We start from the raw sequence: 55,539 nt of genomic DNA, 5'->3' as shown, positions 1-55,539 counted from the left end.
TGCCGTCCACGTCGCCGTCGAGGCCAATGAACAGGCCGAATTCGGTCTTGTTCTTGACTTCGCCTTCGACTTCGGTGCCGGTCGGGAACTGCTCGGCAAAGGCATCCCACGGGTTCTGCAGGGTCTGCTTGAGACCGAGCGAGATGCGGCGCTTGACCGGATCGACTTCCAGGATCATCACTTCGACTTCCTGGGAAGTGGAAACGATCTTGCCCGGATGAACGTTCTTCTTGGTCCAGGACATTTCCGAAACGTGGATCAGGCCTTCGATACCCGGCTCCAGTTCGACGAAGGCACCATAGTCGGTGATGTTGGTCACGCGGCCGGTGAACTTGGCGTCGATCGGGTACTTGGCTTCGATACCGTCCCACGGATCGGTTTCGAGCTGCTTCATGCCCAGGCTGATGCGATGGGTTTCCTGGTTGACGCGGATGATCTGCACCTTGACCGTCTGGCCGATGGTGAGAACTTCCGACGGATGGTTGATGCGGCGCCACGCGATGTCGGTGACGTGCAGCAGGCCATCGATGCCGCCAAGGTCGACGAACGCACCGTAGTCGGTGATGTTCTTGACCACACCTTCCACGGTATGACCTTCTTCCAGGCTCTGGACCAGTTCCGAACGCTGTTCGGCGCGGGTTTCTTCCAGAACGACACGGCGGGACACGACGATGTTGCCGCGGCGCTTGTCCATCTTCAGGATCTGGAACGGCTGCGGCGTGTGCATCAGCGGGGTCACGTCGCGGACCGGACGGATATCGACCTGCGAACGCGGCAGGAAGGCAACGGCGCCATCCAGGTCGACGGTGAAGCCGCCCTTGACCTGGTTGAAGATCTGTCCATTGACCTTCTCGCCGGCTTCGAACGCAACTTCGAGGCGGACCCAGCTTTCTTCGCGGCGAGCTTTTTCGCGCGACAGAACAGCTTCGCCGAGCGCGTTTTCGACACGCTCCAGGTAAACTTCGACTTCGTCGCCGACACCCATTTCGCCGTCGCGGCCCTTGGCGCCGAATTCCTTCAGCGGCACGCGGCCTTCAACTTTCAGGCCGACGTCGATGACGGCCAGGTCTTTTTCGATGGCGACGACGGTGCCTTTGACAACGGCACCTTCGTAAAGGTCGTTATGGACGAAGGACTCCTCGAGAAGAGTCGCAAAATCCTCAATGGAGGGATTGAAATCAGACAAATGTTTCTCCTGGCGCCAGTTGGCGCGCCGCCGGCGGGTTGGTGTTGCACTCCGGAACTTCAGTCTCCCGGGACCGCGATTTTCGCTGATCCTTCCGTTCCTCCAGGAAACGGGCCGGCGGGGCGGGAGCCGGAAAATCCGGTCTCGTCACAGGACGCAAATCAGGAGCGCCCTGCCGAAATTCGGTTTGTTCTTTAAAAAGAACCGCCGGCCTCAAGGCCGGCAAGCGTTCCGGATGCACGAACAGGGGCGCACCGATGGTGAACCCCAGATCCTCTCAGGCATCCCTGGCGCGGGAGACGATGTCCACAGCCGCCTGGAACGCGGTCTCTATATCCATTTCTGTCGTATCAAGCAAGACCGCATCGTCAGCTTGTTTCATCGGAGCCACGGTTCGCTGGCTGTCGCGCTCGTCCCGGCGCTTCAGATCGTCCAGAACGGAGGCGTACACGGCTTCCTGGCCCTTGGACAGCATTTCGTCGGTGCGGCGCCGCGCGCGCGCCTCGGAAGACGCGGTCACGAACAGCTTGACGGTGGCATCCGGGCACACGACCGTGCCGATGTCGCGGCCGTCCAGAACCGCGCCCGGAGGAACCCGGGCGAACCGGCGCTGCAGCTCGACCAGCTCCTTGCGCAGGCCGCCGAGAACGGCGATCCGGGAAGCCGCTTCGCCGATTTCATGCGCGGACAGAACGGATTTGTCCATCTGCGCGAGATCGAGATGGCGGGCGATGTCGATGGCGATGGTTTCGTCGCCGAGCGGCAGGCCCCTGACAAGAAGGGCGGCGGCCACGGCCCGGTAGGTCAGACCCGTATCCAGATGCCGGAGGCCGAAATGGTCCGCCAGCCGCCGTGACAGGGTGCCCTTGCCGGACGCGGCCGGCCCGTCGATTGCGATGATCATGCGGCCTCGCTGGCGTTGGCGGCGACTTGTGCGCCCAGTCCCTCGAAAAGACCGGTGAAATCCGGGAAGCTCGTGGCGATCACGGCACCGTCGTCGATGGTCACCGGCTTGTGGGCGGCCATGCCCAGCACCAGGAACGACATGGCGATGCGGTGGTCGAGGTGGGTGACAACCGTGCCGCCACCGATGGCGTTGGCCCCGCCGGTGACGGTGAGTGTGTCTTCGGTCTCGCGGCAGGGAACGCCGTTGGCCTCAAGGCCCCGGGCGACGGCCGCCAGGCGGTCCGACTCCTTGACGCGCAGTTCTTCAAGGCCCGGCATGAACGTGTCTCCCGTGGCAAAGGCGGCGGCAACCGCCAGCACGGGATATTCGTCGATCATCGACGGTGCCCGTTCCGCCGGCACGGTGACGCCCTTCAGACGGCTGGCCCTGACACGCAGGTCACCGACCTCCTCGCCGCCGGTCTCGCGCCGGTTGACGATCTCGATATCCCCGCCCATCTCGATGAGCGTGGTGATCAGCCCGGTGCGGTGTTCGTTGAGAAGCACATTGCCGATGGTCACGTCGGAACCCGGCACGATCAGGGCGGCAACCACCGGAAAACCTGCGGAGGACGGATCGCCGGGAACATCGATATCCTGTGGTTTCAGCTCCGGCTGGCCCTTGAGCCGGATCACCCGCTCGCCCGCGTCGTTCAGCGTGACCGATATGTCGGCGCCAAATCCCTTGAGCATTCTTTCGGTATGGTCCCGGGTCGGGATCGGCTCGATCACCGTGGTTTCGCCCGGCGCGTTGAGGCCGGCCAGCAGCACGGCGGATTTCACCTGGGCGGAGGGCATCGGCACGCGGTAGGTCAGCGGCAGGGCCAGCTCCGGTCCGCGAATAGAAGCCGGCAGCCTGTCGCCGTCCCGCGCGATCACGTTCGTGCCCATGTCACGCAAGGGGTTCAGCACCCGGCCCATCGGCCGTTTGGACAGGGAGGCGTCGCCGACAAAGGTAGCGGCAATGTTGTGGCTGCCGAAAATGCCCATGGTCAGGCGCACGCCGGTCCCGGCATTGCCGAAATCGATGACATGCTCGGGCTCCAGCAGGCTGCCCAGCCCGATGCCGTCGACAGTATAGCTGCCGTCGGTCTGTTTCTCGATGGTGGCGCCGACGGCCCGCATGGCATCGGCCGTGGCCAGCACGTCCTCCGATTCCAGGAGGCCCTTGACGGTGGTGCGCCCGACGGCGAGCGCGCCGAACATCAGCGATCTGTGGGAAATGGATTTGTCGCCGGGCACGCGGATCGTGCCGGTAAGGGGGCTGCCCATACGCGATGTGAGCGGCCCGGATGCGCCCTGCGGCGCGGTATCGTGTGACATTTGAATGTCCGCAACTAGGATCGGTTGTCAAAAGGTGACACGTCCTATCACGCGGATGCGGCTGCGTCATCCATTGACACCCGCATTTCCCGCAGGGACGGATTTTTGCGCCGGTCCGCACCGGCGGCCAGCCGAACGGCTGCCTGGAAGGTCATCCGGACAGGCATACAGGCGGGCATTCGGGCGGTGGTCCTTGCCGCGCATCGCCGATGGCTCCGCAGGCCGGCCACAGATCCGGGCGGGAGGGCATAAAATGCACCGCTGGATGCAGGGAGTGTGGGAAAGGCATTGTGTGACGCTTGAAATTTGGTGCGCAACATGCAGAACAATGGGCCCTGTAACTTTTTTCTCCGATTTGTCTTTGACAGGGAAACCTCCGAAGGCTATGGGGCTGCCCACTAATTCAAGTCGGCTAATAACTTTAAGAGGGTGAGCACAGTGGCAAAACCTGAACTAGGCACGAAGCGGCTGTGTCCGGGCTGCGGCTCGAAATATTACGATCTCAACCGGGAACCGGTGACCTGCCCGAAATGCGGCACCGTGTTCGAGACGGTCATGACGAGCCGGGCTGCGAAAGCGGCCAAGGTGGAGGAAAAGGCCCAGGAAGACGAGGAAGAGGAGGAGCAAGACGCTGCTGCTCCGGAGATCGTCACCCTTGAGGAGGCCGACGCGGAAGCTGAAGGCGACGACGTGCCTGACCTTGAAGGCGGCGAAGTCGAGCTGGAAGAAGATGAGGACGACGCCAGCGGCAGTGACGACGTGTTCATCGACGACGAGGACGAGGACGAAGAGTCCGTTCCGGGCATCCGCGTCGAATCCGACGACGACGTCGATCGCTAAGAGACTGATCAGGCAGGGAATTTTCCCTGCCTGTTGTTTTCCGGGGCAGACGGGAAATTTCGTTCCATTTTCTGCTTGATCTTGCCTGGAGGTGTGACTATGTTCCGCCTCCATCGACGCCGGAACCCAAGCCGGCCGGTTACGGAACACGGGGCCATAGCTCAGCTGGGAGAGCGCTTCGCTGGCAGCGAAGAGGTCAGGGGTTCGATTCCCCTTGGCTCCACCATTCCTTCTCTTTCGCGATAATTTCCCTTGAAATTGGACGTGTGTCACGCCGCAGCCTCTCAGTCCGCCAGCGGCACCTGAAGGCTCGTCTTCACCCGGTCCACGACCACCGATGTCGCGAACCGGCGGATATTGGGGTTCTCGACGAAGACCTGACGCGAAAAGCGGTCGTAGTCCTGCATGTCCCTTGCCAGAACGATCAGGATGAAATCGGCGTCGCCGGTGATGTAGTAGCACTGCTGCACTTCCTCCAGGGCCATTATTGACCGTCTGAAGTCGTCCAGCAGGTCGACGCGCTCCCGCTCCAGTTCGACCTCGACGACGAAGGTCATCCGTGCATCGATTTTTCCGGGATTAAGCTGCGCGACCTCGCGCTCGATGACGCCGGTCTCGTTGAGCCGTTTCAGGCGCCGCTGAACCGAGGAGCGCGACGCGCCGACCCGGTCGGCAAGCGCGTCTGCGGACAGCCGGGCGTCCTGCTGCACGATGGACAGGATCTTCCGGTCGATCTGGTCGAGGGAAGTGGGCAATTTGCATCTCCAAATTGATAGTATTGATGCAATTTAACCGGTAGGAAACTCAACGTCGAGCAAAACAGGTCAAATTCTTGAGCTAGCCTGTTCCGGTGTCAGCAAAGACGGAGCGCCAGCCGATGAAACCGGAACCGACCCTTTCCCACAGCTATTCGGATCCTCACCCTTATCCCGCCGGTGTTGCCTGGCAGGACGGGCAGTACATTCCGGTTTCTGAAGCCAAGATTTCCGTTCTGGACTACGGCTTCCTGCATTCCGATGCGACCTATGACACCGTGCATGTCTGGGACGGGGCGTTCTTTCGCCTCGACGCGCATATCGAACGGTTCCTGGCCGGGGTCGAGCGGCTGCGCATGACATTGCCGGTTTCCGCCGGCGAGATACGCGAAATCCTGCATGGGTGCGTCGCGCTCTCGGGTCATCGCCGGGCTTATGTCGAAATGATCTGCACCCGGGGAGCTGCCCCCGATTTCAGTCGTGACCCGAGGTCTGCCGTCAACAGGTTCCTCGCCTTTGCGGTGCCATATGGCTCTGTGGCGAGCGACGAGCAGATGCGGCGCGGCCTGCATGTGAGTGTAACCGATGTGACCCGGATTCCGCCTGGCAGCGTCGATCCACGTATCAAGAACTATCATTGGCTCGATCTGATCGGCGGCCTTTTCGAGGCCTATGATCGGGGCGGCGAGACCGCGCTGTTGCTGGACGGTGCCGGCAATATCGCGGAAGGTCCGGGCTTCAATGTCTTTTCCGTCCGAGGCGGCGCCCTGCTGACCCCCGCCGCCGGCGTCTTGCGCGGCATCACGCGCCGCACCGTCATGGAGATCTGTCATGAGCTCGGACTTCATGTCGACGAGGGCGCGGTGTCGCCGGAGGCGTTGCGCGGTTCCGACGAGGTTTTCATCACCTCGACGGCGGGCGGCATCATGCCGGTCACCCGGATCGACCGGCACGACGTGAACGACGGCGAGGTCGGCCCGATCACCGAAACGATCAGGCGGACCTATTGGCAATGGCACACGGATCCCCGGTTCATCGAGGAAGTCTCCTATCCGTCGCCGCAGGCTTGAGTGCGCGCCAGAAAAAGTCCTTCACCACCTGAACCTCCGCCAATTCCGGAACCTTGAGCCGTTCCGGCAGTTAGCCCTGTGAACCACAGGAGCTTTCATGCCGAAGATCACCACCGTCAATCCCGCGACCGGGAAAGAAATACAGTCCTACGACATGATGAGCGAGGCCGAGGCGGTCGGTCGGATCGAGACATGTCACGCTGCCTTCGAGAAGTGGCGCGAGCTGTCTCATGAAGAGCGCGCGCCATATCTGAACCGGATTGCCGCGAAGCTGCGCGACAACGCGGATGAGCTCGCCGAACTGATGACGGCGGAGACCGGCAAGCTCTACGGGGACGGCCTGACCGAGGTCGAGATCTGCGCCCTGCTGTTCGAGTATGCCGCCCAGAACGGTCCGGACATTCTGGCCGACGAGGAGCGCACCCACGGCGCCAACGGCAAGCGGGCGGTGGTCACCTATCAGCCCGTCGGTGTCATCTATTCGATCCAGCCCTGGAACTTTCCGCTGTATCAGCCGGTCCGCGTGCTGGCCGCCAATCTGATGACCGGCAACGGCTGCGTGTTGAAACATGCCAGCATCTGCACCGGCTCGGGGCTGCGCCTGCGCGAATTGTGCATCGAGGCGGGCCTTCCGGAGGATCTCTTCCAGGTGATCCTGATCGACCACGACACCAGCGACAAGCTGATCGAGCACCCGAAGGTGCGCGGCGTGACACTCACCGGCAGCGACGGCGCCGGTCGCCATGTCGGCAGTGTTGCCGCCAGGGCGCTGAAGAAGACCGTGCTGGAACTGGGCTCGAACGACGCCTACCTGGTGTTGGAAGATGCCGATATCGAAACGGCGGTGAAATTCTCGGTCATGGGCCGGCTCTACAACAACGGCGAGACCTGCGTGTCCGCCAAGCGCTTCATCGTCACCGACAAGGTCTACGATCAATTCGTCGAGGCTTTCGTGGCACAGATGCAGGAGATCACCCTCGGCGACCCGCTGGACGAGGCGACGCAGCTCGGCCCGCTGTCCAGCCAGGACCAGTTCGAGACGGTCTGCGACCAGGTGGAAAAGAGTGTCGCAAACGGCGCAAGGGTCTTGTGCGGCGGCAAGGTTCCCGACCGCACCGGCGCCTATTATCCTGCCACGGTGCTCGTCGATGTCAAACCCGGCATGCCCGCCTATGACGACGAGATCTTTGGTCCCGTCGCCGCGGTCATCCGCGCGCAGGACGATGAAGACGCCATGCGGCTGGCCAACGACAGCCGCTACGGTCTTGGCGGCGGCATCTTCTCCAGTGACGAGGACCGGGCCCTGGAGCTGGCCCGCAAGCATTTCGACACCGGCATGGTGCACATCAACTCCTTTGGAGCGGCGGATCCGAACATGCCGTTCGGCGGGGTCAAGGACAGCGGCTACGGCCGTGAGCACGGCGGCTTCGGCATGAAGGAATTCGTCAACGTGAAGGCGGTGTACCTGCCATGATCACGCTTCACGCTTTGAAATTTTCGCGCGCCACCCGGGTCCTCTGGCTGTTGAACGACCTCGGTCAGCCGTGCGAGCGCCGAAGGACCTTGCCGCAGCGCATCCCCTGGGCAAGTTCCCGGTCATCGAGGACGACGGTCAGGTGATTGCCGAATCGGCGACGATCCTGCGCTATCTGGTGGACAAATACGGTGACACCGGCCATCAGCCAGAGCGTGGCACGCCCGCGTTCTGGCATCACGAGGCCCTGCTCGACTATGTCGAGGCGTCGTTTGCCGAGGTGGCTCTGGCTGCAATTCTGCCCGCCTTCGCGGGACAGGACGTGCCGGAACCCGCCAGAGCCGCTCTCGACCTTCACATGTCCTACATCGCCGGAGAACGGGACACCGGGCCGTTCCTGTGCGGCGCCGGGCTGACCCTGGCCGATATCCAGATGTCCTACCTTCTGGCGCTGCTGGAGCGGTTCGGGTTCCTGAAGACCGCTCCGCGCATCATGGCCTATTGGCAAGGATTGCAGGAGCAGCCCGGCTACATCGCGGCGGTCGACGCCAGCGGGCCCATGGCACCTCCGGGCTGAGGGGCGCCAGAAAGCGCCAGAATTTTCCAGAAACAGACAGACTACGAAAAGGAATTCCAGATGAGATTCAATGTTCTTGTCGCCGGGGCTACCGGCAAAACCGGCCAGCTTGTGATTGACGAATTGATCGCACAGGGTCACGCGCCGACCGCGCTCGTGCGCGCGGGGTCCGATATCGAGACTCTGCCGGAAGGTGTCGCTCTGCGCCAGGGCGACCTGACAGCCTTGCAGGCCGGTGTCTGCCAGGGGATGGATGCCGTTGTCTTCGCGGCCGGGTCCGGCGGGTCCACCGGAGCGGACATGACCGAAAAGGTCGACCGGGACGGGGCGCAAAAGCTTGTGGACCAGGCGCGGGAGGCCGGCGTGAGACGGTTCGTGATGCTGAGTTCCGTTGGTGCGGACCAGAGCGATCCGGACGGCGATCTGGCGCATTATCTCAAGGCCAAGCATGATGCCGACGAACATCTCAAGGCCTCGGGCCTGAACTTCGCCATTCTGCGACCCGTCGCCCTGTCGGATGAGGACGGCAGCGACGGTGTCGTTCTGGGCGCCGATGTCGACAAGACCGCGACAGCCAGCCGGGCCGATGTCGCCCGCCTCCTCGCCGTTGCGGCGACGACGGACCGCTTCGACGGGGCAGCCGTGGACATGCAGTCGGCCTGATCCCGCCGTTTCTTTTCACAGGCGGCGATGACAGGTCCGTGCGCCCCTACAAGGCGCGCCCTGCCATCGACGGTCTGTCTCCTAGGCGGACAGCGATACCGGTGCGTCGCCGACGGGAACACCGGCTGCCTGCTTGCGGCGCCTGACGGGAATGCCGGAAGGGACGGCCGAGAGGAGCCGTCTTGTGTAGGCATGCCGGGGCGCGGCCAGCAACTCGCCGGCAGGACCCGTCTCGACGATCTCGCCCTTGTACATGACCGCGATGCGGTGGCTGACGCGCTCGACCACGGCGATGTCGTGCGAGATGAACAGAAAGGCAAGACCGTCGCGGGCCTGCAGTTCCAGCATCAGGTCGGTGATCTGGCGGGCAATCGAGACATCGAGCGCCGAAACGGCTTCATCGGCGACGATCAGCTTCGGTTCGACCGACAAGGCCCGGGCGATGCACAGCCGTTGACGCTGACCGCCTGAAAACTGATGCGCGAAACGATGGATGGCATCGGTTTCAAGACCGACCCTTGCGAGGAGCCGCGCCGCCAGGTCCTTCTGATCCCTGCGCGACACAAGCCCGTGGATCCGTGCCGGTTCGGTGATCAGTTCATGGACCGGAAGGCGTGGATTGAGGCTCGCATAAGGGTCCTGAAAAATCATCTGGGCCTCCTTGCGGCTTCGCCTGAGTGCCGCTTTCGAGGACCCCGTCAGATGGTTTCCGTCAAGAAGAACCGTGCCGCTTTCCGGCTCGATCAGGCGCAGGATGGAGCGCGCCAGGGTGGACTTGCCGCAGCCGGATTCCCCGACCAGTCCGAGTGTCTCACCCCGCGCGATTGTGATGGACACGCCCTTTACGGCCAGAACACCCTCCGAGGCCTTTGAAAACAGGCCCGTCTTCGAAGCGAACCGTGTCGACAGGCTGTCCACCTCCAGCACCATGTCCGTGCCCGTGGCCTTCGTGCTGCTGCCGGTGCCCAGCTTTGGCGTTGCGGCCATCAGTGTCTTCGAATAGGCGGCTTGCGGCCGGTTGAAGAGATCCCCAACGGCAGCTTCCTCGACCTTCTCCCCGTGCCGCAACACGACCACCCGGTCCGCCATCTCCGCGACCACGCCCATGTCGTGGGTGATGAACAGGACGCCCATGCCGATCTCTGCCTGAAGGCTCCTGATCAGCGACAGGATCTCGGCCTGGGTGGTGACGTCAAGGGCCGTGGTCGGCTCGTCGCAGATCAGCAGCCTGGGCCGGCAGGCGAGGGCCATGGCGATCATGACGCGCTGGCGCAGGCCGCCGGAAAGCTCATGCGGGTACTGGTCCAGCCGCCGGACCGGTTCGGGAATGCGAACCTGATCCAGGGCCTCCTGCGCGGCTTTCAGCGCCTCCCGGCGGGACAGGCGCCGGTGCCGGATGAAAACCTCGGCAACCTGGTCGCCGATTTTCAGAACCGGATTGAGCGAGGTCATCGGTTCCTGAAACACCATGGAGATCGCATTGCCGCGCAGCCGGGTCAGTTGCACGTCGTCCAGCGCTCTCAGGTCCCGGCTGGCATCGCCGTCAGCCAGCAGAATTCGGCCCGACCGGATGGTGCCGCCTTCGCGCTCGATCAGGCGAAGGATCGCAAGCGCCGTCGCGGACTTGCCGGAGCCGGATTCCCCGACCAGCGCCAGTGTTTCGCCTGCATGGATTTCAAAGGAAAGACCCTTGACCGCTTCATGCGTGCCAAAGGAAATCCTGAGGTCCTCAACCGCAAGGACAGGTCCGCTCATGTGAGGTCTCCGCGTCTTTTTGCAGCTGTTTCGACGTGCTGGCTGAAGGGCGGCAGCACTGGCGTCCAGCGGGTGGCCGTCGGCCGGAAGGAAAAGGCGAACGGATCGCGGCCCCGGACCTGCCACGAGACTGTGTCATCGAGTTCCAGCAGGGAAAAGGCACCCGCGGGTTCGCCGCTGGTGGTAAAGCTCTCGGTGAGCGACTGCTGAGTCAGATGGGTGATGCCGTCGACGGTGGTGACGGTGTTCCAGTGGACATGGCCGGACAGGCAGACGACCGGGAACCGGCATTGCGCAAGGGCCGCCCGGGCACGCTCGGCCATCGGATAGGTGGAAGCGGACGGATTGCGTTCGAAATAGTAGTTGCCGGTCTGACCATGGCCGGATACGGGCACATGGCTCAGGACCAGAAGCGGGCGGTCAGTGGTCTGTGCGACCCGCGACAGCCACAGAAGGTCCGCCTCGCGCAGGATGAACCCCGTGTGCTCCGGCTTGCGCATGATCTTGCTGTCCGCGCGCCACAGGACGATCCGCCAGCCGCCGGCATCGAACGTGGTGTTCACCATCGGCTGACCCAGGATGGCCTCGTTGTCGGCAACCTCCAGATGATCGCGGTCGTGGTTGCCGTTGATGTGATGGATGGGGGCCTCGACGGCCTTGAAGGCTTCGGCGACTTCCCTTTCGAGCCGAAGGTCCTCGTCCCGGCCGATGTCGGAAATGCGGTCGCCGAGATCGACGACGAAATCCGGTCTGGCGTCATTGGAAAAGCGGGCGAAGTCCGCCATCAGGTCCAGCGCGGTATCGCCGCGCTTGGTGGCGGAGGGGGCGCCGTGATGAATGTCGGCGACAACGGCAATACGGACTGACACGGGCGGGTTTCCTGACTGGAGACTACAATTGGGGGAGGGGTGCCGCCGGCATGCCGGCGGCACCCCCGTTTGCCTAGTTGACGGCGACGGATCCGGCGCGGAAATCGAGCACATAGGGGATGTGGCCCGGCTTCGGCGCCCAGTCGATGTTGTTCTTCATTGCCCAGCTTTCAAACGGACGGTAAAGCGGCAGAACCGGCGGATCCTGCTTGATGCGTTCCATCATCTCGGCATAGGCCGCGCGGCGCAGTTCGGTGTCGCCGGAGAACCGGAACTGTTCCCAGGCCTTGGCGTAGTCCTCGTCCGTGTTGAAGCGGCCTTCGGATTCGGACGGGCCGTGCGGAGCCCACATGACACCGAAAGAACCGAACGGATCGGCGAAATACATCGGGTTGGACCAGTTGCGGGACATCATGTCCGCGGATCCGCCGCTCCATTTGTCCTGAACGCTGACCTTGCCCTTGATACCGACATCGGCCCACATTTCCATGATGGCCTGGGCTGCCAGAACACCGTTGGTGTAGTAGCTGGGGGCTGTGTCGTAGGTGATTTCGAAACCGTCATAGCCGGCTTCCTTCAAGAGTTCCCTGGCCTTTTCCGGATTGTATTCGAAGGTCGTCAGCTCCGGCTGGTAAAGCTCGCCGAATTCCTTCAGCGTATGGGTCGAGGGAACCACGGCCTTGCCGCCCCAAAGGGCTTCGTTGAGCGTGTCGCGGTCGATGGCGAGCGACATTGCCTGACGGATGCGGGCATCCTTCAGCTTCGGATGGTTCACGTTCATGATCATGACGTGGAACAGCGCGGTGGCGCTGCCGGCTGCCTTCATGTCCGGATCTCTTTCGATCAGGCCGAGCTGGTCCGGAGCGATGTTGGTGACGATGTCGGCTTCACCGGTCTTCAGCGAGGTGATGCGTGAAGCTGTTTCCGGCATGTGCCTGACGGTGACCTTGTCGAGAGGCGCCTTTTCGCCCCAGAAGCCGTCGAACCGCTCCCAGACGACACGCTCGCCCGGCACGAATTCGGCAACCTTGTAGGGGCCGGTGCCGACCGGCTTCAGCGAGAAGGCTTCGTAGTCGTCATGCTCGATCTTGTCCGGATCGCCGGCCAGGCTCATGGTGTAGTCTTGCGGAATGATCATGACCTGCTGCAGGTTCAAAAGCGTTTCCCACAGCGGCTCGGGGCGCTTTGCGGTGATGCGCACGGTGAAGTCGTCGACCTTCTCGGCCTTCTCGAAGTTGCCGAGACGATCGCGGGCACGCACCTGGTAGGGCGGGAAGTCCGCCTGATACATGCGGTTCAGCGAGAAGACGACATCGTCGGCGGTCATGTCTTCGCCATTGTGGAACGTCACGCCTTCGCGCAGCTTCAGTTCCATCACGGTCGGCTCGATCAGCTTCCATTCGGTTGCCAGACCCGGACGCCACTCGGTGTCGGTGGTGTCGTGGTTCTTGGCGATCAGCGTGTCGAACGAGTTGTAGTAGAACTGCGAGCCGACGTTGGAATGGTCACGGCCCGGATCCAGATAGCTGGACACGTTGGCGGCGCCAACTGTCAGTTCGCTCGCGAATGCACCGGTCGCAAGCAGCGATGCGAGTGCGGTGGTTGCCAGTAGTTTCGTCATCTTGAGCCTCCAAGGCTTCGGGGGGTGTTGTTCTGGCCGTTTCCGGCTTCTGTTGGTGTTGCGGGATCAGCGGGACCTGAGACGGACATCCGCCTTGTCGCGCAGCCAGTCACCGAGGATCTGGACTGCGAAGGTGAGGAGAAGGATCACGGCAGCGGGCGTGAGCACGATCCAGGGAGCGGTCGGCAGGTAGTCGCGGCCGATGCCGACCATGGATCCCAGCGTCGCCGTCGGCGGCTGCACGCCGAGACCGAGAAACGAGAGGGTCGATTCCAGGATCACGATGTTGGAGAAATTCAGGGTGAACTGGACCACGATCGGCGAAACGACATTCGGCAGAATGTGGTGGAAGGCGATCCGCAAAGGCGTCGCGCCCGCCGCCTGCGCGGCTTCGACGAACGGCATCTGCGCCAGCTTCTTCACTTCCGCCCGCACGATCCGCGCGTATTGCTCCCAGCCGTAGACGCCGAGTACCAGCACCATCACATCGAGCGACGATCCCATCACGGCCAGGATCAAAAGCGCGATCAGCGTGAACGGAATGGCGATCTGGGTATCGACCATGGCCATGACGAAGTCTTCGAAGACACCGCCGGCGATACCGGCCAGCAGACCCAGCGTGCCGCCGATCAGGAGACCGATGACGGAGCCCGCCAGGGCCAGTGCGAAGGTGAGGCGCAGGCCGTAAATGCAGCGGGACAGGACATCCCTGCCAAGTTCGTCCGTACCGAAAAAGAAACCGTCCCTGTAGCGCTCGAAGCCGACCGGCGGCCGCAGCCGGGAGATCAGGCTCTGTGAATTGGGATCGAAAGGCGCGATCAGGGGCGCGGCAAGCGCCGTGAAGATCAGGACCAGGCCGACAACGAGTGCGATGCGGACGATCCAGTTCGCATCCGACCACACCGGAATACGGAAGGGGGCGGTGCCGCGCGGCGAAGAGGTTTGGGTCAGGTCGCTCATCTGCTCATCCTTTCGATAGACGGATGCGCGGATCCGCGTAGGCGTAGGCAATATCGACCGCCGCGTTGATCACGATGACCACGATGGCGACCGACAGCACGGCGAACTGAAGAACGGGATAGTCGCGAAGGATGGCGGACCGCACGAGCAGGTCGCCGATGCCGGGCCAGGCGAAGATCGCTTCCACGACGACGCTGCCGGAGGCCGCCAGCACCGCGATCTGCAGACCGATCACCGAAAGAAGCGTGATGGCGGCGTTGCGCAGACCGTGCTTCAGGATGACGACCCACTCCGGCAGACCCTTCGCCCGGGCGGTGCGCATATAGTCCTGGCTGAGCACGTCCAGCATGGCGTTGCGGGTGAAGCGGGTGATGGCGGCCACCAGAATTCCCGAGATCGCCAGGGTGGGCATGATGAAGTGCAGGGCAGAGCCGTCGCCGATCACCGGCAGCCAGTTGAGCGTGTAGCCGAAGATCAGCACCAGCAGGATGCCGATGATGAAGGCGGGCACCGCATAGCCGAGAAAGGCGATCACCATGACCACGCTGCCGATGATGCTGGTGCGGTATATCGCTGACAGGATGCCGAGCGGCACGGACACGATCAGGGTGAAGGTGATTGCGCTGAGCAGCAATTTCAGCGACGGCCAGGCTCGTTCGAGCACGATCTGCGACACCGGACGGCGTTCAAGGAACGACAGGCCGAATTCGCCGGAGAAGACGGACACCAGATAGCGCCAGTACTGGCTTCCGATGGACGCATCCAGACCGTAATAGGCAATCAGGAGTTCCCGATCCTCACGGGTAATGCCCTCGCCGAGAACGAAATCGACCGGATTGCCGGACAGCCGTGTGGCAAAGAACACCAGAGTCACGATGACGAGCAGGGTGACCGCCATCTTTACCAGGGCGCGCAACACGTAGATCAGCATGACGCCACCTCCATGGGGGTCTGTTCGGGGGAACCGGCGGAGGCTTTCTGAAGGTCGGCTGCCGGCGTTCGGGGGGCGTGGGCGACGAGGTGAATGAAATCGAGACCGGCGCGGATGGCGGCAACGCCATCGGTGGCGGCATTGTCGCCGACAAACACCGCGTTGCTTGCCGGAGCACCGGCATGGTTCAGCGCGGCTTCGATCAGGAACGGTTCGGGTTTGCCGAACACCCTTGCCGGGGTGTCGGCCCCGCAGGCCCGGAATGCGGCGAAAAGCGACCCGGTTTCCGGAACGGGCCGTCCATCGCCGTTCGGGTGGGAGAGATCCGGATTGGTGAGCACCATCTCCGCGCCCTTGTCCAGCAGCCGAAGGGCGCGTTCCAGGCACGTCAGGGTAAAGCTGGTATCCCGGCCGAGAACGATGACATCGGCCTTGTCGTCCGCATCTTGCAGGCCGAGATCCGCTGCAAGGCGCTGAAGCGGCGGTTCCGCGAACACAAGCACCCTTGCGCCCGGATGCTCCGACGCGACGGTGCGGACAGCAAGCTCACCGGCGAGAAAGATACGCTCGGCCGGCAGGTCCAGACCGATCGCCCTGAGCTTGCCTGAAAGCGTGGCGCCGGTGTCCGCCGAATTGTTCGATACGATCGACAGCCGGTTGCCGGCGGCCTGCACGAAGGCCTGCGCTCCGGGCAGGGGGTGCGCCTCCGCGATCAGGCATCCATCCAGATCGCAAAGGACAGCCGCATAGGCATCGACATCTGCCGCGCTCAGAGATTTTGTCAGTGTTGTTGTGCGCGCACGCATTGCGATGCCCATACCTTCCCGTTCGCCGCCCAGCCCGTGCTGGTCGGCGGTGACATGTCCGCCGATCGGTCCGGCGCAGGTCTGTTTTCAAATAGAAGCAGTGCCCGGTGGAGGCGGCCTGCCGAGGTCGGGATCAAACTGTCGTTTCTGTGTGACGTGGCTGTTACAGGGCGAACCTAAGGTTTGGGGCGGTGCAACATTTTGCTTCAAACCGGATGGAAAGCCTCAAATGTCGGTAACCCTGCCCCGTATTCGTGCCGTCAACGCCGTTGCCGCCGGTGGGTCCTATGCCGCCGCGGCGCGCACGCTGAAGGTTTCGCAGCCGGCTGTCGCCCGGCACGTGAAGGACCTTGAAAGGGAATACGGTGTTCGCCTGTTCGACCGGAAGAACGGCGTTCTGTCACCGACGCCCTTGTGCAATGACCTCTGCGACATTGCCGAACGCATGGAAGAGGCCGAGCGCACGGCAACCCGGCTCCTGACCCGGCACAACACGCTGCTCAACGGCCGGCTGGTCATCGGTCTTGGAAACTCGATGCCGGGCATGGCTTTGATCGCCCTGTTCCTGAAACGGCATCCCAGCATCGAAATCGCAGTGGAGACCGGATCGCACGAACAGATCACCCGTGGGGTGCTGACCCGGGAGGTGGATATCGGCGTCTTGCCGGATGTTCCGGCCGACGGCCGCTTCCGGCGCGAACTGCTGGCAAGGCAGAATGTGGTCGCAATCGTTCATCCCGACAGTCCGCTGTCGCGGGAAAAGTCGGTGACCTGCGAGCGGCTCATGGCTGAACCGCTGATCTTCCGCACAAAAGGATCGTCCACACAGCGGGTGGTCGACCGGGCCTTTCGGACCGCCGGCTTCGAACCGTCGCCGCTGCTGACCCTCGACACCCGTGACGCGGTTTACGAGGCCGTCGTCAACGGATTGGGGGCCGGCTTCATGTGGCGGTTCGGAACCGGCCGGACCGACATCGTCCACCGCCTCCCGGTGTCCGACATGCATCGCCAGTATGAAGAGCAGGTCTTTTCCCTGACGGACGAACGAAACCTGCTGTTCGATGCCTTCTATTCAACCGTCACCGCTTTCCGGAGCGAGGCAGAGGTGCTCCTGGAAAACCGGAGCTGAAGGCTCTCTGCCGCCCCTTCTGCCATCGGCGCCACGAAGCCGGGTTCGACGCCGCCCTCAGCGCGCTGGTGCGCGATACAGGCCGGTGCCGAAGGGTTCGTGGTGCACGCCGATGTCAGATGCTCATGACGATCCGGCCCTCGATCTGCCCTGCCTTCATCCGGTCGAAGATGCTGTTGACGTCGTCCAGCGTTTCTTCGGTGTAATGCGCCGCGACCTTGCCCTCGGCCGCAAAGCCAAGGGATTCTATCAGATCCAGCCGTGTGCCGACGATGGAACCGCGAATTGTCTTGCCGTTGAGCACGGTGTCGAAGATGGGCAGCGGGAAGTCTTCCGGCGGCAGGCCGACAAGGCTCATGGTGCCGCCACGCGCCAGCATGCCGACCCCTTGCTGGAACGACTTGCCCGCGACCGCGGTGACGAGAACGCCTTCCGCGCCGCCGCCGGCCTGAACCTCGGCAACCGGATCGCACTCGAACGCGTTGATCACCTGGTCCGCGCCCAGGGTTCTCGCCAGCTCCAGCTTGTCGTTGGCAATATCGACCGCGATCACATGCAGCCCCATCGCCTTGGCGTATTGCACGGCCATGTGACCGAGGCCGCCGATGCCGGAGATGACCACGGTCTGGCCGGGCCGGGTGTCGGTTTCTTTCAGCCCCTTGTAGACGGTGACGCCGGCGCACAGCACAGGCGCTGCCGCGGCAAGGCCCAGGCCGTCGGGGATGTGCCCGACATAGTCGGGATCGGCCAGGACGTAGTCCGCGAAACCGCCATTGACGCTGTAGCCGGTGTTCTGCTGGTCGTGGCACAGGGTTTCCCAGCCGCCCATGCAATGGCGGCAGTGACCGCAGGCAGAGTGCAGCCAGGGAATGCCGACGCGGTCGCCTTCCTTGACCGAGGTGACGCCGGCACCGACCTCGGCGACGATCCCCACACCTTCGTGGCCGGGAATGAACGGCGGATTGGGCTTCACCGGCCAGTCGCCGTTGGCGGCGTGCAGATCCGTGTGGCAGACGCCGGAGGCCTTCACCTTGACGACAATCTTGCCGTCCGAAACGACCGGCTTTTCAACCTCGCAGATGTCGAGAGGAGCACCGAACTTGCGCACCACGGCGGCTTTCATGCTGACCATTGCTGATATCCTTCTCTCTATGGTTCGCGAAACGCTTGTCTTGCCGGATCCCTTGCGGGCAAGGCTGCTTCGAGGGGCAGGCGATACCGTGTCGCAAACCGGTGACGGTCGACCTCGAACAAACAGCCGGAACGCCCGCGGTCCTTGAAACCGGTTTCGCGCGATGCCGGAATTCATATGGGAGGCCGTCGGGTGCCGCCAGTTCGTCCGATTACGTATCGAGAACCAGGCCGGCCGAAATCCTCAAGCGAAATCGGTGGTGGGCCTGTCAGGCAAGGGAGGGTGTATTGACGGGATCGTGCAGCATCACGTGTCCCGCTGGTCCCGCCGCCCGATCCATTCCAGCACCGGCGCCAGCTGATAGAGCAGCACCGACAGGAGAATGGAGACCACCGCGACGGTCCAGATCATGCCGTAGTCGAGATATCCGCGAGACTGGTTGAGGAGATTGCCGAGGCCTTTGCCGGTGGCCAGCCACTCCGCGATCATCACGCCCAGCAGGGCCTTGGGCAGGGCGAGGCGCGCAGCAACGAACAGCCACTGCCGGCTGGCGGGAATGGCGATCAGCCGCAGCTTGCGCAAGGTCGTGGCGCCATAGGCATCCACAAGATCGAATGCGGCTTTCGGGATCATCGCAAAGCCTTGCGCCAGAACGACGAAGGCGGCGAAGAAGGTGACGGAGATGGTGATCACCAGCGTCACCGTTATGCCCCGCCCGAAGATCAGCACGGCCAGTGGTGTCAGCGCCACCAGCGGCATGGTCTGCGTCACCAGCGCGAAAGGCAAAAGCGCCCGCATCAGGAGAGGGGCCGCGAAGGAGAGGAGCGCCAGGGCAAAAGCAAAGCCGAGTCCCAGCAACATGCCGGCGATGGTGATCGGCACGGTTTCGGCAAGTGCTGCCAGCAGGCGCGTCTGCGCCGAAGCTGCGGTCTTTCCGGTGATGAGGTAGTCGACCACGCCCATCGGCGTCTTGGCGATGATCGGGGAAAGATCGGCCCAGAGCAGCATTGCCTGCCAGATCAGCAGCGGCATCAGGATCGCAGCGGCCAGCAGCAGCGCGCGGCGGACGGGGGCTTCGTTTGCCGCTCCGGGTTCGGGGCCCGTCACACCGATGTTCACAGCGCGGTTGAGCGATGTCGTGCGGGCGGCAAGGGCGGCTGACAGCGCATAACCAAGTCCGGCGATCGCCGTGGCGGTCAGGCCGATCCCCCACAGACGGTCCGGTTCGGCGCGTCCGAGCGAGCCGAGCAGAAAGGTGCCGAGACCCCAGCGGGCGCCGGAGCCGAACTCCGCCAGCACGGCGCCCAGCACCGCGGCCGGTGCCGCCACCTGAAACCCGCTCAGGATGGCGGGCAGGGCTGATCGCAGCCGCAACAGCCACAGTGTCCTGAGCGGACCGCCGCCATAGGCGCGGATGAGATCCACCGCGCGCGGATCGGCCGACTGCAACCCGGCCATGGCAGCCGTCATCGTCGGGAAATAGACCAGCAGGGCCGCGAGGGTGATCCGCGCCGTTTCGCCGTCGAGCGCGATTACCAGCACCGGCGCGATGGCAATCGGAGGCACGGTGAAGGCGGCAATGTTGACGCCCCGGAAAATCCGCTCCGCCACCGGCCAGAGACAGAAGGAGACGGCAGCGGCAAGCGCCACGGCGTTGCCGATGAGGAAGCCGAGCGAGGCCGTGTAAAGCGTGGCGGCGACATGCGGCCGGTATTCGCGCCATTCCGCCGCCAGCCGCAGGAGGATTTCTGACAGGGGTGGCAGGGTGCCGTCGGCGACCAGTTTCAACTGACCGGCGAATTCCCAGGCAGCCAGCAGCAGCAGGATCAGGGCCCCCGTGGCGAGATGGTCACCGAACCGGGTCATGCGGATGTTCCGGATTTAGCGGTAGCGGCAACAGGTACGGCATCCAGGGCAGCGGTTTCGGCGGCGGCGCTGGCCGCCGAGGTTTCGGGATCCAGCAGGGCGGCGATCCTGTCGCAGACCTGGTGAAACGCGGGGTCGCGCAGCAGTTCCGCGCTGCGCGGGCGGGAGAAGGACACCGGAATATCGGCAAGCACCCGTGCGGGCCGGGGCGACAGCACGATGACACGGTCGGCCAGATAGACCGCCTCGTCGATGCCGTGTGTGATCAGCAGTGTCGTCGGCCGCTTCGCCGACCAGATACGCTGCAGTTCGAGGTTCATCTGCCGCCTGAGGATCAGGTCCAGAGCGCCGAACGGCTCGTCCATCAACAGCACACGCGGCTCCGTCGCCAGTGACCGGGCAATGGCAACACGCTGGCGCATGCCGCCGGACAATTCGCCCGGACGGGCCTTTTCAAACCCCTTGAGTCCAACCAGCTCGATCAGGCCGTTTATCTTCCCGGCGTCCGGACGCTGGCGCCCGAGCACCTCGAAAGGCAGGCGGATATTTTCCTCGACGCTGCGCCAGGGGAGCAGGGCCGCATCCTGAAATGCGACCCCGACCGCTCCGGACCGGCAGACCGACCGTGGACTGTCGCCGCCGATCCGCAGCGATCCGGAATCCTCGCTCTCCAGCGCCAGTGCCAGCCGGAGCAGTGTGGACTTGCCGCAACCCGACGGCCCCAGCAGGGCCGTGAAGGACCCGGCCGGACAGTCGAGCGAGAGATTGTCGATGACGGGCAGGGCCTTGCCCTTGATTGAAAACGCCTTGGAGACACTCGTGAAGCGAAGGGGAAGGCCCTGCATGTCCGGTCAGCCTTTGATCTCTTCCAGGAGGCTCATGTCGAACATGTCGGGCGTTGCCTTGATGCCGATCTTGCCAAGGGTCTCGATATTGGCGGCAATCCCCTCCGCGTCCATTGTAAAGATCCCGCCGGAATGTTCCATAAGCGGCTTCTGGGCACCATTGAAGAAGACTTCGTTTTCGATGGTGCGGCCGGTTCCGGCAAACCAGGTGGAAGCGAATTTCGGCGGATAGGCAGCGGTGTCGGCGAAGTTGGCGTTCCAGCCTTCGCGGCTCGCTTTCAGCCAGGCCACCAGTTCGGCGCGTTTGGTCTTCAATACCTCTTCGGTCACCACGACCGTGTCGTTGTAGGTCCTGTAGCCGAAATCGTAGAGCAGGAAGCTGACGGCTTTTTCGCCGGACTGTTCGATCGTGAAGGGCACATTGGTGGTGAAGTCGAGCGAGGCGTCGACTTCACCTTTGATGAGTGGCGTCGGATCGTAGGCGTAGGGGACGATGTTGACCTCGGACCGGTCTATGCCGTTGATCGCCAGCATCGCCTCCACCGAGATGACGTTGACCGGCGGCACGGCAAGCGTCTTGCCCTTCAGCTCTTCCGGCGAATTGATCGGTGTCTTGGCCAGGGAGACGATGCCGATCGGGTTCTTCTGATATTGCGCGCCGATGATCTTGAACGGTGCGCCCTGATCGACAATTGTCTTGATGGTCGTGTCCGGTGTGGTCAGCGCCAGGTCCGCCTTGCCGGCGATGATCGAACTTTCCGGGATCACGTCGGGACCACCGGGCAGATAGGTGAGATCCAGGCCTGCGTTCTTGTAGAATCCGTCGTCGATGGCGGCGAAGTAGCCGGCGAATTCCGCGTCGTTGATCCAGGCGGCCTGCATGGTCAGCGGCGTGGCGGCGGCGGCGCGCGAAACGAGGCCCGGCATGGCTCCGGCGGCGGCGACCGTGCCCATGAGGTTCAGAAAGCGGCGGCGGCTGGTCATAAAGGTCATCATTCACATCCTTTCAAATACGGCGGAAGGGTCAGGTCTTGAGGCCTCGCATCTGGCGAAGTTCCTGGAGGGGAGGCGTCTGGGCGATCTGTTCGGGTTCGAGCAGGTCCCAGTGAATGCCACGCGGCCGCGTGCCGCGGTGCTCGATTGTGTGGAAGCGTTCGGGTGTGGCGATATGGTCGACCAGGATGTCTGTCGGGCTCGGGAACAGCTTGTCCTCGACCACCTGAATGTCGTGCACGATGGCGGTCACGGGTGATTTGTCGTCGACAATGCCGAGTTCTGTGAACATGCCCCATTCCATATCGAAAAAGCCGTGCCCTTTTCCGAACCGCACCCCGTCCATCGAAACTGCTGAAGCGCCGGTGACCAGAAAGTCGAACCGGCCGCGCTCCGCGATTTCCGCAAGCGTGATCGGACGCCCGAAATGCTCCAGCCCGTCCAGCCAGGCGGCGAACAGTTCCTGGCCCTTCGGCACCATCTCCGGTTCCAGCAGCCAGAAGCCGCGATAGATTCCGTAGGTGGACACCACCATGGACTTGCCCGCCTCGAGCATGCGGCGGCGCAGGTCGACGAGGCAATTGTCGGGCGTGATGAAGGCATAGCTCCCGGTCTGGAAAAATGGTTGTTCCACGATCCGGTCCGTCGCCTTGTCAGAACCGATGAAGTCCGGGATCACTTCCGCGAAGTTCTTGTGAAATCTGGAATCCGGCAGGGCCACCGCATCGAGTTTCGACCAGATTTTTTCGCGGACGATCTTTGTTTTTGTCACGAGAGGTTCCGTTTGTTTCTAAATTGACTTTTTCTGAAACAAGAGTTTCATAGACATTCTCGCTTGTCACGTGTTTTTTCAAGCCGCCGTGATTTTGCTTTAATCGGGCGGTGAAACTCCGGCAGAGGACGAAGGCAGGAAATGGGAACTCGACTGGCGCTGCGGATCCAGGAACGGTTCGAGGAATTAACGCCCTCGGAGCAGAAACTCGCCCAGTTCCTGCTTGATCGGCCCGACGAGATACTTGCGTCTTCCGCGACCGAACTCGCCCGGTTCACCGGTGTCTCCAAGGCGACCGCCGCCCGCCTGTTCCGCAATCTCGGCTACAATGATTTCAACGACGTGCGCCTGCAGGCGCGCGAGGAACGCAACCGCACCGGTCCGGTCCAGCAGATCCCCATGCCGCAGGCGGCGGTGGACGAAACGGTCACCGTGCCGACGCATCTGCAGGTGGAAAGCGCCAATCTGACGCGCACCTTCGAGGAGCTGCGGCCCGATGTCCTCAATGCGGCTGCCGAGCAGATTGCCGGGGCGGGCCGGGTCTGGGTCGCCGGTCTGGGGATTGAAAACGGCATCGCCCGTTACCTGCGCATCCTGCTGACACGGGTGCGTCCGGGCGTTCACATGATTTCCGAAAATGCGGCGACATGGCCGGAAGAACTGGCCTCGACCGGGCCCAATGACGCCCTGATCATCATTGCCGTCCGGCCCTGGACCAAGCAGATCTCGACGGTCCTGACCTTCGCCCGCACCACGCGGCTGAAAACGATTGTCATCACCGATCCCACCAACACCGGAAGAGCGCGGCGCAAGGAGGCGACGGTGCTCAACTGCCATGTCTCCACGCCCTGGAGCGAGCTGACGCAGACCAGTGTCCTGTCCATGACGCAGCTTCTGGCGGCGACGGTCGCCAACCGGATCGGCGGCCGCGCCAAGGCCCGCCGCGACCTGATCGCCGACCTCGCCGAGGAAATCGAATCCGGCGACATCTGAGCGCGGGCAAGCCGGGATGTCGCGGCGGTTTACCCTTCGCCGGCTGTCAATCAGGTTTGCAGGCGCAACACACCCGCCGCGCCGCCCCGGTCAGGTGCAGCGCAGTGCCGGGGCCTACTCGCAGCGCAACATGTTGAAGCAGGACAAATTTTACCAGCCGAGGGTCCGCGAGGTCGTTCGCTCGCCGGAAACGAGCAGGCTCCGCAGCCGAAATACCGATTCTCGTCCTCTTGTCATATCTCCGTAATCTGCCCGCTTTAAAACCGGCCTTGCACACGTGTGCAAAATGTATCTATTCTGTGCATGGCGCCTCCGGGAGGGACGCTGCGCATCAGACAGCAGGCGAGATCAGATGACAACTCTAGTTTCAAAACTGCGCCAGTCCACAGCGGCTGCCGTTCTGGCCGTCACCGCGGCATCCTTTGCCGGTGACGCCTTCGCGAAAGACCTGACCATCACCGTTTGGGCCGGTGGCACCAACGACAGCGACGTCTACCGTCTCGACGCCATCGAGATGGCGGCCGACATGCTGACGCGTGAATACGCGATCAACGGCGAAGAGCTGAACATCACCGTCGAAAAGAAACGCGACTTTGCCGACTGGGCCGCCTTCAAGCAGGCCGTGACCCTGGCCGCCGAAGCCGGCGACGCGCCGAACATCGTCGTCACCAGCCACCTGGACATCGCGCCGTGGAGCCAGGCCGGCCTCATCGTGCCGGTCGAGGACTATGTCGACATGGACGCCTGGCCGCTGAATAACCTCTACGACAACCTGGTCGAGATCACGTCCTATAACGACATCGTCTACGGCCTGCCGCAGGACGCGGAAAGCCGTCCGTTCTTCTTCTGGAAGGACACCATGAAAAAGCTCGGCTACTCGGACGCGGAAATCGACGCTCTGCCGGCCAAGGTCGAATCCGGCGAATACACGCTTGCCAACGTTCTGGAAGACGCCAGGAAGGCTGTCGAGATGGAACTGGTGGAAGAAGGCTACGGCTTCTACCCGCGCGTTTCCAACGGCCCGGACTACGCCCAGTTCTACCAGTCCTTCGGCGGTGAGCTGCTCGACAAGGACACCGGCAAGCTGCTTCTCGACAAGCAGGCGATGACCGACTTCTACCAGTTCTTCGTCGACGCCGTTGAGGCAAAGGTCACGCGCAAGAACCACATCGGCACCGAGTGGGACCAGTGGTATGCGGAAGTGGCCAGCGGCAAGGCAGCCACCTGGCACGGCGGCACCTGGCACTATGCCCGCTACACCGGCAAGGAAGGCCTCGACGATTTCTTCGGCAACATCCAGTTCACGCTGATTCCGGCCGGCAATGAAAACGGCCGCGCCAACACCATCACCCATCCGCTGGCCTATCTCCTGACCGCACAGGACAACGAAGACGATGTCGAAATCGCGGCCCAGCTGATCAAGATCGCCTCCGAGCCGCGCATCAACACGCTGCACGCGATCAAGTCCGCGCATCTGGGTATCGCGAAGGAACAGTCCAACATCGAACTCTATGCCAACGACCGCTGGGCGGCGGAAGCCACCGAGCGTCTGCTCGGCACGGCCAACGCGCAGCCGAACCACACCGGTTACGGCCAGTTCTCCCAGATCATGTTCAAGGGTCTGGAAACGGCCTGGACCGGTACACGGACCCCGGCCGAGGCCGTGGCCGAAGTCGAAGCCGAAATGAAGGCGACCCTCGGCGACGAAGTGATCATCCGCTGATCCCGATCTAAGGACAGGATACCGGGCGGCAGCGTCATGGGCGCTGCCGCCCGGAGCCTTCAGGAGTTACCTCATGCGGCGCGCACATCTGCTGGGCCTCGGCTTCCTTTCGCCGGCCCTCATCATCATTGTTATGCTGTTTCTGGTCCCGGTCCTTCTGACCGTGATGTTTTCCTTCACCAACATGAGCACGGCGACCGGGATCACCGGCGGTGCCTATGAGATCAACGCGGCGTCGCTGCGCAGGCTGGCGGATGCGGGGGCGCCGGAGAGTTTCGTCGAAACGCTCGGCAAGGACGCCTTCGTCGTCGACGATGCCGGCATCACCGCGCTCGCCGCCGCCTATGGCGAGCAATTCGCCAACGAGGTCGGCTCGCAGATGTTCGGCGAGCGGTTTTCCAGCCGCCGCGATCTGGAGCGGGCCTTCCGCAAGCTGAAATCCCGGCCCAGATCGACCCGCGACATCAAGAAAGCCGCCGACCTCTTCAAGCGCTCCGTCCTCAACATCCGTTTCGAGACGGCCGGCGGACTTGTGGACGCGGTCGCGGGCAACGGCATCGAGATGACACCGGATCAGACCGAGCTGCTGACAAGAACGATCTATACCGGCTGGACCTGGACATCCGACAATTTCGCGCTGATGGCACAGATCCCCTATGTCTGGCGGGTCGCGGGCAACACCGTGTTGTACGTGGTGCTGACGCTCGCAGCCTCGGTCGGTCTCGGCCTGTTTCTGGCGATCACCACCTTCTATCTGCCGTCCGGCGCGGCGACCACCTATCGTGCGATCTGGTTTCTGCCGCGCATCCTGCCCAACGTGATCTTCGTCCTCATGTGGAAGTGGCTTGCCTGGGACACGGGGTTCCTGTCCTCCCTGCTCGCCAATTTCGGCGTGCCGCCCAGAAACTGGATGCTGGACACCGGGGTCAACGCCTGGGTGTTCATCGTGCTGATCAACGGCATTGTCGGCGCGTCGCTCGGCATGATCCTGTTCGGCAGTGCGATCAAGTCCATCCCGCAATCGATGCTCCATGCCAGTGAAGTCGACGGGGCGTCGCGCTGGCAGCAGATCCGCTACATCATCCTGCCGCAGCTGCGCTGGCCGATCATGTTCATCTGCGCCTATTCGACCCTCTCTTTGCTGACCAGCTTCGAATACATCCTGCTGTCCACCGATGGCGGACCGGGCGGAGCGACGGAAGTCTGGTCACTGATGGCGTTTCACACGGCGCTCGACAATTACGCGGGCAATCTTCAGTACGGCCTCGGGGCCGCCATGGCGCTGATGCTGGTGATCGTCGGCATTCTGGCATCGCTCGTCTATCTGCGCATTTTCAACTTCAACGACCTCGTGGCCAAGCCACGGATCGAACAGTGAGGAAGGCCGACATGACATCCTCGAATTTCCGCTCCTGGCCGCTGTTCCTGGTTCTGGCCGTGATCTCCATGCCGCTGGTGATCATGTATGTCTACCTGTTCGTGGACACCGTCACGGACACCACGGCCGGGTCGCTGATCCCGGACCGCTTCACGCTGCACCACTGGCGCTTCTTGTGGGAAGAGCCGGAAACGGGCCGTGTCAGCATCTGGCGGGTGACGCTCAACACCTTCATCTTCGCCATCTGCACGACGCTGATAAACGTGTCGGCCTCCGTCACCGCAGGCTATGCGCTGTCACGCCTCAACATGCCGTTCAAGCGTTTCTTTCTGGGCGGCATTCTGACCTTGCACGCCTTCCCGACGATCACCCTGATCATCTCGATCTTCCTGATCCTGCAGATGATCGGCCTCTACAACACCCTGATCGGTGTCATTCTGGTGAAGACCGCTCTGGAACTGCCGTTCGGCATCTGGATCATGAAGGGGTTCTTCGACAACGTGCCCTGGGAAATCGAGATGGCCGGGCTGCAGGACGGCGCCAGCCGCTTCACCGTCTGGTGGAAACTGGTGCTGCCGCAGGTCCAGCCCGGGGTCGCGGCCCTGGCCGTGTTCGTGTTCCTGTCCGCCTGGAGCGAGTTCATTCTTCCCCAGGTTCTGGCGCCGAGCGGCAGCGCGCAGGTGCTGTCCACCTACCTCTCGAACCTGATCTTCGACGACATCAAACCGGACTTCAACATGTTCAAGTCGGTCGGCGTGTTCTACGCGCTGCCGGTGATCATCGTTTATCTGATCTTCAACAAGCAACTCATGAACATCTATGGTGGAGGCACGAAGGGCTGATGCGTATCTCGATCGAAAACTTCACCAAGTCCTTCGGCGACACCACTGTCATCAAGGACATGTCGCTGGAAATCGGGGATGGCGAAATGCTCGCCCTGCTGGGACCAAGCGGCTGCGGCAAATCGACGACGCTGTTCGCCATCTGCGGCATTCACCGGATGAACGCCGGCCGCCTGATGTTCGGCGATGCCGACGTGACGGACGTGTCCTCGCAGAAACGCAATGTCGGCGTGGTGTTTCAGAACTATGCGCTTTATCCGCATATGAACGTCTATGAGAACATCGCCTTCCCGCTGAAGGTGCGCAAGGAAAGCAGGGCCGAGATCGACCGGAAGGTGCAGGAAATCGCCGACCTGGTGCATATCGGCGAGCTGCTTCAGCGGCGCCCGATGCAGCTCTCCGGTGGCCAGCAGCAGCGGGTGGCCCTCGCCAGGGCGCTGATCCGCAAGCCCGATATTCTCCTGCTCGACGAGCCTCTGGCCAACCTCGACGCCAAGCTGCGCCTGGAAATGCGATCCGAAATCCGCCGCATCCAGCTTGCCACCGGCATCACCGCCGTTCTGGTCACCCATGACCAGGTGGAGGCCATGTCCATGTGCGACCGCATCGCCATCATGGACAAGGGCCGGATCGTGCAGCTGTCAACGCCGAAGGACATGTACGAAAACCCGTCCTCGGATTTCGTTGCCGGCTTCCTGGGCAATCCGCCGATCGCCTTTCTGGACGGAACACTGGCCGCGGGCGGTTTCAGGCTGGCGAATTCGCAGGTCACCCTGCCGGTGCCCTCCGGCATCACGTTGCCCGGTGAAGGCGCGCCGATGCGCTTTGGCGTCCGTCCCGAATTCTTCCAGCCCGGCAATCCGCTCAAGGTTCCGGGAAAGGTCAGCTTCGTCGAGACCCAGGGCCGGGAAGAGCTCTATGACGTGACGCTGGAAAACGGCGCCGTGCTGCGCTCCATCCAGTCGCAGAGCGCCGGGTTCGAGCTGGGGCAGGACGTCTCGTGGGGCATTGCCGAGGACAGGATCCTCGCGTTCGGGCCCGACGGGGCCCGGTTGTGACGGAGACGGCATGACGCAGTTCCGGCCCGGCAGAACCTGGATCGACATCCATGAAGGTCCGCCACTGGCGATCGCCCATCGCGGTGCGAGCGCCTATGCCTTCGACAACACGCTGCGTGCCTTCGAGGTCGCCCGCGAACTCGGCGCCGACATGTGGGAGGTCGACATCCGGCTGACCTCGGACGGTGTGCCGGTGGCCTTTCACGATGCGGACCTGAACAAGGTCTGCGGGTTGGATCTGAAGGTCGGCGACGTGAGTGCCGCGAAACTGGCGGAGCTGACCGCTGCAGCCGGGCGTCCTGCGCCGCGGTTTGAAGAGGTCGCTGAACTCGCGGCCAAGTGTGGTGCCGGGATCTACCTGGATGCCAAGGAAGCGGACGCGGCGACCCTTGCCATCGACATTCTGCGCGGCCATGGCATCGAGCGGGTCATCGTCGGCGCGAACACGCCGGATTATTGCGCCGACCTGATCGCCCGGGATTGTCCGTTTCCTGTTTCCATCCTGGTCGGGATCGGGATCGATCCGTTCCCGGTCGCGGATTTCTGTGGTGCGGAAATCGTGCATCCCTGCTGGGAGCGGGCGGGCGAGCGGCCGGACAGGCTGCTGGACGGCGCCTTCTTTGCGGAGGCGGCAGGGCGGGGGCTGGCGATTGTCACCTGGCACGAGGAACGCGTCGATGTGGTCGAAGCGCTGGTGAATATGCCGGTGCTCGGCATCTGTTCCGACCAGCCCGAACTTGTCAGCCGATTCAGGCGCGCTTCCGGGCGGCAGCCGGCCATCGTCTGTCACCGGGGTGCCTGCGGCATCGCACCGGAGAACACGCTGGCCTCGGCAAATGCCGCCTGGTCCGCAGGTTTCGACTTTGTCGAGATCGATGTCCGGGAAACCGCGGACGGTGGGCTTGTCGTCCATCACGATCCGCAACTGGACCGCACGACCGACGCCGCCGGAGACCTGAGTGCCGCAACCGTGCAGCAGCTCTCGGTGCTCGATGCCGGCGGCTGGTTCGATCCGTTCTACGCAGGCGAAAGCATCCCGCTGCTCGAGGACATCACGGACCTGGCGTTCAGGGCGGGCGGCAGGCTGTACGTCGAGATCAAGCAGGCGGATCCGGTCAGAACGGCGGAAACGGTTCTCGGCCGGCTTGCAGCTGAGGATGTCTTCTTCTGGTCCTGGAACGCGGACTGGCTGAAACGGATCCGGCAGGCTTTTCCGGAAGCGCAACTGATGGCGCGGCCGGAGGATTTCGACACGCTCGAGGACTGTCTGACCGCCTTCGATGCGGCAATCATCGAATTCAACGCAGGCAACGCGACTGCCGCCGCCATTGCGGCGGTCCACGCGGCCGGTCGGCAGGTGATGATTGCCTACATGGGCAACGACCCTGAAGAGATGGACCGGCTGTTGCAACTGGAACCGAACCTCATCAATGTGAACGCGCCGTTTCTGGTGGCGCGCCGGACCGAAAAAAACCAATAACAGGAATGGAACAATGTCGGATCCCTCCGGGACCAGGAAAACGGTCAATTCCTTTGATGTGGCCAAGCTTGCCGGCGTCTCCCGGTCCGCCGTTTCCAGGACGTTCACGGACGGTGCCAGCGTCTCCAGGGAAACCCGGGAGAAGGTCATCGCCGCCGCGGGACAGCTCGGCTACCGGGTCAACGTTCTGGCCCGCTCGCTGCACAAGCAGAAATCGGATCTGGTCGGCGTGGTGGCCGCCGACCTGGACAATCCGTTTCGTGCCGAGCAGATCGATCTCCTGTCAAAGGGGCTTCTGGAACGGGGCCTGCGGCCGATCCTGTTGCGCGGCGAGCCGTCTGCCGATGTCGCCGACCTGATCGGATCGCTGCTGCAATACAGCGTCGCCGGGGTGATCGTGACTTCCGACACGCCTCCTGAGGAAATCTGCATGGAATGCCTGGAAAACGGCGTTCCGCTCGTCGTGGTCAACAAGCGAGACACGGGCGCGCCGGTCGACCGGGTCGTGACGGCCTTCGAGGACGGCGGCCGGCTTGCGTTCGAGCACCTTGTGGCGAGTGGCTGCCGCAAGCTTGCCGTGGTCACGCCCGAAAGTTCGTCCTATTCGATCAACGGGCGCGCGCTTGCTTTTGAACAGGCGGCCAACAACAACGGCATTCCCGTGGTCCGGATCGCCTGGGGCTCGCAGTCCTATGAAGGCGGCCTGGAAGCGGCGGCGTTCGTCAATCGCATCCGGAGCGAAATCGACGGCGTTTTCTGTACGGCGGACTATCTGGCACTGGGTGTCCTCGACGGCCTGCGCCACGGTCACGGTGTGGCCATACCCGAAGACATTCAGGTGATCGGGTATGACGACATCCCTCAGGCTGCCTGGAAGGCCTATGATCTCACCACGCTGGCACAGAGCAGAAAGGTCCTTTGCGAGGCGACGCTGGAGCTTCTGATGCAGCGGTTGGAAAACCCGGACCTGCCGCAACAGGTGCGTGTGTGCAGCGTCAGCCTGAAGAAGCGCGGCACGACACGGGCGGTTTCGTAGGAGCGGCTGCGTCCGGCCGTCTTCCCCAGTTCAGCGTCACCGCGAGGCTGGCAAGCACAATCAGGCCGAGTCCGGCGAGTTGGCCGGGGCTGATCAACTGGCCATAGACGAGGGCATCGACGACGATCGCGCTCGCGGGATAAAGAAAGAGCAGCACGGCGATCACCGGTGTCGTCAGCTTCGGCAAGGCATTGTAGAGCATCACGTAGACTCCGCCCGTATGAACCAGGCCGATGACCGTGAGCCAGACCCATTGCCCGGCGGACAACTCGAACGGGGACAGCGGTTGGAATGCCACGAGAACCAAAGAGCCTGTCAGAAACTGGATTGTGGCCAACTGCGCTGCTGAAAGGCCTGTCAGTCCTTTGGCGATGATCGTCACACCGGCATACAAGCAGGCGGCAGCAAGCGTAGCGCCAAGACCAAAAAGATAGCTGCGGTCAGCCGCAAATTCTGCGCCGGTCAGACCGGTCGCAAGCACCAGTCCGAACAACGCCAGGGCGATCCATATCAGCGTGACAGGCCGCAGGCGCTCATGGAAGACAAGGGCCCCCAGGAGGACCACCAGGAACGGCTGGATATGAAAGGTGATCGTGGCCACCGCGATCCCCGTCTGCCGGATACCTTCGAAGAACAGCACCCAATTGCCCGCCATCAGCACTCCGCTGGCCACGGCCGGCAAGAGAACCCTGCCCGGTGCACGAAAGATGCAGGTGAGATCTCCGCGCCAGAAACAGTAAGCCGCCAGGGCAAGCCCGCCGACGATACATCGGTAGAAGGCGACGGTAACGGGGCCCGCCCCGCTTTCCAGGACGCAGAGACCGATTGTACCGAGCAGGGTCTGCGCGGCCATGACGCCGATCATGCCTTCCTTCTGTCTGGTCATGGAAGTTTCCTTGCGTCGGGATTGGGGCCACTGTGCGCGGTCGTTCTTCTCGACAGAATGGGTTCGGTTTCATTATTCGGTCAAACGATATAGTCTAAAGAGACTCTTTAGGTTATCTAAAAGATATGCAGCTCGATCACACGCTTCTCCGAACTTTTCTTGCTTGCGTCGATGCAATGAGTTTCAGCCGCGCAGCGTTACGCGTGCACAAGTCGCCGGCGACGGTGTCCATGCAGATCCAGCGTCTGGAAGGGCGCATCGGCAAGCCTCTGTTCCTGCGTGATACGCGAAATCTTGCACTTACAAGTGCAGGGGAAGAACTGGTGGGTTACGCAAGGCGTATCCTGCGCTTGCATGACGAAGCGGTTGCGGCTTTCCGACGACCGGACATGGAAGGTTCGGTGACGATCGGTGCGCCTGACGACTACATCGTCGCCATGTTGCCCGACGTGCTCCGGCGATTTGGCGAAATGTTTCCGCGCGTGGAACTCAATGTGGTCTGCGCCCAGTCCACAACGCTCCTGCCGCAAGTCGATGCGGGTGACATTGATCTGGCCATCGTCACGCGAACCGGTGTCACCCAAGGCCACCTGATCCGGCGTGAGCCGATGGTCTGGGTCGGATCGAAAGACGGTCAGGCCCTGGAACGTGACCCTCTGCCGGTCGCGCTCTATGAACCGGGTAGTCAGGCCCGCACCGTGACTCTGGCCGCACTGCATCGAAGCGGTTTGAGCTATCGCTCGGCCTATTCCAGCTTCAGTCACTCGGCGCTGGTCACGTTGGTCGAGGCTGGCCTTGCAGTGGCCGCCGTTGCGCAGATGGCGGTTCCCACCTCGGTCGAACGGCTCGGCAGGAGCCTGGGTCTGCCTCCGGTTGACGCTCTGGATATCATCCTGGTGCGCAGCGGGAACGCGACCAACGCTCCCTGCGAAGCGTTGGCCCTGGTTTTGCTGGAAGACCCGGGAAATGGCCTTTGAGGCGCGTTCAGCTTTCCTCTGAAAGTCCGTCGAAGGCGGCAAGGGCCTCGGCGCCGTAGATCATCGACGGGCCGCCACCCATATAGACCGAGACACCGATGACCTCGAGGATCTCGTCCCGGTTGGCGCCGAGCCGGGCTGCCGAACGGGCGTGATAGGCCAGACAGCCGTCACAGCGCGCGGTGATGCCGATGGCCAGCGCGATCAGTTCCTTGGTCTTGGCGTCAAGCGCGCCCGGGCTTGTGGCCGCCTTGGCCAGCGCGCCGAAGCCCTTTGCGACATCCGGAATGCCCTTGCGGACGGCGGCCATGCGATCGTCGGTCTGCGCGACAAAATTTTCCCAGTCGGATACGGCCATGCTTCTGGCTCCCTGTTCGGTATGAGGCACTTTCCGAGGGGACCTTAGGTGGCGGCGAACCGGGCAGCGTTGACCTGTCTCAACGGGGGATGGGTCCGGCACGAAATATTCGCGCCGGACGCTTCCCGGTCAGTGAGCGATCATTTCCTCCACGATTTCTCCGGCCGTGAGGGAGGCAGGGAAGTAAGTCGGCCAATTGGTCACTTGTTCCAGAAGGCCTGCGCGGTCGTTGCCCCAATAAAGATGATAGTGATCGGCGTCGGCCGGAGCTATGCGGTGGTCGCTGAACTGGATGAAGCCCGGCGTGCCGTCGTCGCCACCGGTTTTGCGGAAGATGAAGCGGACGCCGCGATTGCCCTTCGTGTAGGTCAGGATCTCGTAGCCATCTGTTTCATACTGCCCGGAAACACTGTCCTCTCCCCTGTGAAACGTGACCTGACCGTCGCCGATGACAATCCGGTCAACATCGGTCTTGTAGCCGGTCTCGTAATAGGCGCGGTACTCCTCGGCACTCTTGTCGCTATGGGCGGCCTTGTGCGCCATGACCGGAGCCAGGGTGCCATCCTGGAGATAGGGGTAAACCGATTGCCAGTCGCCGTCCCAGTCGGAGAGCAACCGGTTCGCGACCTGCTCGTCCTTGAAATAGCCGTTGCTGATTTCCTTGTTCGCGGCCTCGTCATGACTGTGGGCATGGGTATGTGCCTTGCTGTCGGTTGAGCTTGCGGTTGCCGGCGCGGCGAGAAGCAGCATTACGCCGAGTGCCAGGGAGCCGGCAATCCGGAAGTTTCTGGGTGCCATTGTCTGAACCTTTCATGCAGAGACAGGTGATGGGAACGAAAATAGTTATGTTATTACATTACATTTGATGAGGTAGCCCAGATGCGCTCTGCTGACAATAGGCTTGAGAGGAAATTCGAAGGTGTGCGCCAGGGGACTGCCGAAGGACGCCTTGTGCTTCCTAAAACCTGATTGTACAAATCAGGTTAAATGACCCGGCCTGCAACGATCAGGCCGCCGGACAACAGCAGGAGATCCAAGATCATGTATGTCGCCATGAACCGTTTCACGATCAGGGGAGGCCAGGAAAAGGCCTTTGAAACCGTCTGGAAAGAGCGTGAATCGAAGTTGGAAGATGTCCCGGGGTTCAAATCTTTTCATCTTCTGAAAGGCCCCCTCGACGAGGACGCCGGCACGACGCTCTATGCTTCGCATACGGTCTGGGCGAGCCACGAGGATTTTGTGAACTGGACAAAGTCCGAGCACTTCCGTCAGGCGCACAGGAACGCCGGGAACAACAAGGGTCTTTACGTCGGTCACCCGCAATTCGAGGGCTTCGAGTCCGTTCTGGACGCCTGACGGATTGTCAGCGGCTTTCCGGGGCGTCCGGCAGATCCGCAAGCACCGCCTCGATGGCGCGGGTGACGCCGGCTGACGTCGGTGGTGCCGGTGTCGGGAACCAGGCGACAACCCGGCCACCCGGGCCGATCAGATACTTGTGAAAGTTCCAGTAGGGCCGTGCTGCGGAGCCGAGTGTGTCTGCCGCCCATCGATAAAACGGATGCGCGGCCTTGCCCCGGACCGGCGTCTTGGCGGTCAGGGCAAACGTCGCGCCGTATTTGCCTTCGCAGAATTTTGCGATCTCGCCATCTGCCCGCGGCTCCTGTCCGCCGAAATCGTTCGACGGCACGCCCAGGACGACGAGGCCCCGGTCTGCGTATGTTTCGTGCAGGTCCTGCAGCCCGGAAAGCTGCCCGCTGAAACCGCATTCCGTCGCCGTGTTGACAATCAGCACGGCTTTGCCCTTGAAGTCCTTCAGCGCCAGCGGGTCGCCATGGGGCATGGCGAAGCTGAAGGCATGGGCGGACGGACCTGTGCCGGATGCAATATCCTTCCCGGTACCGGATTGCGCGAACGCCGGCCGGGCCGTGTCCAGCGCGCAAATCGACAGGAAAACGGCAGCGGCAATCCGGATCATGTGTCAGCCTCCAAATTCTGCCTGACATACGGGCGGGACCTGCCGGCGGTTCACCTGAGGCCGCTGCGTGCTGCCGGCGCCGGCGGGTCTAGCCGCCCCGGGAGCTGAAACTGGAGCGGCTGCCGAACCCGCCGCGCGAGGCGACGGATGTGCGTGTCTGTACCTTGGCAGGCTTCGGCGGCGTCTTGACCGCATCGTTGTAGGTCCGCCAGGAACTGCCACCGTAGTTGCCGACATAGTAGCCGCCGCTGGTGTAGAAGCCTTTCTGGCCCCGGCTCGAATACACCGGGCGGACATTGTTGCCGATCACCTGGGACGCGACCGCGCCGGCGAGTGTCCCCGCCAGGAAGTATCCCGAAGGCGACGGCGTGTAATAGGGGCCCGCGCTGGACGTCTCCTGGAGACAGGCGTTGCCGTGCTGTTCTGAGCAAAGCGTGATCGTCTTGTAGCGCGGCCCGCTGGTCTCGTGGGTTGCCTTGCCGGCCTGGAGGGCCGCGGCACAGACCTCATCCGGCACGTAGTCGTCGGCAATGCATTCCGCTTCGGTCTTGTAGACCCGGCCTTCCAGGTCCGGTTCGTCTGCGCAACCGGCCAGTGTCACGGTTGTCGTCGCCATGACCACCAGCTTGATCGACTTGGAGCGTTTCATGAGTTTCTCCCGACCTTCCAAACGGTCTGATCTGTTGGGATTGAGGGTCCCGCGGGGCCGGAGCCGCGCGAGCCGGTCAATAGGTGATGCAGGCGGCGTTGAGCAGTCCGACGGTGATCGAAATCGCGGCGAGCTTGGTGCTGATGGCCATTTCGCCCGCTTCGATCCGGGCGGTGATCTTCGGGTAGAACCGGCGGAAGATCTGATAGGCGATCAACTGCGCGATACAGGCGATGATGCCCCAGAGGATGAAGTCGAAGATGTTGACCGAATTGGCGGCGGCGCTTGCCAGGGGCAGCGAAAACCCGAGAAAGGCGGCGCTGAACACCAGCGAGGCGGCGACATTGTTGTCCTTGATCAGGGCCATTTCGTCATGCGGTGTCATGACGGTGTAGATCTTCATGAAGATCAGCAGCATCGCGATGGCCGCGATGAAATAGGCGACAAAGGGAATGATGCCGTAAAGGGATGCCTGTAGGTCTGCCATTGGTGTCTCCCGTGACGTTATTAGACAGAAAAATTATGGCGCTCGAGGGGAAAGCCGATCATGAAGGCGACGCTTCTTTCCGCGCCTTCCGGTTCTTCCATGTTGATGAGCAGCATTTCGTCGCGCCCGTCCTTGAGGGGCCGGGCGAACAGCATGGCCGTTTGAAAGATGCGCCGCCGGCCACTGCCGTCCCGCGCGTCGCACACGTCCTCCCAATAGGTCATCGGGTCTTCCGGTGCGGTGGAGGTGTCGAACCAGGCGCGCTCGAAACGGTGGTCGCCGTCCTCGCCGCGAAGCGTGTAGCCCGTCTGGCGGATCGCGGTCTTCATGCGGCCCCATTCGGCGTCGCCGGACGGATACTGCACATCGTGAAAGTACCACAGCATGATCTCGTCGACCCGCTCGTCGGTCTCGCCGTCGCCGCCCTGAAACTGGATCAGGAAGCGGTCGTCATCGGGGTAGAAGCGGTGCATGTGCGACTGCTCGCCGAGGTCGCAGTGACCCTGGGCCGTGATCATCAGTGTGGTGTCCGGCCGTTCGATCAGGCTGTCGGCGGGCAGGAGCCGCAGCGCGATCGGGTCGAATGTGATGCCGCGGCCGATGGTCAGACCGAGAACTTCCGGCGGCTGCCGGCCTTTCGACCGCTTAAACAGAGACCCGAACATCGCTTCCCTCCAGGCCGGCCAGGATCTGGCTTTCGGACAATCGCGCGCTCGCAAGGTAATAGAACGAGCCGCCCGATTTCAATGTTTTCGGGAAGGGGCGGAACAGAAAGGCGGCATCGTCCGGCTGTGACACGGCAATCAGCGTGCCTTCAGCTCCGGAAAGCGCTTTTTCCAGAAAGGCCGTTTCGGTTGCGCCGCCATTGCCGCCAGTAGTGCCCTCCGTCTCGATGACGGCCGAATAGATGGTGGCCCCGAGACCGGCCGTGGACAGGGCCATCAGGATCTGTCCAGCGCCCGGGTCCTGGGCGGCCCGCACCAGCGCCTCGCAGGAATTGGACACGACCGGCTCGATGCCGGCGAGCCTGCCCGCACGCCGTGCGGTGTCCCTGTCCTCGAAATAGGCAGCCACGTGGACGGTCTCGTTGAGTTCACGGATGGCGAGGCATGTATTGAAGGTTTCCGCGTCCGAACCGGCATAGACCAGCACCTTCTGCGCGCCTGGGATCGCGGCGCGCCGGAGCGATTGCAGCGCATCCATGCGTTCGGCCCGGATCAGGCGCACCCCTTCGGGAACTTCGACGTTCTTGGAGTCCGCCAGCAGGATGATCTTGTCGTCGCCGTCCTGGCCGGCGATCAGGTTTTCCACCATCAGCGGGGTCCGGTCACGGCGATACCCCACGATGACCGTCGCGTTCTGAACGCGTTCGAAATTTCCGTTGCCGTCAGCCATACGCCTCACTCCTTCCACAAGGACACCCGTCAGCCGGCCCAGAACCGCGGAGAATATCAGAAGAGCCCCGGGAAAGAACCAGAAGGCGGCAACCATGCGCCCGGCTTCCGTCTCCGGCGACAGATCGCCATAGCCGACCGTGGAGGCGGTCGTTGCCGCGAAATAGATGAAAGTCAGCGGGCTGTCCGTCAGCCCGCTCTCGCCCGCCAGCGCGAAAAGCACCCAGGAAATCAGCAGATAGGCGCAGATCAGCGACCCCAGCAGCCAGAGCTTGAGTTCCAGAACATGCTGGTAAAGTCGCGAAACAATTAATTGCAGAATAGGCACGGCTTAAATCGGCCCCGGTTTCAATGGCGGCTACTCTGACCAGCGGCGGCGGCCTTGTCAATTCGGATCGCGCAGGGAAAAATCGCTTGAATCAGTCATGTTTGACTTCTACTTGTTCGGTGCCGAAAGGCCAAGACAGCGGAAACGGGAGCTTCTGGAATGACTGCAAGGCAAACACCCTGGACATTGCAGGAGCTTAAAGAGGCTCTCGAGCAGTCCGCCTCGTTCGGCGGGGACGAAATCAGCTGTGCGCTCAGCGTTGAGCAGTCCGATGTGCTGGAAGTCCGGCTGGGCTCGGCGGGCGGCATCGCCCTGTTCGTGACCGTCGGGGAAACCCAGATCCTCACGTCCACCGTGCTTTGGCCGAGGCAGGATCAGGACGATCCCGCAGCCTTTGAGGCGATGATGCTGCGCAATCACAAGAAGCTGCTGCCGCTGTGCGCGCTGTCGATCGACCTGATCGACGGCCGCGAATATTATGAGCTCTTCGGCGCCATGTCGGTTCGCTCGACGCTGGACTCCGTCGAAACCGAGCTGCGCACCATCGCCAACAGCGCCCTGGAACTGGCCTCGGATGTCGGTCCGAAGGCCGTCGTCTGAAACCGCCGTTGATGAGCGAGGACATCTGAAAATGACTGTTTGGGGCAAATTGATCACGGCATTCAAGGGCCATGCCAACGAAGCGGCGGAAGCCATTCAGGACGCCAATCTGATGACCATCCTTGAGCAGGAAGTGCGTGAGGCCAAACAGGCCATCGCCGCCGCCAAGGACGAAAAGGCCCGCATGGCCGCCAACCGCAAGCTGAAGGAAAAATCCGTCGGCGAGATGATGGGCGAGATCGAGCGCCGCACCGATGCGGCCCGCAATGCCAAGGCCCAGGGCGACGAGCCACTGGCCGTGGAGATCATCGAGAGCATCCTGAAACTGCGCGACAAGACGGAAGCCGATCAGGCCCTGTTCGACCAGTACAAGTCGACCGAGGAGCGCATGGACGCCAGCATCCGCCAGTCCGTGAACAAGATCGAGACCCTGCAGCGCAAGATCGAGAGCGCCAAGGCCAACGAAGCGCTGATCAAGGCCCAGAAGGCGGCCTCCACCAACACCACCGCCTCCGATGGCCGGCTCGCCAGCGCCGTCGACAGCCTTGCCCGTCTGGAGCAGCGCCAGGCGGAACAGCAGGCCATGCTGGAAGCCGCCGACGAGGATGCCCGCCAGGAAAGCGGCGCCGACCTGGAAGCCAAGATCAAGGCCCTGGAAAACCCGGGCCGCAACGATGTCCAGGCGCTCCTGGCCAAGCTCTGACGGCCGCCCGATGCAGCGCATCGACCTGCCCGAGCGGCCGGACTGGAAGGAAGAGGCCGAACGTCTCGGCTTCGGTTTCCACACCATGTACGGCGCGCCCTACTGGGACGAAAGTCACGCCTACAGCTTCACGCTGCGCGAGATCGAGGATGATCTGGAGGATCCCTCGCAGGCGCTCTACGGCATGTGCCTCGATCTGGTCGACCGGGTCGTGCGCGACGACGCCCTGCTTGAGAAAATGGCGATCCCCGAGGCCTACCGCGCCTGGATTCGCACCTCCTGGGAAGCCGGACAGCCGTCGCTCTACGGCCGCTTCGATTTTTTCTATGACGGCAGCGGTCCGGCGAAGCTGCTTGAATTCAACGCCGATACGCCGACGGCACTCTACGAGACCGGCTTTTTCCAGTGGATGTGGCTGGAGCAGCAGATGGCGGCCGGTGTGTTGCCGCCCGAGGCCGACCAGTTCAACTCCGTCCAGGACAGGCTGATCGAGCGCTTCGCGGCCATGTTCGCGCCTGGTTATCACATTCATTTCGCCTCTTCGAAGGACCAGGACGAAGACCGCGCCACCGTGCGCTATCTGGAGGATTGCGCCCGGCAGGCGGGTCTGATCCCGCATTTTGTCGCCGTCGAGGACATAGGCGTGGACGGGGAGGGCCGCTTTGCCGACACCGAATCCCACATCATCGACGCCCTGTTCAAGCTCTATCCGTTCGAGGACATGTTCCGCGAGGACTACGGCCCGTATCTGCCCGGGGCGCCGGTGCAGCTTCTGGAACCGCCCTGGAAGGCGATCCTCTCCAACAAGGCGATCCTGCCATTGCTCTGGGAGATGTTTCCGGACCACCCCAATCTGCTGCCGGCATTCTTCGAGGGCGAGGCGGACGAGGGATTCCTGAAGGGTGCGCATGTGCGCAAGCCGTTCTTCAGCCGGGAAGGCGCCAACATCACGGTGTTGAGGCCGGAGGTCGAGGACATCACCACGCCGGGCCACTACGGCGCCGAGGGCCATGTCCTGCAGGCCTATGCCGAACCACCGAAATTCGGCGATGACTACGTCATGATCGGCTCGTGGATCATCGGTGGCCAGGCTTCGGGCATCTGCCTGCGCGAGGACAAGGCGCTGGTTACCCAGGACCTGTCGCGCTTCGTGCCTCATGTGATCCTGGAAGAAGGGTAAAACGCGGTCTGGCGAGTCGGCAGGTCTCGAATCTGGTCCGGGACTGCGTTGATTGAGAACCCGCGGTGCACCCCGCCCCGCGCGCCCCGGCCTTGAGCCGGGGCCTTTGCGGCACTTGAGCGAGCGGAGCATGCGCCGCGCCGTCAGTCCTTGCCGGAACCAGGTTTCTGCGGTGCGATGCCGGCATCGGGCTCCTGGCCGAAAAACGTGCCGCCGAGCTGTCCGCCAGCACTGGTGTTGTCCGCGACGCGCTTGATCCGGGCCGCTTCTTCCTCGGCTTCCTTGCGCTGTTCCGGGCTCATTGTGATCTTTTCGTCGGTCATTTGATCCTCCTGTTCCGTTTCTGGGTCTGGAGAGTCAACGGGCGGGCGTCAGGATCGTTCCAAATGGGGTCTCGCCATCAGCGCGACGGGACCGGCACTCCGACTTCAAACCCGCACCGGTCCGCCAGAACATGCGCGCCAGAACAGGTCCGTCGGTATCATGTCCCTGGGGAAGCCGGAAGCGTGAAGGCGAAAGTCGTCAGGCCGTTCTCGCAGGCCACGTCGAGGCGGCCGCCATGAGCGGCGGCGATCGACGAGGCGATGTAAAGGCCGAGACCGAGCCCTTCGCCTTTCGTGTCCTCGCCGCGCTGGAACGGCTTGAACAGACGGTTTCTCACATGGTCAGGAATGGCCTCGCCACGATTGATGACCTGGAGGACCATGTCTCCGCCGGTCTTCAGACTGCGTACTTGCACCGGCTGGCCGGGATCGGTGTGCCGGATGGCGTTGGACACAAGGTTGGACACCGCCTGGGCAACGCGCGGGGCATCGCAGATCAGGGGCTGGTCGAAGGCCAGTGCGAGGTCGATCGCGCGGTCCGGGAACGCGGCGCGGATTTCCGCGACCACCTGTTCGATGGCTTCATTCAGAGGCGCGTCCGGCACCGCATGGACACGGATACCGCCGCCGAGGCGCGACTTGGCGTGCAGCATCATGTTCTCGATGAGGTCCTGCATGCGCAGCAGGGAGGACTTCATCAGTGACAGGACAAGTTGCGCATTGTCGGATCGGGGCTCCCGTTCCAGCTGCCGGATCCCCGCCGAGAGGGCCGCCACGGGACTGCGCAGATCGTGACCGAGCACGGCCACGAACTCTTCCTGGATCTTGGTCATCTCGCGCTCATGGGCCGCGAGGTGTTCATGAGCCAGCAACCGTTCCTCGGTCTCCAGACTGCGGCCGATAATGTCCGCGAACAGTTGCAGCATGGCCACGGCACGCGGCTGCTTGACGTCTCTTTGCTCTGTGTCGATGGCGCACAGGGTTCCGAAGAAGACGCCGTTGCTCCGGTAGATCGGGATCGAGGCGTAGCTGATGATGCCGAACTTGGCCGCGATCGGATGACCGCCATAGACCTCGTCGGTGGCCGCGTCGTTGAAAAGCACGTTCTGCGCCGTTTCGCGCACGGTCTGACAGAATGTCGACTGGATTTCGATCTCGTCGCCCGACTGAAGGCCGAAATTGATCTCGTCGACGGTGCGGCAGGCGACCCAGCGGTCTTCGGTCACTCGGGCGACCGCAGCGAAGCGCATGTTTGTGGCCAGCATGACCGTTTCCAGGATGACGCCGACGGTGTCGCTGGTGGCGATGGCCTCGATATCCGCCTGGAAATCGTGCTTCCCGGCGAGAAAGGCGGCGTGATCCTGCAGGCCGGTCATCGGCAAAGGGACTTCGTTCATGGCTATTGACGGCTCGTTTCAGGTCCGTGACCTTGATCGTTTTCCCGATCCGGAAACGGTTGGCAATCCCGTGCATCAGCCGGATCGCACGAATCCTTCGCTCCATATTCAGGTTTTTCGGCTCTGTCACCCGTAAAATGCGGACTTTGGCCGGTTTTGCTCTTGAGACTGTCCCTCAAGGGGGGCGTGATGCCTGTCACCGGTTGGAAATGGTGCCTGGCCGGCGCGGATTCCAGATCTCCAGAAGGCTTGCGCCGAGGACCATCGCGCCCCCGGCAATTTCCACCGGTGTCAGGAACTCCCCGGCCAGGAGCGCCGCCGAAGCCGCACCCACGAGAACCTCCGTCATCAGGAGGATGCCGACGCGCGCCGGTTCCAGCCGGACGGTTGCCCACATCAGCGCCGCCGTCGACAGGCCCCACCACAGGCCGCCGGCCGTGAGCGCCAGCACGCCGATGCGCAGGATCTGACCGACCGCCGCGTCTTCCCGGGCGGACGGTCCGGCAGCATGGGCAGTTCCCGTGACCGCTTCCGTGAACAGGCCCGGTACCAGAGTGAGCATCAGAGCGAGCAGCAGCGCGGTCAGGGCCGCGCCGGCGGCAAACACGAAGGTGGCGTCCACCGGCCCGAGCGTCGATCTGGCCTTGATGCCGGTGGTGGCGATCGCCCACAGCAGCCCCGCGATCAGCGCCATCCATTCTCCGGCGCCGTCCGGCAGCGGCACGGTGCCGTCCGCGCCCAGCATCACGCCGAGTCCCGAAAGGCCGAGGCCGATGGCCAGGAGGCGCCGGCGCGGCGTCGGCCAGCCCATGACATAGCGGCCGATCAGGGTGCTCCAGACCGGCGTCATGAAAAACAGCAGGATGACGATCGCGACCCGGCCATAGATGAAGCCGATCGAATACAGCGCGAAGGCGGCCCCGCCAAGGGTGATGGAAACAAGCGCGACGCGGCTGGTGCTGACAAGGGTCCGCCATCTGCGGAGCGTGGCCGGCGCCAGCAGCAGCGTCGCCGCCAGCGTGATCGCCAGCGTGCCCCACGGGCCGTCCAGCCCCGTGTCGGCGAGCGCGCGCACCGGAAGCCAGTAAAAGCCCCAGAGCACGCCGGTGCCAAGCACGATCGCCGTGGCCAGCGCTGTTGTGCGTGTGTCGGTCATGGCCAACCGATATCCCATGGCGTCGGTTCAGTCGAAACTTTCCTGTTTCCCGGGCCGCCTCCCGGCGATTTCGTCGAACCCCCTGCCGCCCCGGCCCCCGAGCCGGGGCCTTCCGCCGATCACGGCGGATCCCGGCTCGGGGGCCGGAGCCGTTGCGATAGGACACGGGAGGTACGCGCCTGTGACAGCAAGGCCAGGCCGCGCTATCCTTTTTGCTGGAATGCGGGATATCGCTGTGCTCACCGCAAGGAAGACCTCATGGACCTGATGATCCTCAGCGCCGGCGCGGGCGAAAGACACTGGCACGGACCGCGTTCGGGTCGCCCGCTGCGCAGCAGCGGCAAACGCCAGATGCAGAAGGTCGGCGCGTTTCTGGGCGGCGAACGCCTGCGCCCGGACCTTGTGCTGACCGATGGCAGCTTGCGGGCGCATGTCAGCGCGGAAAAAGCCCTCAAGGCGGCCGGCTGGACCGCGCGGGGGATCAGTACGAGCGAAGATCTCGCCGCCGGACGATTGCCCGCGCGTGATGCCCTGAAGCGGCCGCTGCTGGTGGCGCTGCCCGGAACGGTGAGACAGCTTCTCGGCGATCCGGCCTTCGGCCTGCCGCAAGGGCGTGTGGAGGAACTCGGCCCCGGCTGTCTGTTGCGTCTGGCCGGACAGGACGGTCGCTTCCGCCTGATCGCACGCACAGATGCCGGAGACCTGCCGGACCTCTTCCCCTATCCGGCACCGGACGGCGCGGGCCGCCGCGACCGCCCGGCCTATTATTACCGCCAGTCCGCCGTCATTCCGGTCCGGCACACGCCGGAAGGCACGCAAATCCTGATTGTCGGTTCCTCCAGCGGCCGCCACTGGACCGTCCCCAAGGGCATCGTCGATCCGGGTCTCTCGCCCGCCGCCTCCGCCAGGATAGAGGCCCGCGAAGAAGCCGGCATCAAGGGCCGGATCGGCAAGGATCCGCTCGGCCATTTCTCCTATGAAAAATGGGGCGCGATCTGCGAGGTCACCTTGTTCATCATGGAGGTGACCAAGGTGCTGGAGGGGGCCGACTGGGAGGAGAGCCACCGGCAGAGGCGATGGGTATCGGCGCCGCAGGCGGCGGACCTGTTGCGGCTGGAGGCGTTGCGGGAGATGGTGGCGGGGTTGTAAAACTCCTTGGGAGAAGCGCGACCGGCGACCGGAAACAGCCGGTCACAGGCCGGTTTCATCGTGCTTTTGTCCTCGCGTCACGCGCGCCGCGGTCCTCTCTTCCGGGCCAGCAGGTCCGCTGCCACCTTCACGGTCGCCGCCACGACCAGCATGCACAGGCCGACCTTCGACCAGGTCTCCATCGTGCCTTCGATCAGCAGCGCATGGACCACACTGCCGGTGACGATGACCATCGCCAGCACCGTATGCGCGCGGCGCCACACCCGCGGGCGCAACCGGTGGCGAAAGAGGGCAAGCAGCGCGGCGGCAAGCACCGCCCATAGCGCGACCACGCCCCAGGCTGAAAACGGCGTCGGCGATCGGAACAAGAGCGCGTCGATCACGTCCGGCGGGCTGGTGATCCACAGGCCGGCGACATGGATCAGCACCAGGGCGACCAGCAGAGCGCCGACCCAGCGGTGGATGCGCCGCCCGCGTGCACCGGAAAGACCCGGCAGACCTCCGCCCGCCAGCAGGGGCTGGAGCAGCAGCAGCGCCATCGCGGCAATGCCTGCAAACCCGGCTGCGATATAGACCGGCTGGCGCCAGGCAAGCAGCGGGCTCAGGGCCGCGGCTGCGACCGGCACGAGGAGCGCCGCCGCCAGGGCGGCCCAGGTCAGGAGCGCAGCGGTTCGGCGGCTGGCTGTCCGCATTCCCCGCTCAGGCCGGCTGCAGAACGAAATGCGCTTCCAGGCTGGTGTCCCGCGCGCTCGACATCACCGGACGCAGGAACACGGTCTCGAATTCGCCGCCGTCATAGGCCAGATGTCCGTGCGCCTGGCCGAAGGCTGGCACGATCTGCGGCATTTCCAGACGGAACACGCCGTTCGCGTCGCTCAAGGTAGCACCATGGCTGCGCCGGTCGCGCTCGTGGCCCTCGGTAGTGTGCGCCCAGACCTGGATGCGCTGTCCGGCCAGTGGCGCACCATCGCCCGCGCGCCGCACCGTGCCGGTCATCCAGAACCCGCCGCCGCCGATCCGGCTGACGATCGGCGCGTCCGGCAGATAGTTGTTGGACCCGCCGCGCATGGACCGCGTCGGCGCCAGGCCATCGGCGCGGGCCGGGACGACAAGCCCGGACGCGGCCGCCACAACGGCTGCGCCGCCCGTGGCAAGCAGGCCGCGGCGGGTGAGGAGGTCGGTGGTCATCGGGATCTCTCCTGTCGGACAGTCACTTCCCGGCGGCTTGCCGCGTGCCGGGATCACTGTGAATTACGAGCGCTTCGTCAGGAAATTATAGTGTGTTTGTGGCGATTTCCGAGATGGGGCCCGCACAGACACGATAAAGAGCGCTCACGGTTGCGTGAAGTCCGGACTGCGCTGCCGGTCTCCCGATCTGACCGGCGTGTGCGGGGATGAGCCGGCCGGCATCGGCGGCCGCCCCTTCGGGACACCGCGCCGGGAGCTGGATCCGTCATTGCGGCCCGGAAACGGTGGACCATTTCCGGCAGCGGCGGCTTGCCGATTGTCCGGGTTTTGCCTCCTGCCTAAACTCCCGGCATGGAACGCATTCTGGAAACCGATCTCTACCTGCCGGTCAAGACCTTCCTTAAGGGTCAGGGATATGAGGTCAAGGCCGAGGTCGGCTCTGCCGACATCGTCGCCTGCCGCGGCGAAGAAGACCCGGTGATCGTCGAACTGAAGACCGGCTTCACGCTGAGCCTGTTCCACCAGGCGGTCGACCGCCAATCGATCACCGATGCGGTCTATGTCGCGGTCGCCCGCGGGCCGGGCAAGCGGTTTCTGGCAAGCCTGAAGAACAACCTCAAGCTCGCCCGGCGGCTCGGCATTGGCGTCATCACCGTCCGCCTTGCCGACGGTCTGGTCGAGGTTCCCCTCGACCCGGCGCCGTTTTCGCCGCGCAAGTCCAAACCCCGCAAGGCCCGGCTGCTGCGCGAATTCTCCCGCCGCGTCGGCGATCCCAACACCGGCGGCTCGACCCGGGTGACGCTGGTCACCGCCTACCGCCAGGACGCGATCCGCTGCGCCGGACACCTTCACGCCAACGGCCCCAGCCGCGGGTCGGATGTGGCCAGGGCAACCGGCGTCACCCGCGCCACCCGCATGATGGCCGACGATCACTACGGCTGGTTCGAACGTGTCGAACGCGGGATCTATGGCCTGACACCCAAGGGGCGGGGGGCGGTTGACGGTGGCGATGCAGGAGGCGGATAGGGACCGCCCTGCCACCTGTCAGTCGGTCAGCCCGACCTGCGTGATCGTCCTGTCGCAATTGCCGATCTTTCTGGAAATGCAGATCCGGTCGACATCCATGTGGTGCGTTCCGGTTATCCTGTCCCGATAGGCGCCGAACTTGAATTTCATCCGGCTGGGGCCCAAACCGTCATGGCCCACATGACCGCTCATCCGCACGATGAAGCGCCCGTTCGCGTAGACGTCGATTTGTCCCTGTTCCGCACCGAGGGGTTTGACCCGGTAGGACATGGTCACCCAGCCTTTGCGCGGATCCGGAAGCAGTGGGGGTTCGCCGCCGTCGGTTGTCCAGACGGTGAACCCCTCCGGGGTGCAGGCCTTGTCCTTGCGGGTGCATTTCAGGGGCTGCGATTTTTTTAAGGCCCGCTGCCCTTGCCCTTCGGGCGCGGCCGGCAGAGACGGGTCGTCGGTCTTCAGGTCGGGGTCGCCGTCCGCCACGGCCACCATGCAGCGGCACCTGTCGCGCTGTGCGGTGATGTGAAAGACGCCATTGTCGAACCTTTGAGCCAGAAACGGGTTCTGGCTGTAGTCGTGCGGCCACTCCGAAGCGGGGGCGTATTTCCATTGCGCCATTATCCATCGGCTTGAGCCGCAGGGCGGCGGCGTGCCCCTTGTGCGGAAGCGGATCGTGTACCAGTGCGGATCCGACACGTCGTGGACATATTTCTTCTGAAGCAGGCGCAACTCGTTGCGTTGCACTTTCGTGCTGTCGCCTTCCTCGCAGCGGCTCTCGAGGCTCAGCGCGTCCGGCGCAATCATGCTGAAGCCGAGATCCGTGGCATCGTCGTCGGCCGTGTAGCGCTCGAGACGTTCCGGCGCCAGGCCGAGGTCAACCCCCTGTTTCCGGTAGGCCTCCCTGCTGGCACAGTTGTCGACATCGCCGCGGTCCTTGTCGATCGAGGCAGTCAGATAGCGGGTTGTCGTCGTGTTCGTGACCTCCTCGTCGAAGGTGAACAGCCGCGGGTAATCCGCCTGACAGGTGGCCCAGACGAACTTGTTGAGACGCCCGTTGCTGAAGCCCTCCCGCAACTCCGCGCCGAGGGAATGGGTGGCGGAAAGGGTGACGGAATAGGTGGCGCAAACGGCCACAAAGAAACATGAAAACAACAGTCGAGCGAACATTGCCCCCTCCCGGAAAACAGAGCCTTCGATGCCTGCGCGGCCAGCGCCCGCACCGCCTGCTGGAAATACAATCCAGAATAGCATGGACGCCCCTCCAAACCAATGTCGAGCAATGACCTGGTATCCGGCGATGTTCAGAGCGTCTCCTCCCAAAGAGTGCTGATCACGGCTCATCTGGTGGCTGATTTACGCCCGCCGGACTTCGTTGCACCGCGCGCCCGGCCGCCAGGAGCACGAATTGTATTTTCTGTGTGCCACATCACACTTTTCACGCCCTGTTGGCCGTATCGTTCCCGGAGGGTGTTGCGGGCAATCAGAGCAGTGAGGCAATTCCATGATCATCAGCCGCGTCGATCAGACGAGATACCCGAAATTCACGCGCTATGTTCGCAACAGCCTGCCTGCAATCGCGAATGTCGCGGCCATGCGGCGTGCCTTTCTCAGATACGCGCAAATGAATCGCACGACCTTGCAGCGGGCGCTCGCCTGGGGAAACCAGCCGACACTGAACATCACGGCGCTCGCATCGCCCGCCGGCACTTTCAGGAATGGCGAGTTCACGCCCAACACCGGCTCCAATGAAATTCGCCTGAACCAGATCCTGGTGACGGCCTATGAAAACGGGACCCCTGCCAACATGGCCTATACGACCAACGCGGCCGGGACGCAGTTGCCGCGCGTCGGGGTGACCATCCTGCACGAGCTGGTGCATTGGGGCGACGATCAGGATGGCATCGATTATCCCGGTGAAGAGGGAGAGCTGTTCGAAACGGCGGTTTACGGACGGAACACCTCGGGATGAGCCCCGCCGCGCACTTCAAGACATTTCGCCGCACCGCAGGCGTGTTCATCTGGGCGTTCGTGGTTTCTGGCGCGCCCATCGCAAGAGGAGAATCCGTTATGGCGTACGACCCCATTGCGCTTGAGGCCGTGATCGGCGATCCGCGGGTGCAGGCATTTATGCATCCCGAGGAAAGCGGGCGGTTTCCGTTGCAGGTCACGCTGCCGGTGGGCACTGACACTGAACGCTTCGCGGCGCTCGATCTGGGCGTCCCGTCCGTGTTTCTGAACCCGGCCACCGCGCCGGACCCGGCCCGGGCCAGCCTGATCGTCTCGACGCTTGAGCTCGGGGAAACCGGCGGCCGCATCGAATTCAGCCTGCCGATCGAAGGGCTCTTCGGGTCGGCGGAAATGAGCCTTGAAAATGGCGCCTGGATCGTGAGCTCCCTGCGTCTGGTCGAGCAATAGGCAGGGGCATTGCGGAAGGGTAGCTCTTTTCCGCGCTTCCTTTGGCTTCGCGGTTCGAGCCAGCCGTGCCCTTTGCACCCCTCTTCCCCCTTGAGGGAGAGATGTCCGTAAAACGGACAGGGGGGTGACGCGGTGCCGCGCATTCCGGGAAAACTGTGTCCCGCCGACAGTGACCTTGACGAGGCGGCCGCCGAGGACGGCGGGGCGGTATTTTTCGTAGATCTTCGGCCAGACGACCACGTTGCTGACCCCGGTCTCGTCCTCCAGCGTCAGGAAGATCACGCCTGACGCGGTGCCCGGGCGCTGACGGGTGATCACAAGGCCGCAGACGGAGACCCGGCGGGCCTCGCGCGGGGAGAGAGCTGCGAGACGCTCGTGCGGGGTCAGGTGCGGGATATGCGGGCGCAGCAGTTCCATCGGGTGGGCGCGCAGGGTCAGGCGGGTGGCAAGATAATCCTCGACCACCTCCTGGCCCAGATGCATCGCCGGCAGATGAACCTCCGGCTCGAAGATCGCCTCGCCGTCGATCGGGTCGTTGAACAGCGGCAGCGGTTTCGCCGAGCGGATGGTCTTGACCTGCCACAGCGCCGCGCGCCGGCTCAGCCCCATGCCGGCGAAGGCGTCGGCCTCGGCGAGGCGCTCCAGGGTGGCGGAGGCGACGCCGGTGCGGAGCCGCAAGGTTTCGGTCTCCGAAAATATTTGCAGACACCCGCAAGTTCATTTTGGGCGGAAAATTCGCCTATTTTTCAATCTTCTTGCCCTTAATTTGACCATTTGTAAAAAAAATTCTCCAATTGGCGGCACAGTTCCAAAATTTGCTTGACGGATTAAATTTTCCACTCTTAGGATCAAGTAATCAAAATTAGCGACAAGCAAAATGCTCTAATAATATCTTTGAGCGTTGATACTTCTATTGTGCGAAAAATATATTTCGCGCAATGAGAAATTCTGCTTGGTCTTTCATAATGTCGATGAGGTCCAGAATGAATTTATACTTGAGATTTGTCTTCCGTCTGGCATTGGCTACGGCCGGTTTGTCTCAGTTCACTACTATCGCTGCAGCGGAATTCGCAGCCAAAGGTGATCCTAAACCGGCAGTCATTCTCTTCGGCGACGTCAATGATGGTGGCTGGTCACAGTCTCTCGACGAGTCACGGAAAATACTGGAACAAGAGCTGGATCTCCGAATTCCGCAAGCAGCCAAAGTCCCGGAATCCGCTATCGCGGTCCGTCCGGCTGCCGAGTTGTTTATTGAGCGCGGCGTGAACATTATTCTGGGCTCCGCTTTCGGTTACTCGGACACGTTCAAGGAACTCTCCGAGCAACACCCAGACATCGTTTTTATCAATCCGGCGGGAACCACCAACGGGCCGAACCTCAAAAGCATTTATGGTCGGACCTATGAGAGCCAATACCTATGTGGAATGGTTGCAGGCGGTTTGACGAAATCTGACAAGATCGGTTTTGTGGCTGCCAATCCGTTCGGTTTGGTCAACTGGACCGTAAACGCCTACCTGCTGGGCGCGCGTCAGGTGAATCCCGATGCCACGCTGTCCGTGGTCTTCACAGGCGCCTGGGCTGATCCGGTAAAGGAACGTGCTGCAGCCGAAGCTCTTGTCGAACAGGGAATTGACGTGATCGGCCAGCATGTGGATACGCCGACGGTTCAGGTGGTTGCAGGTGAAAATGGGATCTACGGTACAGGCCACCACCGGGACCTGTCGGAGTTCAGTGCAGCAACACAATGTTCATCCGTCTGGACTTGGGACCGTTTTCTCAAGCCCGAAATTGAAAAAATCGCAGCCGGTGCGTTCGAGCCTGCGGAGTATGGAGCGTTCTTGTCCATCAAGGACGGGCTGATCGACGTGGCGTGCTGCGGCGAAGCCGTCTCCGAGGAACTCAAGGAAAAGGTCATGGCTGAACGCGATGCAATTATCGCAGGAAAGCATGTCTTTGCCGGTCCGCTGTCAGACCGTGACGGAACAGTCCGCGTCAAGGATGGCGAGGTTCTTTCTGATGGTGATCTGTGGGCAATGGACTGGTTCGTGGATGGGGTCTCCGGCCAATAACGGGCGGAGATAGACGACAATGCCGAACGCGCTGAGATTGTGCTCCGTGTCGAAGAGCTTTGGGACTTTCAAAGCCCTGGATAGTGTGGATTTCTCAGCGCGTTCGGGTGAAGTGCATGCACTTCTTGGAGAAAACGGCGCCGGCAAATCGACGTTGATGAATATTGCCTGCGGTCTCTACGCGCCCGATGGCGGGCACGTCGAGATCGATGGCAAGGCGGTGTCCCTTTCCGATGCCCGTGATGCCGCTTCCAAAGGCATCGGTATGGTGCACCAGCACTTTAAGTTGGTTCCCGCCTTTACAGTCCTGGAGAACATTGCGCTGTTCAATCCCGGCTGTGCCATGAGCGAGATTGCCGGAAAAGCACAAAGGCTTGCCGGGCAAATGGGGTTCAATCTCGATCTCAACCGGCGAACCGGAACGCTGGGCGTGGCGGAACAGCAGAGGCTTGAAATTCTGAAGGTTCTGGTTGCCGGTGCCCGTTTCATCATTCTCGATGAGCCGACAGCCGTCCTCAGTGATCAGGAAGCCAAGGCGCTGATGGCAATTATCAGGAGCCTCGCAAATGATGGCAGCGCCATAATAATGGTGACCCACAAGCTGCATGAAGCACTTGGCCACAGCGACCGGATTACGGTCATGCGCGCAGGACGCAAAATTGCGGAAACCTCGCCACAGGAGATGGATCCCGTCAAGCTGACGGACCTCATTGTAGGTGAGCAGATCGTTGAAACATCATCGCCATCGCCATCCATCGGGCAGACGCGTGTCCGGCTTTCGGAAGTCCGGGTTGCCGGAGCAAACGGGCGCAAGGGGTTGGAAGGGATCAGTTTCCGGGTTCGAGGTGGCGAGATTTACGGCATCGCCGGCGTTGCCGGGAATGGTCAAAACGAGCTGGCTGAAGTCCTGACTGGCCTCGCGGACCAGGTCGGGGGCAGCATCGAATTCGAAGGCCATGGTGATATTGGCGATATGGCGCCCGCTGCAAGACGAGCGCTCGGCCTCGCCTACATACCCGTCGACCGGTACAGGTTTGGCCTGGCAGGGCGGCGAAGCGTGGTGGAAAATTACGCTATTCGTGGCGTGCTTGCGGGAAAATACGGCGGCTGGTTCAGGTTTGACCGGAAAAAAGCTCAAGAAAAAGCGCGGGATGCGGTCAAGGCCTTTGATATCCAAGGCGTCCGCGGAACAGGAATGCGCGCTGGTTTGCTATCGGGTGGCAATGCGCAAAAATTGGTGATTGCCCGGGAATTTGAAGCCGATCCGGATGTCATCCTCGCGCACAGTCCTTCGCGCGGTCTCGACGTGCGGGCAGGAGCGGCTGTGCATGAGCGCCTGCGTGCGGCCCGGAACAATGGAGCGGCGGTGATCCTTATCAGCGAGGATCTTGATGAGGTCTTTCTCTTGTCTGACCGCATAGGTGTTCTTGCCGAAGGCCGTATTGCCGCGGAATTCGACGCTCCAGCCAATCGCACGGACGTTGGCAAGGCGATGATTTCCCATGATTAGTGGCAAAGCAGCAGAATTGACGGCTGTACCTGAAAATATAGATCGGCCGGAAGACGCTTCGGCAAAGCCGAACGGGCGTTTCCGCCTGGTACCATTACTCGAAATACGGCAAAATCTCCACGATACCCATCGCCTGATCTGTTATGTGCTTAGCCTGGCGGTTGCGGCAGCCCTGTCGATTACGCTTTTGGCTTTCTCCGGTGTCCCACCGTCAGACCTGGCCAGTGAAGTCGCGATGACAGCTTTCTCCAGTCCGCGTGCGTTAGGATCGGTTCTGGTCCAGACGGCGCCGTTGGTGATTGCAGGTCTTGCCACGGCAATCGCCTTTCGTTCCAATTTTTGGAATATCGGCCTTGAAGGGCAGATGATCCTGGGAGCAATTTTTGCTTCTTTTGTTGCGATTTATGATGTTGGTCCGGATCAGGGCCGGCTCGTTCTCATGGCCCTGGCGTCCATGGCCGGCGGCATGATCTGGATTTCGGTACCGGCTTTTCTCAAGCGGCGTATGGGAATAAGCGAAGTAATCACAACGCTGCTGCTGAACTATATCGCCTTCAATCTTTTGCTACATTTCCTTTATGGGCCTTGGAAAGACCCGGTCAGCGGTTTTCCGCACACGGAGCAATTTGAAGCGTTTGAACGTCTGCCGATGCTTGGTTGGATGAACGTGACCTGGACCCTGCCGCTCGCTGCGGTTCTTGCCCTGGTTCTATATTGGGCTCTGAATTTCAGCCGGATCGGATATCTGCTCGATTTGAACAGTTCCAACGCGCAAATGGCCAAAGCCGTCGGGGTGCCGGTTGCCGGTCTGACGCTTGCCGCCATCCTGGCTTCCGGTGCCATCGGCGGATTTGCAGGATTTGCATTAACGGCGGGCGTGGAATTCCGCATGACCCAGGATTTCTTTTCAGGCTATCTGTTTTCCGGCGTTCTCATTGCGTTTCTCGGTCGCAATCATCCACTCGGGGTGGTGCTGGTCGCTTTCTTTATGGCGATCCTGCTTCTTGTCGGCCAAAGCCTCCAGGTTTTCTTTCAGGTCCCGCCGGCGCTTGTTCAGCTGGTGCAAGCGATCTTTATCATCTGCGTCGCGGCATCGGAGTTCTTCCTCACGTATCGCATGCATTGGCGGAAGACAGCATGACAGAGTTTCTGGTCAACTGGCTGACAAATGTTCCCGGATTTGCCGCGCCATTTGCGCTGGCGGCATTCGGGCTCATCCTGAGTGAAAGGGCTGGCGTATTAAATCTCGGCGCCGAAGGGTTCATGCTTGCAGGTGCCCTGGCGGGGATCGGCCTCACGATAAATGGCATGCCGCCGCTGGTGGCTCTTGGAGGGTCGGTGTTGGCCGGGGCCGCGATGGGTCTGGTGTTTGCCGGCTTAACAGCCAGCCTTCGCATCAATCATGTAATCGCGGGTTTGGCGCTCGTCTTTTTCAGCGACGCGCTGACGCGCTACATCGGGTCCTATGCCGGTTGGACGAACCAGGCCATCAAGGGTCTGGAGCCTGTGCTGATGGGGCAGGATATAATCGTTTGGCTGACACCTCTGCTTTGCCTGGGGTGTGTGGTTCTGCTGAACCATACCCGTTTCGGGCTGTCCTTGCGGGCCGTTGGCGAAAATCCTGCCGCTGCAGATGCAGCCGGCATTGATGTCACCACAATGCGCATCCTGGCCATCCTGATAGGCGCTGCGATGATAGGACTTGCCGGAGGCTACCTGACCGTTGCGGTGTCGAAGATCTGGACGAATTCTGTTGTTGGCGGCCGGGGCTGGATCGCGATAGCGCTTGTGATTTTCGCACGCTGGCATCCCTGGCGCGCGCTGTTCGGCGCGCTCCTGTTTGGCTGCATCGAAGCGTTGATCCCCCGGATTGCCGCGACTGGTGTGGATGTCCCGCGCTACTTCCTGCACATGACCCCGTATCTGGCAACACTGGCCGTCATGATCTGGGCGGCCACACGCGGGACCGGAAACGACGCCCAGCCAGCCGCTCTGGGCCTCCACCACATAAGAGAAGACAGAAATTGAACATCTAACCTTCAAGATGGAGATCAAGTTATGATTGTCTACGAACCCCCTCATGCGGCGACCGAAATCCCGCTCATCGATCTGACCGACAGCTATTCCGGCGATCTGGAAAAGCGGAAGAAGGTCGCCTGGGAGATTCACAAGGCATGCGTTGATACTGGCTTCTTCTATGTCAAGAACCACAGCATCTCCCAAGAGGACATGAACAAGCAGCTGGCTCTTGCGGCGAAGTTCTTCGATCTTCCAGTTGAGGAAAAAATCAAGCTGGATTCCAAGAACGAGGATTCCACACGCGGCTACGAACCCATGGCGGCGCAAACCCTGGATGAAGGATCTCCGCCTGACCTCAAGGAGGGGTTCATGGCCAGTGTCGATGCCGATGAAAACCATCGCTATACCGAGCTGAAGGTCCCCGGAACAGGCCGCAATCAATGGCCGGAGAGCTTTCCCGAGTTTCAGGTTGAATATGAGGCCTACACTGCAAAGGTACTCGAGCTCGGGCGCCATCTGGCGCGTCTTGTTGCTTTGTCTCTGGATTTGCCGGAGGACTATTTTGAGAAGTCTCTCGTAGAGCCGCTCCATTATTGCCGTATCCTGAAATATCCTCCCATGCCCGCGGATGCAGCTCCGAACCAGCTCGGGGCGGGAGCTCATTCTGATTGGGGCCTTTTGACCTTGTTGCTCCAGGATGATGTCGGTGGCCTGGAGGTCCGCAATGCGGATGG

General features: G+C 62.5%; 56 protein-coding genes and 1 tRNA gene (2 of these 57 cut by a window edge). 27 read left to right on the top strand and 30 right to left on the bottom strand.

From position 1 onward, the window contains the following. The 3 genes from rpsA to aroA all read right to left on the bottom strand — a co-directional run. Window positions 1–1,249: the 5' portion of a 30S ribosomal protein S1 gene (gene rpsA, locus WNZ15_RS03425; RefSeq protein WP_342891848.1), read on the bottom strand. The gene continues 512 nt to the left of window position 1, outside the view; 1,249 of the gene's 1,761 nt are visible here — the first part of the coding sequence; it begins with the start codon at window positions 1,247–1,249; its stop codon lies beyond the left edge, outside the window. Between the two features lie 214 nt (window positions 1,250–1,463). Continuing rightward, a complete protein-coding gene (gene cmk / locus WNZ15_RS03420; protein ID WP_342891528.1) occupies window positions 1,464–2,090 on the bottom strand; it encodes a (d)CMP kinase in 627 nt (208 codons plus the stop codon). Then, on the bottom strand, window positions 2,087–3,454 hold the full coding sequence (aroA, locus tag WNZ15_RS03415; protein WP_342891527.1) for a 3-phosphoshikimate 1-carboxyvinyltransferase: 1,368 nt from the start codon (window positions 3,452–3,454) through the stop codon (window positions 2,087–2,089). Before aroA ends, cmk begins: the two co-directional genes overlap by 4 nt. Before the next feature lie 438 nt (window positions 3,455–3,892). Here aroA and WNZ15_RS03410 point away from each other — a divergent pair, with 438 nt between their 5' ends. Continuing rightward, a complete protein-coding gene (locus tag WNZ15_RS03410) occupies window positions 3,893–4,294 on the top strand; it encodes a TIGR02300 family protein (RefSeq protein WP_342891526.1) in 402 nt (133 codons plus the stop codon). 150 nt (window positions 4,295–4,444) lie between these two features. Beyond that, a tRNA-Ala gene (locus WNZ15_RS03405) sits at window positions 4,445–4,520 on the top strand. 58 nt (window positions 4,521–4,578) lie between these two features. Here WNZ15_RS03405 and WNZ15_RS03400 read toward each other — a convergent pair. Then, entirely contained in the window at window positions 4,579–5,049 is a 471-nt protein-coding gene (locus tag WNZ15_RS03400) for an Lrp/AsnC family transcriptional regulator (protein ID WP_342891525.1), read from the bottom strand. Window positions 5,050–5,171: 122 nt separating this feature from the next. On the opposite strand from WNZ15_RS03400, the gene WNZ15_RS03395 reads away from it, so the two are divergent. From WNZ15_RS03395 to WNZ15_RS03380, 4 genes are all read left to right on the top strand, one after another. Next, window positions 5,172–6,119 (top strand): aminotransferase class IV, encoded by a 948-nt coding sequence (locus tag WNZ15_RS03395; protein WP_342891524.1) that lies wholly within the window; start codon window positions 5,172–5,174, stop codon window positions 6,117–6,119. Between the two features lie 97 nt (window positions 6,120–6,216). Then, complete coding sequence (locus tag WNZ15_RS03390) at window positions 6,217–7,593, top strand: NAD-dependent succinate-semialdehyde dehydrogenase (protein WP_342891523.1); 1,377 nt, start codon at window positions 6,217–6,219, stop codon at window positions 7,591–7,593. A gap of 70 nt (window positions 7,594–7,663) precedes the next feature. Then, entirely contained in the window at window positions 7,664–8,170 is a 507-nt protein-coding gene (locus WNZ15_RS03385) for a glutathione S-transferase family protein (RefSeq protein ID WP_342891522.1), read from the top strand. A gap of 60 nt (window positions 8,171–8,230) precedes the next feature. Beyond that, window positions 8,231–8,833, top strand: a complete 603-nt coding sequence (locus tag WNZ15_RS03380) for an SDR family oxidoreductase (RefSeq protein WP_342891521.1) — start codon at window positions 8,231–8,233, stop codon at window positions 8,831–8,833. 81 nt (window positions 8,834–8,914) lie between these two features. Here WNZ15_RS03380 and WNZ15_RS03375 read toward each other — a convergent pair whose 3' ends face one another. From WNZ15_RS03375 to WNZ15_RS03350, 6 genes are all read right to left on the bottom strand, one after another. Beyond that, entirely contained in the window at window positions 8,915–10,588 is a 1,674-nt protein-coding gene (locus WNZ15_RS03375; protein ID WP_342891520.1) for an ABC transporter ATP-binding protein, read from the bottom strand. Then, window positions 10,585–11,457: a metallophosphoesterase gene (locus WNZ15_RS03370; RefSeq protein ID WP_342891519.1), complete on the bottom strand. Its 873-nt coding sequence runs from the start codon at window positions 11,455–11,457 to the stop codon at window positions 10,585–10,587. The genes WNZ15_RS03375 and WNZ15_RS03370 overlap by 4 nt, the downstream gene beginning before the upstream one ends. Window positions 11,458–11,530: 73 nt before the next feature. Further along, entirely contained in the window at window positions 11,531–13,078 is a 1,548-nt protein-coding gene (locus tag WNZ15_RS03365) for an ABC transporter substrate-binding protein (RefSeq protein ID WP_342891518.1), read from the bottom strand. A 66-nt stretch (window positions 13,079–13,144) separates the two neighbouring features. Further along, a complete protein-coding gene (locus tag WNZ15_RS03360) occupies window positions 13,145–14,038 on the bottom strand; it encodes an ABC transporter permease (RefSeq protein WP_342891517.1) in 894 nt (297 codons plus the stop codon). A gap of 4 nt (window positions 14,039–14,042) precedes the next feature. Further along, window positions 14,043–14,969, bottom strand: a complete 927-nt coding sequence (locus WNZ15_RS03355; RefSeq protein ID WP_342891516.1) for an ABC transporter permease — start codon at window positions 14,967–14,969, stop codon at window positions 14,043–14,045. Then, a complete protein-coding gene (locus tag WNZ15_RS03350) occupies window positions 14,963–15,775 on the bottom strand; it encodes an HAD hydrolase-like protein (RefSeq protein ID WP_342891515.1) in 813 nt (270 codons plus the stop codon). Before WNZ15_RS03350 ends, WNZ15_RS03355 begins: the two co-directional genes overlap by 7 nt. 229 nt (window positions 15,776–16,004) lie before the next feature. Here WNZ15_RS03350 and WNZ15_RS03345 point away from each other — a divergent pair, with 229 nt between their 5' ends. Further along, complete coding sequence (locus tag WNZ15_RS03345; RefSeq protein ID WP_342891514.1) at window positions 16,005–16,904, top strand: LysR substrate-binding domain-containing protein; 900 nt, start codon at window positions 16,005–16,007, stop codon at window positions 16,902–16,904. Between the two features lie 115 nt (window positions 16,905–17,019). Here the strand turns inward: WNZ15_RS03345 and adhP are convergent, their stop codons facing one another. From adhP to WNZ15_RS03320, 5 genes are all read right to left on the bottom strand, one after another. After that, window positions 17,020–18,036: an alcohol dehydrogenase AdhP gene (gene adhP, locus WNZ15_RS03340; RefSeq protein ID WP_342891513.1), complete on the bottom strand. Its 1,017-nt coding sequence runs from the start codon at window positions 18,034–18,036 to the stop codon at window positions 17,020–17,022. Window positions 18,037–18,342: 306 nt separating this feature from the next. After that, on the bottom strand, window positions 18,343–19,902 hold the full coding sequence (locus WNZ15_RS03335; protein ID WP_342891512.1) for an ABC transporter permease subunit: 1,560 nt from the start codon (window positions 19,900–19,902) through the stop codon (window positions 18,343–18,345). Then, window positions 19,899–20,747 carry an ABC transporter ATP-binding protein gene (locus WNZ15_RS03330; RefSeq protein WP_342891511.1) on the bottom strand — a complete coding sequence of 283 codons (849 nt, stop codon included), beginning with the start codon at window positions 20,745–20,747 and terminating at the stop codon, window positions 19,899–19,901. Before WNZ15_RS03330 ends, WNZ15_RS03335 begins: the two co-directional genes overlap by 4 nt. 6 nt (window positions 20,748–20,753) lie before the next feature. Beyond that, entirely contained in the window at window positions 20,754–21,743 is a 990-nt protein-coding gene (locus WNZ15_RS03325) for an ABC transporter substrate-binding protein (protein ID WP_342891510.1), read from the bottom strand. Between the two features lie 28 nt (window positions 21,744–21,771). Continuing rightward, complete coding sequence (locus tag WNZ15_RS03320) at window positions 21,772–22,512, bottom strand: 5-formyltetrahydrofolate cyclo-ligase (RefSeq protein ID WP_342891509.1); 741 nt, start codon at window positions 22,510–22,512, stop codon at window positions 21,772–21,774. Window positions 22,513–22,653: 141 nt separating this feature from the next. Between WNZ15_RS03320 and WNZ15_RS03315 the strand changes: the two genes are divergently transcribed. From WNZ15_RS03315 to WNZ15_RS03285, 7 genes are all read left to right on the top strand, one after another. Beyond that, window positions 22,654–23,505: a MurR/RpiR family transcriptional regulator gene (locus WNZ15_RS03315; RefSeq protein ID WP_342891508.1), complete on the top strand. Its 852-nt coding sequence runs from the start codon at window positions 22,654–22,656 to the stop codon at window positions 23,503–23,505. A 352-nt stretch (window positions 23,506–23,857) separates the two neighbouring features. Next, window positions 23,858–25,228, top strand: coding sequence for an extracellular solute-binding protein (locus tag WNZ15_RS03310; RefSeq protein ID WP_342891507.1), 1,371 nt, complete (start codon window positions 23,858–23,860; stop codon window positions 25,226–25,228). A gap of 73 nt (window positions 25,229–25,301) precedes the next feature. Continuing rightward, window positions 25,302–26,606: a sugar ABC transporter permease gene (locus WNZ15_RS03305; RefSeq protein ID WP_342891506.1), complete on the top strand. Its 1,305-nt coding sequence runs from the start codon at window positions 25,302–25,304 to the stop codon at window positions 26,604–26,606. Between the two features lie 11 nt (window positions 26,607–26,617). Next, complete coding sequence (locus WNZ15_RS03300; RefSeq protein ID WP_342891505.1) at window positions 26,618–27,448, top strand: carbohydrate ABC transporter permease; 831 nt, start codon at window positions 26,618–26,620, stop codon at window positions 27,446–27,448. Continuing rightward, complete coding sequence (locus WNZ15_RS03295) at window positions 27,448–28,506, top strand: ABC transporter ATP-binding protein (protein WP_342891504.1); 1,059 nt, start codon at window positions 27,448–27,450, stop codon at window positions 28,504–28,506. Before WNZ15_RS03300 ends, WNZ15_RS03295 begins: the two co-directional genes overlap by 1 nt. Before the next feature lie 10 nt (window positions 28,507–28,516). Next, on the top strand, window positions 28,517–29,986 hold the full coding sequence (locus WNZ15_RS03290; protein ID WP_342891503.1) for a glycerophosphodiester phosphodiesterase family protein: 1,470 nt from the start codon (window positions 28,517–28,519) through the stop codon (window positions 29,984–29,986). Window positions 29,987–29,999: 13 nt separating this feature from the next. Beyond that, a complete protein-coding gene (locus WNZ15_RS03285; protein ID WP_342891502.1) occupies window positions 30,000–31,022 on the top strand; it encodes a LacI family DNA-binding transcriptional regulator in 1,023 nt (340 codons plus the stop codon). Here WNZ15_RS03285 and WNZ15_RS03280 read toward each other — a convergent pair. Further along, window positions 30,982–31,908 (bottom strand): DMT family transporter, encoded by a 927-nt coding sequence (locus WNZ15_RS03280; RefSeq protein WP_342891501.1) that lies wholly within the window; start codon window positions 31,906–31,908, stop codon window positions 30,982–30,984. The genes WNZ15_RS03285 and WNZ15_RS03280 overlap by 41 nt on opposite strands. Window positions 31,909–32,033: 125 nt before the next feature. Here WNZ15_RS03280 and WNZ15_RS03275 point away from each other — a divergent pair, with 125 nt between their 5' ends. Beyond that, window positions 32,034–32,885, top strand: a complete 852-nt coding sequence (locus WNZ15_RS03275; RefSeq protein ID WP_342891500.1) for a LysR substrate-binding domain-containing protein — start codon at window positions 32,034–32,036, stop codon at window positions 32,883–32,885. 7 nt (window positions 32,886–32,892) lie between these two features. Here the strand turns inward: WNZ15_RS03275 and WNZ15_RS03270 are convergent, their stop codons facing one another. Both WNZ15_RS03270 and WNZ15_RS03265 read right to left on the bottom strand, forming a co-directional pair. Continuing rightward, on the bottom strand, window positions 32,893–33,243 hold the full coding sequence (locus WNZ15_RS03270; protein WP_342891499.1) for a carboxymuconolactone decarboxylase family protein: 351 nt from the start codon (window positions 33,241–33,243) through the stop codon (window positions 32,893–32,895). 129 nt (window positions 33,244–33,372) lie between these two features. Continuing rightward, window positions 33,373–34,041: a metal-binding protein ZinT gene (locus WNZ15_RS03265; RefSeq protein WP_342891498.1), complete on the bottom strand. Its 669-nt coding sequence runs from the start codon at window positions 34,039–34,041 to the stop codon at window positions 33,373–33,375. Between the two features lie 243 nt (window positions 34,042–34,284). Between WNZ15_RS03265 and WNZ15_RS03260 the strand changes: the two genes are divergently transcribed. After that, the gene (locus WNZ15_RS03260; protein WP_342891497.1) at window positions 34,285–34,599 is read left to right on the top strand and encodes an antibiotic biosynthesis monooxygenase; all 315 of its coding nucleotides are present in this window, start codon (window positions 34,285–34,287) and stop codon (window positions 34,597–34,599) included. A 7-nt stretch (window positions 34,600–34,606) separates the two neighbouring features. Here WNZ15_RS03260 and WNZ15_RS03255 read toward each other — a convergent pair whose 3' ends face one another. The 5 genes from WNZ15_RS03255 to WNZ15_RS03235 form a co-directional block, all read right to left on the bottom strand. Continuing rightward, the gene (locus tag WNZ15_RS03255; RefSeq protein ID WP_342891496.1) at window positions 34,607–35,218 is read right to left on the bottom strand and encodes a glutathione peroxidase; all 612 of its coding nucleotides are present in this window, start codon (window positions 35,216–35,218) and stop codon (window positions 34,607–34,609) included. Between the two features lie 88 nt (window positions 35,219–35,306). Further along, window positions 35,307–35,867, bottom strand: a complete 561-nt coding sequence (locus WNZ15_RS03250; RefSeq protein WP_342891495.1) for a DUF1190 domain-containing protein — start codon at window positions 35,865–35,867, stop codon at window positions 35,307–35,309. A gap of 76 nt (window positions 35,868–35,943) precedes the next feature. After that, entirely contained in the window at window positions 35,944–36,354 is a 411-nt protein-coding gene (locus tag WNZ15_RS03245; protein WP_342891494.1) for a DUF350 domain-containing protein, read from the bottom strand. Window positions 36,355–36,374: 20 nt separating this feature from the next. Then, the gene (locus WNZ15_RS03240) at window positions 36,375–37,019 is read right to left on the bottom strand and encodes a DUF2491 family protein (RefSeq protein WP_342891493.1); all 645 of its coding nucleotides are present in this window, start codon (window positions 37,017–37,019) and stop codon (window positions 36,375–36,377) included. Further along, window positions 37,000–38,076 (bottom strand): ion channel, encoded by a 1,077-nt coding sequence (locus WNZ15_RS03235; protein WP_342891492.1) that lies wholly within the window; start codon window positions 38,074–38,076, stop codon window positions 37,000–37,002. The genes WNZ15_RS03240 and WNZ15_RS03235 overlap by 20 nt, the downstream gene beginning before the upstream one ends. A 159-nt stretch (window positions 38,077–38,235) precedes the next feature. Here WNZ15_RS03235 and WNZ15_RS03230 point away from each other — a divergent pair, with 159 nt between their 5' ends. The 3 genes from WNZ15_RS03230 to WNZ15_RS03220 are packed head-to-tail and all read left to right on the top strand — an operon-like array spanning window position 38,236 to window position 40,559. Beyond that, entirely contained in the window at window positions 38,236–38,676 is a 441-nt protein-coding gene (locus tag WNZ15_RS03230; RefSeq protein WP_342891491.1) for a DUF2170 family protein, read from the top strand. Window positions 38,677–38,707: 31 nt separating this feature from the next. Continuing rightward, window positions 38,708–39,379 carry a PspA/IM30 family protein gene (locus tag WNZ15_RS03225; RefSeq protein ID WP_342891490.1) on the top strand — a complete coding sequence of 224 codons (672 nt, stop codon included), beginning with the start codon at window positions 38,708–38,710 and terminating at the stop codon, window positions 39,377–39,379. A 10-nt stretch (window positions 39,380–39,389) separates the two neighbouring features. Further along, window positions 39,390–40,559: a glutathionylspermidine synthase family protein gene (locus WNZ15_RS03220; RefSeq protein ID WP_342891489.1), complete on the top strand. Its 1,170-nt coding sequence runs from the start codon at window positions 39,390–39,392 to the stop codon at window positions 40,557–40,559. Window positions 40,560–40,702: 143 nt separating this feature from the next. Here WNZ15_RS03220 and WNZ15_RS03215 read toward each other — a convergent pair whose 3' ends face one another. From WNZ15_RS03215 to WNZ15_RS03205, 3 genes are all read right to left on the bottom strand, one after another. Further along, window positions 40,703–40,882 carry a hypothetical protein gene (locus tag WNZ15_RS03215; RefSeq protein ID WP_342891488.1) on the bottom strand — a complete coding sequence of 60 codons (180 nt, stop codon included), beginning with the start codon at window positions 40,880–40,882 and terminating at the stop codon, window positions 40,703–40,705. A 158-nt stretch (window positions 40,883–41,040) separates the two neighbouring features. Further along, on the bottom strand, window positions 41,041–42,279 hold the full coding sequence (locus WNZ15_RS03210) for a GAF domain-containing sensor histidine kinase (RefSeq protein ID WP_342891487.1): 1,239 nt from the start codon (window positions 42,277–42,279) through the stop codon (window positions 41,041–41,043). Window positions 42,280–42,475: 196 nt separating this feature from the next. Beyond that, window positions 42,476–43,435, bottom strand: a complete 960-nt coding sequence (locus WNZ15_RS03205) for a DMT family transporter (protein ID WP_342891486.1) — start codon at window positions 43,433–43,435, stop codon at window positions 42,476–42,478. 258 nt (window positions 43,436–43,693) lie between these two features. Between WNZ15_RS03205 and WNZ15_RS03200 the strand changes: the two genes are divergently transcribed. Beyond that, on the top strand, window positions 43,694–44,584 hold the full coding sequence (locus WNZ15_RS03200; RefSeq protein ID WP_342891485.1) for an NUDIX domain-containing protein: 891 nt from the start codon (window positions 43,694–43,696) through the stop codon (window positions 44,582–44,584). Between the two features lie 77 nt (window positions 44,585–44,661). Here the strand turns inward: WNZ15_RS03200 and WNZ15_RS03195 are convergent, their stop codons facing one another. Continuing rightward, window positions 44,662–45,276 carry a ferric reductase-like transmembrane domain-containing protein gene (locus WNZ15_RS03195; RefSeq protein WP_342891484.1) on the bottom strand — a complete coding sequence of 205 codons (615 nt, stop codon included), beginning with the start codon at window positions 45,274–45,276 and terminating at the stop codon, window positions 44,662–44,664. A 7-nt stretch (window positions 45,277–45,283) separates the two neighbouring features. Further along, window positions 45,284–45,772 (bottom strand): twin-arginine translocation pathway signal, encoded by a 489-nt coding sequence (locus WNZ15_RS03190; RefSeq protein WP_342891483.1) that lies wholly within the window; start codon window positions 45,770–45,772, stop codon window positions 45,284–45,286. A 351-nt stretch (window positions 45,773–46,123) separates the two neighbouring features. Between WNZ15_RS03190 and WNZ15_RS03185 the strand changes: the two genes are divergently transcribed. Further along, the gene (locus WNZ15_RS03185) at window positions 46,124–46,798 is read left to right on the top strand and encodes a DUF2161 family putative PD-(D/E)XK-type phosphodiesterase (protein WP_342891482.1); all 675 of its coding nucleotides are present in this window, start codon (window positions 46,124–46,126) and stop codon (window positions 46,796–46,798) included. Between the two features lie 18 nt (window positions 46,799–46,816). Here WNZ15_RS03185 and WNZ15_RS03180 read toward each other — a convergent pair whose 3' ends face one another. Next, a complete protein-coding gene (locus WNZ15_RS03180) occupies window positions 46,817–47,959 on the bottom strand; it encodes a heparin lyase I family protein (protein ID WP_342891481.1) in 1,143 nt (380 codons plus the stop codon). Between the two features lie 334 nt (window positions 47,960–48,293). Between WNZ15_RS03180 and WNZ15_RS03175 the strand changes: the two genes are divergently transcribed. After that, window positions 48,294–48,761 carry a hypothetical protein gene (locus WNZ15_RS03175; protein WP_342891480.1) on the top strand — a complete coding sequence of 156 codons (468 nt, stop codon included), beginning with the start codon at window positions 48,294–48,296 and terminating at the stop codon, window positions 48,759–48,761. Here the strand turns inward: WNZ15_RS03175 and WNZ15_RS03170 are convergent. Next, window positions 48,737–49,885, bottom strand: coding sequence for an OB-fold nucleic acid binding domain-containing protein (locus tag WNZ15_RS03170; RefSeq protein WP_342891479.1), 1,149 nt, complete (start codon window positions 49,883–49,885; stop codon window positions 48,737–48,739). The genes WNZ15_RS03175 and WNZ15_RS03170 overlap by 25 nt on opposite strands. A gap of 305 nt (window positions 49,886–50,190) precedes the next feature. Here WNZ15_RS03170 and WNZ15_RS03165 point away from each other — a divergent pair, with 305 nt between their 5' ends. The 5 genes in view from WNZ15_RS03165 to WNZ15_RS03145 are tightly spaced (at most 30 nt apart) and all read left to right on the top strand, a layout consistent with a single transcriptional unit that may run on beyond the window. After that, window positions 50,191–51,276: a BMP family ABC transporter substrate-binding protein gene (locus WNZ15_RS03165; protein WP_342891478.1), complete on the top strand. Its 1,086-nt coding sequence runs from the start codon at window positions 50,191–50,193 to the stop codon at window positions 51,274–51,276. Between the two features lie 19 nt (window positions 51,277–51,295). Beyond that, complete coding sequence (locus tag WNZ15_RS03160) at window positions 51,296–52,786, top strand: ABC transporter ATP-binding protein (protein WP_342891477.1); 1,491 nt, start codon at window positions 51,296–51,298, stop codon at window positions 52,784–52,786. Continuing rightward, window positions 52,779–53,927: an ABC transporter permease gene (locus WNZ15_RS03155; protein ID WP_342891476.1), complete on the top strand. Its 1,149-nt coding sequence runs from the start codon at window positions 52,779–52,781 to the stop codon at window positions 53,925–53,927. The genes WNZ15_RS03160 and WNZ15_RS03155 overlap by 8 nt, the downstream gene beginning before the upstream one ends. After that, window positions 53,924–54,814 carry an ABC transporter permease gene (locus WNZ15_RS03150; protein WP_342891475.1) on the top strand — a complete coding sequence of 297 codons (891 nt, stop codon included), beginning with the start codon at window positions 53,924–53,926 and terminating at the stop codon, window positions 54,812–54,814. The genes WNZ15_RS03155 and WNZ15_RS03150 overlap by 4 nt, the downstream gene beginning before the upstream one ends. Window positions 54,815–54,844: 30 nt before the next feature. Then, a protein-coding gene (locus WNZ15_RS03145; RefSeq protein WP_342891474.1) for a 2-oxoglutarate and iron-dependent oxygenase domain-containing protein crosses the window boundary here: on the top strand, window positions 54,845–55,539 show its 5' portion. Its footprint extends 289 nt past the window's final position; only the first 695 of its 984 coding nucleotides appear in the window; its start codon is at window positions 54,845–54,847; its stop codon lies beyond the right edge, outside the window.

Source organism: Roseibium sp. AS2 (genome assembly GCF_038900065.1).
Taxonomy (GTDB): domain Bacteria; phylum Pseudomonadota; class Alphaproteobacteria; order Rhizobiales; family Stappiaceae; genus Roseibium.
Note: the sequence above shows the minus strand (reverse complement) of the source record. Positions and strands in the feature narration are given on the sequence as shown.

Excerpts from the sequence above, each read along its gene's own strand:
- cmk (WP_342891528.1), bottom strand. The coding sequence starts at position 2,090 with ATGATCATCGCAATCGACGGGCCGGCCGCGTCCGGCAAGGGCACCCTG.
- aroA (WP_342891527.1), bottom strand. The coding sequence starts at position 3,454 with ATGTCACACGATACCGCGCCGCAGGGCGCATCCGGGCCGCTCACATCG.
- WNZ15_RS03395 (WP_342891524.1), top strand. The coding sequence starts at position 5,172 with ATGAAACCGGAACCGACCCTTTCCCACAGCTATTCGGATCCTCACCCT.
- WNZ15_RS03390 (WP_342891523.1), top strand. The coding sequence starts at position 6,217 with ATGCCGAAGATCACCACCGTCAATCCCGCGACCGGGAAAGAAATACAG.
- WNZ15_RS03380 (WP_342891521.1), top strand. The coding sequence starts at position 8,231 with ATGAGATTCAATGTTCTTGTCGCCGGGGCTACCGGCAAAACCGGCCAG.
- WNZ15_RS03375 (WP_342891520.1), bottom strand. The coding sequence starts at position 10,588 with ATGAGCGGACCTGTCCTTGCGGTTGAGGACCTCAGGATTTCCTTTGGC.
- WNZ15_RS03365 (WP_342891518.1), bottom strand. The coding sequence starts at position 13,078 with ATGACGAAACTACTGGCAACCACCGCACTCGCATCGCTGCTTGCGACC.
- WNZ15_RS03360 (WP_342891517.1), bottom strand. The coding sequence starts at position 14,038 with ATGAGCGACCTGACCCAAACCTCTTCGCCGCGCGGCACCGCCCCCTTC.
- WNZ15_RS03355 (WP_342891516.1), bottom strand. The coding sequence starts at position 14,969 with ATGCTGATCTACGTGTTGCGCGCCCTGGTAAAGATGGCGGTCACCCTG.
- WNZ15_RS03350 (WP_342891515.1), bottom strand. The coding sequence starts at position 15,775 with ATGCGTGCGCGCACAACAACACTGACAAAATCTCTGAGCGCGGCAGAT.
- WNZ15_RS03345 (WP_342891514.1), top strand. The coding sequence starts at position 16,005 with ATGTCGGTAACCCTGCCCCGTATTCGTGCCGTCAACGCCGTTGCCGCC.
- adhP (WP_342891513.1), bottom strand. The coding sequence starts at position 18,036 with ATGGTCAGCATGAAAGCCGCCGTGGTGCGCAAGTTCGGTGCTCCTCTC.
- WNZ15_RS03335 (WP_342891512.1), bottom strand. The coding sequence starts at position 19,902 with ATGACCCGGTTCGGTGACCATCTCGCCACGGGGGCCCTGATCCTGCTG.
- WNZ15_RS03330 (WP_342891511.1), bottom strand. The coding sequence starts at position 20,747 with ATGCAGGGCCTTCCCCTTCGCTTCACGAGTGTCTCCAAGGCGTTTTCA.
- WNZ15_RS03325 (WP_342891510.1), bottom strand. The coding sequence starts at position 21,743 with ATGATGACCTTTATGACCAGCCGCCGCCGCTTTCTGAACCTCATGGGC.
- WNZ15_RS03315 (WP_342891508.1), top strand. The coding sequence starts at position 22,654 with ATGGGAACTCGACTGGCGCTGCGGATCCAGGAACGGTTCGAGGAATTA.
- WNZ15_RS03310 (WP_342891507.1), top strand. The coding sequence starts at position 23,858 with ATGACAACTCTAGTTTCAAAACTGCGCCAGTCCACAGCGGCTGCCGTT.
- WNZ15_RS03305 (WP_342891506.1), top strand. The coding sequence starts at position 25,302 with ATGCGGCGCGCACATCTGCTGGGCCTCGGCTTCCTTTCGCCGGCCCTC.
- WNZ15_RS03300 (WP_342891505.1), top strand. The coding sequence starts at position 26,618 with ATGACATCCTCGAATTTCCGCTCCTGGCCGCTGTTCCTGGTTCTGGCC.
- WNZ15_RS03295 (WP_342891504.1), top strand. The coding sequence starts at position 27,448 with ATGCGTATCTCGATCGAAAACTTCACCAAGTCCTTCGGCGACACCACT.
- WNZ15_RS03290 (WP_342891503.1), top strand. The coding sequence starts at position 28,517 with ATGACGCAGTTCCGGCCCGGCAGAACCTGGATCGACATCCATGAAGGT.
- WNZ15_RS03285 (WP_342891502.1), top strand. The coding sequence starts at position 30,000 with ATGTCGGATCCCTCCGGGACCAGGAAAACGGTCAATTCCTTTGATGTG.
- WNZ15_RS03280 (WP_342891501.1), bottom strand. The coding sequence starts at position 31,908 with ATGACCAGACAGAAGGAAGGCATGATCGGCGTCATGGCCGCGCAGACC.
- WNZ15_RS03275 (WP_342891500.1), top strand. The coding sequence starts at position 32,034 with ATGCAGCTCGATCACACGCTTCTCCGAACTTTTCTTGCTTGCGTCGAT.
- WNZ15_RS03270 (WP_342891499.1), bottom strand. The coding sequence starts at position 33,243 with ATGGCCGTATCCGACTGGGAAAATTTTGTCGCGCAGACCGACGATCGC.
- WNZ15_RS03265 (WP_342891498.1), bottom strand. The coding sequence starts at position 34,041 with ATGGCACCCAGAAACTTCCGGATTGCCGGCTCCCTGGCACTCGGCGTA.
- WNZ15_RS03260 (WP_342891497.1), top strand. The coding sequence starts at position 34,285 with ATGTATGTCGCCATGAACCGTTTCACGATCAGGGGAGGCCAGGAAAAG.
- WNZ15_RS03255 (WP_342891496.1), bottom strand. The coding sequence starts at position 35,218 with ATGATCCGGATTGCCGCTGCCGTTTTCCTGTCGATTTGCGCGCTGGAC.
- WNZ15_RS03250 (WP_342891495.1), bottom strand. The coding sequence starts at position 35,867 with ATGAAACGCTCCAAGTCGATCAAGCTGGTGGTCATGGCGACGACAACC.
- WNZ15_RS03245 (WP_342891494.1), bottom strand. The coding sequence starts at position 36,354 with ATGGCAGACCTACAGGCATCCCTTTACGGCATCATTCCCTTTGTCGCC.
- WNZ15_RS03240 (WP_342891493.1), bottom strand. The coding sequence starts at position 37,019 with ATGTTCGGGTCTCTGTTTAAGCGGTCGAAAGGCCGGCAGCCGCCGGAA.
- WNZ15_RS03230 (WP_342891491.1), top strand. The coding sequence starts at position 38,236 with ATGACTGCAAGGCAAACACCCTGGACATTGCAGGAGCTTAAAGAGGCT.
- WNZ15_RS03225 (WP_342891490.1), top strand. The coding sequence starts at position 38,708 with ATGACTGTTTGGGGCAAATTGATCACGGCATTCAAGGGCCATGCCAAC.
- WNZ15_RS03220 (WP_342891489.1), top strand. The coding sequence starts at position 39,390 with ATGCAGCGCATCGACCTGCCCGAGCGGCCGGACTGGAAGGAAGAGGCC.
- WNZ15_RS03215 (WP_342891488.1), bottom strand. The coding sequence starts at position 40,882 with ATGACCGACGAAAAGATCACAATGAGCCCGGAACAGCGCAAGGAAGCC.
- WNZ15_RS03210 (WP_342891487.1), bottom strand. The coding sequence starts at position 42,279 with ATGAACGAAGTCCCTTTGCCGATGACCGGCCTGCAGGATCACGCCGCC.
- WNZ15_RS03205 (WP_342891486.1), bottom strand. The coding sequence starts at position 43,435 with ATGACCGACACACGCACAACAGCGCTGGCCACGGCGATCGTGCTTGGC.
- WNZ15_RS03200 (WP_342891485.1), top strand. The coding sequence starts at position 43,694 with ATGGACCTGATGATCCTCAGCGCCGGCGCGGGCGAAAGACACTGGCAC.
- WNZ15_RS03195 (WP_342891484.1), bottom strand. The coding sequence starts at position 45,276 with ATGCGGACAGCCAGCCGCCGAACCGCTGCGCTCCTGACCTGGGCCGCC.
- WNZ15_RS03190 (WP_342891483.1), bottom strand. The coding sequence starts at position 45,772 with ATGACCACCGACCTCCTCACCCGCCGCGGCCTGCTTGCCACGGGCGGC.
- WNZ15_RS03185 (WP_342891482.1), top strand. The coding sequence starts at position 46,124 with ATGGAACGCATTCTGGAAACCGATCTCTACCTGCCGGTCAAGACCTTC.
- WNZ15_RS03180 (WP_342891481.1), bottom strand. The coding sequence starts at position 47,959 with ATGTTCGCTCGACTGTTGTTTTCATGTTTCTTTGTGGCCGTTTGCGCC.
- WNZ15_RS03175 (WP_342891480.1), top strand. The coding sequence starts at position 48,294 with ATGATCATCAGCCGCGTCGATCAGACGAGATACCCGAAATTCACGCGC.
- WNZ15_RS03165 (WP_342891478.1), top strand. The coding sequence starts at position 50,191 with ATGAATTTATACTTGAGATTTGTCTTCCGTCTGGCATTGGCTACGGCC.
- WNZ15_RS03160 (WP_342891477.1), top strand. The coding sequence starts at position 51,296 with ATGCCGAACGCGCTGAGATTGTGCTCCGTGTCGAAGAGCTTTGGGACT.
- WNZ15_RS03155 (WP_342891476.1), top strand. The coding sequence starts at position 52,779 with ATGATTAGTGGCAAAGCAGCAGAATTGACGGCTGTACCTGAAAATATA.
- WNZ15_RS03150 (WP_342891475.1), top strand. The coding sequence starts at position 53,924 with ATGACAGAGTTTCTGGTCAACTGGCTGACAAATGTTCCCGGATTTGCC.